The following is a 57,671-nucleotide window of genomic DNA, read 5'->3' as shown; positions in this document are numbered from 1 at the left end:
ACTGTGGTTGAGTGAAGGGCATCGCATTCCGATGGAACAAAGCGCGGCGGGCCGGGCCATTCTGGCCGTGGAACCCGCGCAAGCGCAGGAAACAGATCAGGTGCGCACGGATCGCGAACAGTTGGAAAGCATGGGCTATGTGTCGTCTCTGGGAGGGTGGAACCGGGCCGTCAACGCCTGTGCGGTTCCCTTCAGCCCCGCCCCCGGTGCGCCGCCCTTTGCGTTTCTTTGCGGGGCCAACACGTCTGAGTTGGATCGCGAGAAACTGGAACAGATCGTGGGGCCGAAACTGCGCGACACGGTACAAACGCTTGGGCGCAGCCTAGGCATATGTTGTTGAGGACAGGAGGTTTTTATGGCAGCGGTTGAAACAAAACTCGAAGGTCAGGTTGCGCTGGTGAAAATCGACAACCCGCCAGTCAATGCGGCGGGGATTGATGTGCGCATCGGGTTGGTGAATGCGGTGCGCGAACTGGAGGGGGAAGATCGCGCCAAGGTCATCGCGCTTTATGCGGCGGGCCGCACCTTTGTGGCGGGCGCCGACATTCGGGAATTCGGTCAACCTCCGAAACAGCCTATGCTGCCTGAAGTTTGCGAAATCCTTGAGGCCAGCGCCAAGCCCATTGTCTGCGTATTGCACGGCACGACTTTGGGCGGCGGTCTTGAAATCGCGCTGAGCTGTCAGACACGGGTCGGGATCAAGGGTCTTAAGTTGGGTCTGCCCGAGGTCAATCTGGGTCTTCTGCCCGGTGCTGGCGGCACGCAACGCCTGCCACGGCTGGTCGAGGGGATGACCGCGCTGACCATGATCACCTCGGGAAAACCGATTTCCGCCGAAGCCGCGTTAGAGGCCGGGCTGTTGGATGATCTGCAGGATGGCGACCCGGCCGAGGTCGCTCTGGCCGCCGGCCGGCAGGTTTTGGACGGCGCGCTTACGCCCCGAGTAACGGCACATCTTGAAAACCGCGTAACCACTAACGATCTGGATGCCTTCCGCGCAAAGACAAGGGGCGAGGTCGCGGAACGCGCCTTAAAAGCGGCCGAGGCCAGCAACTTACCTCTGTCTGATGGACTAATAGAAGAGCGGCGTCTATTCACCGAGGCTATGGCGAGCAATGCCCATAAGGGCCTGAAACACGCCTTTTTTGCCGAACGGGCCGTTTCTCATATCCCCGAATCCAATGCCGAGGCGCGCGATTTGCAAACCGGTGGGGTAATCGGCGGCGGTACCATGGGGTCGGGTATTGCCACTGCGCTGCTTCTGGCCGGGATGCCGGTCACCCTCATCGAGATGGAAGAGGACCGCGTGGCCTTCGCGCGCGATACGATCACCAAGAACCTCGAGGGTGCTGTGAAACGCGGCAAGCTGAACGCGGAACAGCGCGATGCGACGCTGGCGAAACTGACTTGCACCACCGATATGTCCGCGCTTGCCGATGTGGATGTGGTGATCGAAGCGGTATTTGAATCCATGGATGTCAAGCGCGAGGTCTTTGGCAAGCTGGATCATATTTGCAAACAAGGTGCTATTCTGGCGACCAACACCTCGTATCTGGATGTGAATGAAATTGCGGCCTCGACCAACCGACCGCAGGACGTGATCGGGTTGCATTTCTTCTCGCCCGCGCATGTGATGCGATTGCTGGAGGTTGTCGTCGGCAAAGACACGGCCCCCGAGATCGTGGCGACCAGCTTCAGGCTGGCGAAGAAATTGCGCAAGGTCGCGGTCCGATCTGCGGTGTGTGATGGCTTCATAGGAAACCGCATTCTGGCACATTATCGCAAGTCCTCGGCCTATATGCAGCTGGACGGAGCACCGTTCGAACAGATCGACGCGGCACTCGAAGATTTTGGTTTTGCCATGGGGCCGTTCGCTGTGTCCGATCTGGCGGGTCAAGATATCGGATGGGCCACGCGCAAACGTCAGGCCGAGTTCCGTCCGGACGAAGAGCGCTATGTCGAGATTGCCGACCGAGTGTGTGAACAGTGTTGGTTCGGGCGCAAAAGCGGCAAGGGTTTCTATATCTACGACGGCAAAAATCGCAGCGTGAACCCGGCCGTGGCGGAATTCGCACAGGCCGAGCGGGAGGCTAAGGGTATCACTGCCCGCAGTTTTACCGATGCCGAAATTGTGGATCGTTATATGGCCGCGATGGTGTCCGAGGCCGCGCGGGTGGTCGAAGACAAGATCGCACTGCGCCCGATCGACGTGGATGCGGTCTTTCTGTTTGGCTACGGTTTCCCGCGCCACTGGGGCGGTCCGCTGCAATATGCTGACATCACCGGGTTGGCTGTCATCGTGCAGCGGATCGAACAATATGCGCAGGAAGACCCCTATTATTGGCAGGTTCCGACCCTGCTGCGCGAACTGGCCGAGGCGGGCAAAACCTTCAACGACCTCAACAAAGAGGGCTGAGCATGGACCTGAGTTTCACCCCCGAAGAAGAGGCTTTTCGCGCTGAAGTCCGCGCCTTTCTGTCGGAAAACCTGAGCCCGGAGCTGGTCCGAAAAGGCCGTAACTCGGAAAGTCTGACCAAAGAGGAAATGGAAGGTTGGCATGCCCGGCTGAATGCGCGGGGCTGGCTTGCTGTGACCTGGCCCACCGAATATGGCGGCCCCGGCTGGGGCGCGGTTGAGCGGCATATTTTTGACGAAGAATGCGCCCTCGCCAACGCCCCGCGCATCGTGCCCTTTGGCCTCAACATGCTGGGGCCGGTGCTGATCAAATTCGGCACCAATAAGCAAAGGGCTGAGATTCTGCCACGTATTCTGGATGGCTCAGACTGGTGGTGTCAGGGCTATTCAGAGCCGGGCGCTGGCTCGGATCTGGCCAGCCTGAAAACTCGCGCGGTGCGGGACGGGGGTGACTACGTCATCAATGGTCAGAAAACCTGGACCACGTTGGGCCAACACGCCAACAAGATCTTCTGCCTTGTGAGAACGTCGACCGAAGGGAAGCCGCAGGAAGGCATCAGTTTTGTTCTGGTCGATATGGATGCCCCCGGCGTTGAACTGCGCCCGATCAAACTGTTGGAAGGCGGGCATGAGGTGAACGAGGTCTTTTTCACCGACGTTCGGGTGCCGGTGGAAAATCTGGTCGGTGAAGAGAACAAAGGTTGGACCATCGCCAAATATCTGCTGACGCATGAGCGGACCAATATCGCGGGTGTCGGGTTCTCGACACGCGATCTGGAAAAGCTCAAGGCCTTGTCGCAGACGCTGGTGCGCGCGGGCAGACCCTTGGCGCAAGATCCGTTATTCGCCGCTGAAATGGCCGAGGTCGAGATTGATCTGGAGGCGTTGCGCGTGACGAACCTGCGGATGTTGTCGGCGGCCAAGGAAGGCGCGGCCTCGGGTACGCAAAGTTCGATGCTGAAGATCAAAGGCACGGTGATCCGGCAGCGGGTACTCAGCTTGACGCGCACTGCCCTGGGGGCAGCCGCCGCGCCGTTCCCCGTTGAAGATCTGCCCGAAAACGCGGTGACGGTGCCCGAAGACGCCCGGCGTGCGGCGGCGAGCTATTTCAACAATCGAAAACTCTCGATCTTCGGTGGATCGAACGAAATTCAGCGCAACATCATTGCCAAAGACCTGTTTGGAGGCTGACCTATGGATTTCAACTTAACCGAAGACAGGCAGATGTTGTCGGACACGGTGAGGCGCTATCTGGCGGATCAGTATGATTTCGACACCCGCTACGGCGTGCTGGACGCTGCGCCGTTCCATTCCCCGGTCAAATGGGCTGAACTCTCCGAATTGGGCCTGATCGGTGCCTTTGTCCCTGAACAGCAAGGCGGCTTTGGCGGCACCGGTTTCGACATCACAACCGTATTTGAGGAGCTGGGCCGTGGCCTGTGCCCCGAGCCGATGCTGGCCGCGTTGATGTCGGCTCGCGCCGCCGCCGATTGTGGTGCCACGGGTTTGGTTGAAGAGATGATCGCAGGTGGAAAGCGGATTGCTTTGGCTGTGTTTGAACCGGATGCGGACAGTCTGGCGTTGATCCGCACCAGCGCAGACAAATCCGGCGATCACTGGGTGCTGAATGGTCGTAAATCGGTGGTCTATGGATTGCCTGGGGCAGATGGCGTGCTGGTCGCAGCACGCCTTGATGAGGGGCTTGGCCTGTTTCTGGTCGAAAATCCTGAAACCGTCGACTATGCGATTATTGACGGCGGTGGAGCAGGGGAGTTGATCCTCGACAGCGCAACCGCCATTTGCCTGAGTGAGAATGCTGGTGACATCATTGAATCCGCCCTGAACGCGGGTCGGTTGGCGCTGTGTGCCGAGGCTGTGGGGGTGATGGAGGTGTTGGTCAACATGACGGTCGATTACCTCAAGCAGCGCACGCAGTTCGGGCGACCGATCGCCAGTTTTCAGGCGTTGCAGCATCGTACGGTCGATATGGCCATCGAGATGGAGCAATGCCGCTCGATCACTATTCTGGCAGCAAGTAAACTGGGCTCCGATGCCGAGGCGAAGTATATCGCAATGGCCAAGAACCTGATCGGACGCGCAGGTACGATGATTGCAGAAGAATGCATTCAGCTTCACGGAGGGATCGGAATGACCTGGGAATATCCCGGCTCGCACTACGCCAAACGATTGACGATGATCGACCACCAATTGGGCGATCACTATGCGCAATTGCACCGTGTCATGGAGAGCTGATCCATGAGCGAGGCTGTTTTGTTCGAAACTCGCGATGCGGTGCTGATCATCACCATCAATGAACCGGCACGGCGCAATGTTTTGTCGCGTCTGGTCTATGAACCGATTGAGGCAGCGCTGCGCGACGCTACCGCAGCTGAATCCGGCGTCCGCGCCGTGGTGATTACGGGTGCGGGTGGGTTTTTTTCTGCCGGGGGCGACTTGCGGATGCTCAAGTCCCGTCGCGAAATGACCCTGCCGGAGCGTGAGGCACAGATTGAATACCTGCACCACATGATCCGGGCCATCCGTGCGTGCCCTGTCCCGGTGATTGCGGCTGTGGAAGGGGGGGCCGCGGGGGCGGGTGCCTCGCTGGCATTTGCCTGCGACATGATCGTGGCCGCCGAAGATGCAAAGTTCACGCTGGCCTATGTCAAAGCGGGGCTCGTGCCTGATGGGGGTGGTTCGGGTTTCCTGACCATGAACTTGCCACGTCAACTTGCAGCCGAGATGTGCCTGACCGGCAGACCAGTTCTTGCCCCGCGCATGTATGACGTAGGCGTCGTGAACCGGGTGGTTGTGCCCGGCTCGGCGTTGGACCAGGCGTTGGAGCTAGCACAAGATCTAGTCGCTGGCCCGCCAGAGGCGCAGGCGGCGATCAAGGCGCTGCTCTCTGCCCCCGATACGGCCGAGTTTGAGGCACATCTGCTACGCGAACGCCGAGAGATGGGCCTTGCTCTGGGTCGGGACGAAGCGCTGGAAGGCATCCGCGCGTTTGAGGAAAAGCGTAAGCCGGACTTCACGAACTGAACGAATAGAAAATGACGGCAGGGACCGATAGAACGGTCAAACGAAAACGGGCGGGAGAATTCTCCGCCCGTTTCGTATGTCTAACCGTAGACGATATTAGGTAACCACGTCACCACCCACGGGAACATCATACAGATGACCAATCCGACAATCTGGAGGAACAGGAACGGCAATGCCGCCTTGAAGATATCCGTCATCGGAATCGACGGTGGGGCCACGCCGCGCAGATAGAACAGCGCATACCCGAAGGGCGGCGACAGGAAGCTCATCTGCATGTTTACCAGATAGAGCACGCCAAACCACAGCACGAGATCGTTAGGGTCATCAAAGCCAAAGGCCGCAGCCCCCAGCGCCTTGATGATCGGCACAAAGATCGGAACGCACAGCAACAGGATGCCGACCCAGTCCAGGAACATCCCCAGCACCACCAGCAGGATTTGCATGACGATCAGGATACCCCAGGGCCCCAGACCTGCGCCTTGCATGGTTTCCTGCACGAATTGCTGTCCACCCTCCAACACGTAGAGACCCACAAAGATCGTGGCACCGAACATGATCCAGATCACCATGGCCGAGGCTTTCAGAGTGGTCAGACATGCCTCGCGCACGGTGGGCCAGTCCAGCTTGTTGTGGATCGCCGCTACGATGAAGGCACCAAAGGTGCCGATACCCGCCGCCTCAACCGGGGTTGCAACGCCCGAGAAGATCACGCCCAGAACAATCACGATCAGCGCAATCGGAGCGGACATTTTGCCCAGCAGGCGCATTTTTTCTCGGTTCGAGATGCGCTCGTCAACCGGGATTGGCGGGCCAAGGACCGGATTGATATAGGACCGAACCACCACGTAGATGATGTACATGCCCGACAACATCAGGCCGGGAATGACCGCGCCGATGAAAAGCTCCCCAACCGATTGTTCGGCAACAACCGCGTAGATGATGGCCAGAATGGAAGGTGGGATCAGGATGCCCAATGTCCCCCCGGCCATGATCGAACCCATAGCGATCTTGGTGTCATAGCCGCGTTTCAACATGGCGGGCAGGGCAATGATCCCCATTGTCACCACAGCTGCGCCGATCACACCGACCATAGCCGCCAGAACGGTCGACGCAATAATCGTCGCCGCAGCAAGGCCGCCTTTCAGACCGCCAAGCACCTTGTAGATCACATCGAACATATCGTTGATGATCCCGGCCCGTTCCAGCATCGACGCCATGAAGATGAACAAGGGAATGGCGGATAGCTGATAGTTTGTCATCAGCGGGAAAATCCGGCTGGGTACGATATTCAGCGCACGCGCATCCCCCAGAACGAACAGAAACACACAGGCCAGGCCTCCGGTCACAAAGGCCAGCGGGAGGCCTGCCATTAGCAGAACCAGCAGCGAGCCGAACATTACGAGCGTCAACAGCTCGATGGACATATCAAGACCCATCGGTCAGTACCCCCGTGCAATCGTTCGGATGTCTTTGGATAGTTTCGACACCCCTTGCAAAATCAACAGAACCGCGCCCACGACCATCATCCATTTCATTGGCCAAAGCGGGATTTCCCATTCGTTAAAGCTGATTTCGCCCCAGCGGATGTTCGGATCGGTCCAGTCGCCGAAGGTCAGTGCGCCGAACATCTGGAAGAAGCTCATCTCGCCCCGCGCCCAGTCTGAGACGACGGAGTTACCGGTCGGAACGGCAATCGCGTCCATCGCGAAGATGTAGGATGTCACCAGGAGGGTTCCGGCGAAGATGAAGAAGAAAATCGAAGTGAACAGGTCCGCCCACGCGCGCTTCGGTTTGGTCAGCGGTGCATAGAAGATGTCCACACGCACATGGCTTTCGGTCAGCATCGCATAGGACCCGGCGATCAGGTACTGCATCCCGAACATCAGATACATGGATTCATGCGCCCAGTTGGTAGGGGCGTTGAACACGTAGCGGACGATCACCTCGTAGTAATAGACGAATACGGCAATCACGGCCCAATAGCTGACGAACTCACCTGCATAGAGAGACAGGCGGTCAATCCAGTTCTCGGCATAATCCTGATCAGCCTTACGGGCACCGGGGTCCATTTCCGCCGCGCGGGCTGCGGTTTCTTCGTCGATCTCCATCTCGGGCTCATGCGGGTCCGCAGCCGCTTTGACGCGCGCGCTGGCCACAAGGCGCGGCAGCATCAGCGCATCAATCGCCAAGAAGGCGAGGATCGTGAAGAACGCATAGCGCGCTACCGAGCTCCAGAAGGCACGATCAGCACCGGCAATTTCGGCCAGCGGTTGCGCCTCAGCCAGCGCTGCCTCGGATTCCGCAAGCCGTTCGCGCCCGGTCTCAATAGCTTTTTCCGCCCGATCCAAAGCGCGTTCTGCCCGGCGTTTTTGCAGCGCAGTGCCATTTTGCGCGGCCTCAGCGGCGGCGCGCAGATCTTCCAGCCCTTCTTCGGCAGTGGCGACCCGTTCGGTTTCGCGCGTGATCGTGCGTTCGGCCTGACGGACGATATTGACCGCGTTCGAGAATTCGTTGCGGGCCGTACGCTCTTCGCCATTGGCGAACAGGATCAGCAGGAAGACCGGTAGATAGACCAACCCCAGCAGGCTGCGCAGGTAGAAGCGGTGCAGACCCAGCATTCCCCCAGTGACAAGGATCAGATAGCCCAGCGGCAACCCATAGGTGCGCTGTTCAGGTTGGGCTTTGCGCGCCAGCACCATGGCCAGGGCCGGGAAAGCGATTAGCCCGACCCAGTATAGCCAGTGCGGCAGCGTGAAATCGACGCTCGGCATAGTACGTTCCGAATTCCAAAGAAAAGGCACGTCCGCGCGAAATTCGCGCGGACTTTTGATTAGGCTTCAGCGGACTACAGGTCCAGTGTATAGCCTTCGATCATTTCAGGCGTCACATAGCCCAAGGAACCCGACATCATGTAGTCAAGTTGGATCTTGAAGACACGCGCCGCGTCTTTGTCGCGGTTGGCATATTTGAACCAGATTGGCACGGCGACTTCGGTCATCAGCTCGACATCGTCCTGAGACAAGCGTGTGATTTCGGTGCCTTCTGCTTCGAACTTTTTCCAGGCTTCCTGGTCGGCGGCCTGAATGGCGGCGTGATGCAGATCGGAATAGACGTGAGTTTCCATTTCCACGAATTCCTGCATCTGCGGGCTCAGTTTGTCCCATGCGGCCTTGCCCACGGTGATGTCCATGATGTCGACCGGCTGATAGACCGACATGAAGCCCGGAGGACCCATCACAATATAGTCCGTCACCTGACTGAAGCCCAAGGCGTGGTTCACGGCCGGACCCACAAAGTCTGCCACGTCGATAGTGCCTTTTTCCAGCGCCGGGAAGATTTCCGAGCCCGGCAGAACGGTTGTTTCAGCGCCCAGCTCCGAGAATACCTCGGCCACCATACCGCCCGGCAGGCGCATTTTACGGCCCGCGAAGTCGTCAACCGACCGGATTGGAACTTTCGAGTGGATGATGTTCGGCCCGTGATGCACCGGTCCGACAAAGTGCAGACCCTGACGGCCTAGCAGCTCGCGCGCGATATCGATCCCGCCCAGGCCATAGTAGAACGTGTCGTATTCATGCGGTTGGCGCAGACCCAGCGGGTACGAGCTGAGGAACACTGCGGCGGGAATGATGCCCTGATAGTAGATGGTGAACGGGTTGATGGCATCAAGCACGCCATTTTTCACCGCATCTGCCAATTGGAAATCCCCAACCACGTCATTGGCACCAAAGGCCTGGAAGGCCAGCTCACCGCCGGTTTTTTCTTCGATCGTGGCGCACCAGTCCTTGAAGGTCTGCAACCCGATTCCGCCGGGCCAGGATGTCTGGATCTTCCAAGTGGTGGTCTCACCTGCTGCGGTGGCGATATGCGGTGCAGCCAAAGTTGCCGCCCCGGCACCGGCAAGGGTGCGAAACGCGCTGCGGCGTGTAATCAGTTTATTGGTCATTTGATCCTCCCATAGATCATCACCATGCTTTCGCAGAAAACATGCTGATAGCTAGAGAGCATAGAGGAGACTTTAGAAATTGGTAATATTTTTTTTCCAATTTAGAAATCTCTCACTGTTCCGTGATTGCTCCAACGAAAAAATACTGGCTGACTATTGGCTGGGGACGGTTAGTTTGTGCCAGTCGAGGTTGAATTTCTGCAGGTATTTCCTCAGCCTATCCGCATCGTTCTGCGTGCTGCGCTTTTCCCGTGAGACCGAAAACAACGCCCGACCCGCCGCGCTGAGATTGGGCGTGCGTTGACATGTTCGGATGACATTCGCCAATTGCACCAGGTCGAAAGGATCAATGTCACGCGTGGCTGATCCCAAAATACCGCGCACCAGCGTCTCGTCGCTGTCTGAGGTCGAGGATGCCCAATCTTGTTGCAGCGCGGCTGTCTCATCCTCGACCATTGTTCGGGTGATCCGGCCCCGCGGGGCCAGTGTGCAAAGGCGTTTCACCAATCCGCTGAAGTCGCGGAAATTGCCCGGCCAATGGGTCGACGGGTTGGTGGCGAACTGTATGAACTTCTCGCGCGCGTCAATGTTGAAGCCGACCTGAATGCCCAAGCTGCGCTCCGACCGTGCGAGTTCATAGTGAAGGTTGGCCTCGATATCCTCACGCCGGTCGCGTAGCGCGGGCAATCTGAAGTTCCACATGTTCAAGCGGGCAAGCAAGTCGGGGCGAAAACGTCCCTCGGCCGTCAACGCGCGCAGATCGTGGCTGGCGCCTGCGATGACCTGAAACCGGCTGGACACCTCGTGATCCGATCCAAGTGGGTAAAACCGTCCGGTCTCTATCGCGCTGAGCAAGATGGATTGCTCGGACCAGCCTAATTCATCAACTTCGTCCAGAAACAGGACGCCGCCTTCTGCTTCACGCAGCAGCCCGCCACGTTCGGTCCCGGCCTGCCCCAGATAGCTGCGTCGCTGGCCGAACAGGGTGGCCAGCGCATCGGGGCCGTTCAGCGTGGCACAATTGACATGGACTAGTCGTCCCTTGACCCTGCGCCGATCCAGTTTGAGGTTGTAAATCCGCTGCGCCAATTCCGTTTTGCCGGTCCCGGTCTCGCCCAGCAGCAGGATCGGTTCGTCGGAATTGCTCGCAACCAACTCAATCCGGTCGATCAAGGTGTTATATTGCGCGTTTCGTGTTTCGATCCCGCCTTTTAACTGATCGCTATATTCACGCGAAAGCTGGTCGAACCGTTGTTGAAGGGCATTGTAGCGGCTCAGGTCCAGATCAATGACATCGAATTTCGGGGTTGGATCCTCCGGGCCGGGCGGGCCGGTTTGGATCAGCCGCGCCGGGACATGGCGACTTTCTGTCAGTAGGAACCAGCAGATTTGCGCCACATGCGTCCCGGTGGTCAGGTGCACATGATACTGCTCGCGATCTTCGTCAAAGCCATAGGCGCGAGCAAAGTCAAACAGCTTGCCGTAGACCTCTTGGAAGTCCCAGGGGTCGTCCAGGTCCATCTGTTGCAGCAAGACCTCGGTCTCGGGCGATATCTCGGCGATCTCATGTTTGACCTGATGGGCGAGCCGGTTGAACTTGCGGTCGTGCAACAATTCGAGCCGATGCACAGGAAAATGATCATGCGATGTCAGGCTGGGCGTCGGCTTCCAGCGCCGTTTTTTGCCCATATCCAGCTGCGTACCAAGAAAACCGATGACCACATTCTTCACGATATATCCAACTCTATAATATAAGATACAAAAGTATAATATCGCGAGTTTAAGCGTATCGCAAATTGCCGATTACTATATTATAAACAACAGCTTATACTATTTTCACTTTTTTCTCTGCGCTTTGGCTGGACCATGAGAAAACATCCTCAAGACAAAACGAGGATAGGAAAATGGCGAACAAATCCGTGTTTGCATCGTTGAAAGGCCGGTTGCTGCCGAAAGCAACTGCGAAGAACGCCCATGGCGCGCCGGCTTTTGCATATTCAGATGCCCATGCTCTGGCGCAGGTCGCCGTGACGGGAACATTTGGCGGCATGTTCTATCAGTCGCCGCAGGAAGAGTTGGAATACGTTCTGGATGTGGCTGAGACCGTTGAGCCAAAGTACTTGGCGCAGGCTGCGATCTATGCCCGCCAGTCGGGGTACATGAAGGACATGCCTGCTGTCTTGTTGGCTGTTTTGGCCCGGCGTGATCCGGTCCTGTTTCGGGCGGCTTTCGCCCGTGTGGTCGATAACGGCAAGATGCTGCGCACGTTCGTGCAGGTTATCCGGTCGGGTCAAACGGGGCGTAAGTCTCTGGGGTCGGCACCGAAAGCGATGGTCCAGACCTGGTTGAACACCGTCTCTGACCGGGTGCTGCTGAATGCCAATATCGGGAATGACCCGTCTTTGGCCGACGTGATCAAGATGGTGCACCCGAAACCGGCCTCGGCCGAGCGGGAGGCGCTGTTTGCCTGGATCGTCGGGCGGCCGTGCAATCTGGCACGGCTGCCGCAGGCCCTGAGGGATTGGATCGCGTTTCGTGAAACCGGCAAGGGTCCGGTGCCGGACGTGCCGTTCCAGATGCTGACGCAACTGGAGCTGACGCAGGTCCAATGGGCGCGGATTGCGCGCAAGGGCTCGTGGCAGATGGTGCGGCAGAACCTGAACACGTTCCAGCGTCACGGCGTTTTCGACGTGACCCGCAACGTGGATCACGTGGCTGCTTTGCTGCGCGACCCAAAAGCCATCGCCAAGGCTCGGGCCTTTCCGTACCAGTTGATGGTGGCCGCGCAGAACGTGGTGCCGGATATGCCGCGCCTGATCGTGGACGCGCTGCACGACGCGATGGAGATCGCCGCGCAGAACGTACCGCAGGTTGCGGGGCAGGTGGTTGTGTGCCCAGACGTGTCGGGGTCGATGACGTGGTCCGTGACCGGGTATCGTCCGGGGGCGACCTCGGCCGTGCGGCATGTGGATGTGGCGGCGCTGGTGGCGGCGTCCTTCCAACGGGTGAACCGTGGGTGTCAGGTGTTGCCGTTCGATTTCGATGTGCGTGATGTGCGTCTGGAACCGCGCGACACGATCCTGACCAATGCCGAGCGTCTGGCCGCACTGGCCGGTGGCGGGACGAACTGTTCCGCGCCGCTGGCCTGGCTGAACAAGCGCGGCCGCGCGCCGGATCTGGTGGTGTTCGTGTCCGATAACCAGTCCTGGGTGGATGCCCGGAACGGTGGACAAGGCACAGCGATGTTGAAGGAGTGGGAGGTGATCAAGCGTCGCAATCCGCAGGCCAAGCTGGTCTGCATTGACATCGCCCCATACGGGACCACTCAGGCGCAGACGCGTGCCGATGTGTTGAATGTCGGCGGGTTCTCGGATGCGGTCTTTGACCAGATCGCGGCATTTGCCAGCGGTCAAACCGGCCCGGATCATTGGGTCGCTGAGATCGAAAAGATCGATGTATAAACAAGGCTCGGGCAGTGCGCTGCCCCGGCCATCAGAACAACATCAGGCAGAATGCCGGTGGGACTACATCGCTGTTACCGATCCGCGCCCTGACCAGGGCGTGGTCTCATCACCCCTTGTCTGCCTGACCCGAACGAAAGGCATGTCTCGGCGAATGCCGGTGAAACTACAGATTGTTAATCTCCAGGTCGCGGGTTCGAATCCCGCTCGTCCGAGCCCCACGGGGGACGGACGGTAGCTCAGTTGGGTAGAGCAGGGCGTTTCACCAAACTCTTGTCGTCGAGACCCAAAACGAAAGGACACCCCCGGCGAATGCCGAAGGAACTACATGGCACCTCAGGGACAGGTCGAGCGGGTTCAACTCCCCTCCGTGCCGGCGCCCAGACGGCAAACGCATCTGCCCATTCAGATGCGGGGCGGGCCTCCCGAACTGTTTCTTCCCCACTTGTCGCCGGGGCCTGAATTTGAGTGAATATGATGATGGAAAACACATTTGATCCCGTAACGGGCGAACACCTGAAAGACTGGGGGCATCGCCCTGGCAAGCAATTCCCCGTCCTGTTGGCGCGCGCGAATGAGATGCGGGCCGAAGGCTTCGGTCTGGTGCGCATCCGGCAGGAGCTGGAGGGTGAGATCCTTCCGACTCCGCCTACGCTGGATCTGCGCGCGCCCGGTGAGGTGCCGTTTCACGAAAATATCGACGCCAGCGATCCGGATGAGGAGGACAACGTCGAGAAAGTCCGCGAAACGATGACCGCGCTGATGCGGACCCCGACGATTGAGGCCGGGGCGATTATGCCCGATGCCTGTCCGGCTGGTCCGGTCGGCACGATCCCGGTTGGCGGCGTCGCGGCGGCGCGCAATGCGATCCATCCGGGGATGCATTCGGCCGACATTTGCTGCTCGGTCATGATCACCGATCTGGGGAATGCTGACCCAAAGGCCGTGCTGGATGCGGCGCAGTCAGCGACCCATTTCGGACCGGGTGGTCGGCCGCAGGGCAAGCGCTTCACAACCTCGCTGAAACTGCTGGATGCGTTCCGTGAAAATCCGTTTCTCGACAACCCGAAATCGCTGCGTATGGCGCAGGAGCATATGGGGACGCAAGGCGACGGGAACCATTTCCTGTTTGTCGGCCGGTCGCGCAAAACCGGGCGGACGGCGATTGTGACCCATCACGGTTCGCGCGGGCCGGGGGCTGTTCTGTATAAGAACGGCATGACCGTCGCGCAACGCTTCCGCAAGGAGCTGTCGCCGGGTACGCCGAAACAAAACGCCTGGATTCCGGCTGACACTCAGGAAGGGCGCGACTATTGGGATGCCCTGCAACTGATCCGCAAATGGACCAAGGCCAACCACAACGCGATCCATCAGGCAACGGTTGAGGCCGCGCGAGTGGGCGATGTCGGGGACCGGTATTGGAACGAACATAACTTCGTCTTCAAACGGGGCGATCTGTTCTATCACGGCAAGGGCGCAACCCCAGCGTGGTGTGATTATGCCGCTGATGCGACCGGGCTGACCCTGATCCCGCTGAACATGTCCGAGCCGGTTCTGGTCGTGCGCGGCAAGGATGCAGGTCACGGTCTGGGCTTCAGCCCACATGGGGCGGGGCGGAATTTCTCGCGTTCCGAACACAAGCGCCGGATGGGGTCGGTTACGCCGGATGAGATGTTGAAGGCGGAAACCGAAGGTCTGGATATTCGCTTCCATGCCGGTGGTGTGGACGCCTCGGAACTGCCGTCCAGCTATAAAAGCGCGGACAGTGTTGTAGCGCAGATCAAATCCTATGATCTGGCCGAAATCGAGGATTATATCGACCCCTACGGCTGTATCATGGCAGGTGATGTGCCGCCTTTCTGGATGAACAGGAAGAAAGGCCGCCGCTAAAGCAAGGGCCGAAGTGTTCAACCACTTCGGCCCTTGTTCTTTAAGATCGGTTCCTCAGAACGACCAGCGAATGCCCGCAAGGAAATTCGGTCCCTGCGCATCGCTGCCAACCTCGTGCGAGGCGTTGGCCTCGAACTGCATGTTCGGGATGAACTCATGCTCATATCCAATCAGAACACTCCCGCCCGTGAAGTCGGTGGCCGCAAAGCTGAGGCTTTGGGTTGAGCCAAAGACAGTGACATCCGCATCCGAGTCGCCCAGACCTTGCCGGACAACGCCGGAAAGCTGACCGACCAACACGCCGCCTGTGTTCAGAGCCTTGGAGGCTTCGACACCCAAGCGGACCTCAATCACGTCAGTTGTGGCGTCGTCCACGGTCGCGTTCGCAGATGAGCCGGTTTCGGTGTAGCTGTCATCCTCTTGCCGGGTATAGCGGAGGTCGCCAAAACCGGTCAGGCCGATGGTGCCTGTGGTCTCGAAATCCCGCTCGACACCGGCGTAGACCGTCAGCAAGGTGCTGTCGAAATCGGCATCCGCATCAGCGCTGCCTGAAATCTCGCGCGTGCGGTCGGTGGACAGCCAGCCATAGCCCAGCCCGGCCTCGACCGTATAGGCGCCGATCTGACGTCCGATTGAGGCGTCGATATAGAAGCCGTCCGTGTCAAAATCGGTGGTGTCGGTGTCGCCATCCGCGCGGAACACGCCCAGCCCAAAGGCCAGCGCGGTGCCATTGTCCAACTGTCCCGAAAAGCCGACGCTACCGTTGATCGCCGTGACATCCGTATCAATGCCCGGCACATTTTCGAACCGGCGTGAGGCCGCGTCGAGATGCACATAAGGACGGAAGCCACCAATACTCAGACCCGAGACATTGCCGGTTTCAGCATTGCGTGTGACCTGCGCAGCCTCATAGCGCAGCGCGCCGTTCGAGCTGCCGATGAGAGTGCCGTAATAGGCTACGATATCGGCCGATGTCAGAATTTCGGCCGGATCGACAGCGGCATAGACCGGTGCCGAGCCACCTTCATCCTGCACGAACCATCCCGACCGGCCGTCCGAGATAATCGTGTTGAAATCCTCTGTTCCTGGCGCAGCATCTTCGAAAAAGAACACCGAGCTGCCGCCTTGGGCGAACAGATTGACCTGATGATCCTGAACACGGATCAAGCCGTCGACATTGTCCTGAGTGTCCAGATTCAGCGTCCCGGTTCCCGAGCCCAAGAAGATGGCATAGGCATCATCTGTGTCCGAACGCGCCGAGATAGAGCCAACCTCGGTAATCTCGCCGTCGAAATTCTGGATGTTCAGACCAAAGGCCTCGGACGTGTCGCCGCCCGAAGCAGCGACATTGATCACGCCAGTATTGGCGAATGTGCCCTGCAAATCGGCAATAAACACACCACTGGCGTCGGCATCACCGGTTCCGTTTGCGATAGCGGCGACTGCCGTCAACTGGCCCGAGTTGGTGACTGCGTCATTGTAGACCCCGCCCAGAGACAACGCCTGCGCCGTTGCACCCAATGCGCCGGTGGCAGACGCAGAGACATTGCCGGTATTACTTGCGGCTGCATCGCTGCTGTTGCCCGTGAAAATACCCTGCGACAGCGCTTCATCGGATTCTGAAATCGCCGTGGTCGAGATCGTACCCGAATTGGCAAAACTTCCCGTCAGTCCACCATTCGCGACAATGCCAGTTGCACGGGCCGAAGAAAGGGCCGAGGCTTCGGCAATCAGGGTGCCGTTGTTGGTCAGCACGCCATCAATTCCGCCATTCACAAGCAGACCAAAGGCGCGACCGTCGCCGGTTTCGGCTGATCCATTGGCCATGATTGTGCCTGAGTTGGTGAAATCTCCGTCCAACCCATTATTGGTCACGAAAACCCCGGCAGCGACACCCAGAGTTTGTCCGTTGGATTCAACAGTAAGCGTGCCCGAGTTTTCAATATTTCCGGTCATGCCGTTGGCAATAAACGCCCCGAAAGCAGAGGCCGAGGAGCCACCGGACAGATTGTCCGCTTCGGCGCGGACGGTGCCGGAATTGACAAAGTCGCCATTCAAGCCGCCGCTGATGTCGATGGCGGATGCAAAGGCGTTGGTCGATCCTTCGGCCCGCACGTTCAGTGTGCCACTGTTTTCGATCTGTCCTGTCGAGGTGCTAGTGATGTCCAGGGCATGGGCGCGGGCCGACCCGGTGCTGGCCTCGGCCATTGCCGTGATTGTCTGGGTGTTCAGGAAGTTACCGTCAAACGGCCCGCCGACAATAAAGCCTGTAGCCACCGATGTTTGCGCCGCACTGGTTTGAGCGGCAATCGTGCCAGAGTTCGTGATGTCCCCATCGACCCCGCCAAAGGCGCGCAGGCCGAAGGCGCGGGCCTCGTTCGTGCTGCCAATGGCCGACACCATTAGGGTACCGCTGTTGCTGAAACTGCCAACCATCCCGTTGGTGATCGTATAGCCCCCGGCAGTTGCGGTCGAAAACGCTTCGGCCTGAATACGCAGAGTGCCAGTGTTGGTGATTGATCCGGTCAGGGTGTTGCGGATATCGGCAGCCGCCGCAAAGGCCGAGAAATCGCCCTCGGCTTCGACTTTGATTGTGCCGTCATTGATGATGTCACCGTCCATTCCACCAAAGACACGCAGGCCAGAGGCCGTCGCCTCGGAGGTATCGCTTGTCACATTGATCTGAAGCGTGCCGGTGTTGGCGAAATTCCCGGTCAGCCCGTTGCGGATGTAAAAGCCGGTGCCAGATCCCTCGGAGGAAGCGTTGACCTGGATCATAAGCGTGCCAGTGTTGCGAATTTCCCCGATCAAGCCGCCATTGATCGTCAGGGCCCGGGCTTCGGCCGAACTACCCGTGGCGCTTATGGTGATCGTGCCACCATTGGTGAAATCACCGTCCATTTGTCCGCTGACAAACAGGCCAAAAGTCTCTGCCTCGGACGCGGTGGAGTCAGAGGCCAGCAAAATGGTGCCCGAGTTTTCGAAATCGCCGTCGAAATCGCCGCCTAGATAATAAGCCGCTCCGCTGGCAGATGCCGTCCCGGTGCCGCGTGCATCAATCGTCCCGCTGTTGGTGATGTTGCCAACCGTGTTGCCTTCAACATAGACAGCCGCGCCATCAGCGCTGCCCGAGGTCGTTTGCGCCGTTGCGACGATGGTGCCCGAGTTGATCAGGGCACCGTTCTGGTCGCCTTCGACATGGATGCCCCAGGCAGTCGCGTCATCCGCTGAACCATTGGCCAGAACTGAGATAGTGCCGGTGTTGTTGAAGTCGCCGTTTACATCGGTGATCACCTCAACCCCGATGGCATAGACATCGTCCACCCCGTCCGTGGCCGTAGCGCTGATCGTGCCCGAGTTGGTCAGATTGCCGTTCAGGCTTCCTTCAAACTGAAAGCCGAAGGCCGAGGCCTGTTCGCCCGTCTGGGCTGTGACTTGGATCGTACCGGTATTGTCGATGTCTGTTTCGGCGGGGTTCACGAACAGAAACCCGGCCGCAGCCGCGTTTTCAGTCGGAACCGACGAGGACTGTACCAGTATGTCCCCGTTGTTTTCGATCGTCGCCGTTGATTGAGCAACACCGTCGACCACAGTTCCAATCGCCAATGCGACGGCATTGTCGCTGCTGACATTGACGTCGATTGTCCCGTTGTTCTGATATGTTCCGGCAAGATCGTCGTCAAACAGGACACCAAGGCCAAGCGCGGACCCATTGGCGTCGATATCAACGTCGATCAACCCGTTGTTGATAACCTGTCCGGTTTCACCCAGATCTCCATTTAGCTCCAGGCCGAACCCAAGTTGTTCTCCAGGGGCGGGGCCGGAGATCGTTCCGTCATTGGTAAAGACGCTGGTGTAATCGGTGTTGATCTGCACGGCGGGGCCAGAATCCGCGGTCAGATTAACAGCCCCGGTTTCGGTGATCGTTATGTCCTCGTCGATGAGAAAGTCCGCCGGGGTCGTCTGCGGTGCAGAAATGACAACATCCGCAGAAGCAACAGTTGCGCAAGCGCTTACCGCTATCGAGGCCAGGAATACCGAAGGCGCAACACTGGCCACCCGGCCCTTCCACTTCACAACACGACCGCCTCTTGCCACACGTGCCGGCGTGTGCTGCTTTGCGCAACTATTCATTGCATACCCCCAAAGATGAACTCGTTAACGATATGTTAACATTAGTAGCCAATGCGAGTTGGGGGCGTAAATGGTGGAAAGTGTTTAGTTGGAAAATTTTGTCAGATTGCAATTTTGCAACAGCGGTCTTCGTATTGCGACTTCAAGATGCACATCGAATCTTCTGGTCAACAAGCGTCGGAAAACGTTGAAATAAAAATTCAGCGCGTTTGTGCAAAAACCGAACCTTGTTGCACCCCAATGGACACCAATTTTTGAAGTATCTATGTGCCCTGGTGTTTCAACAATCCGCTAAAATGAGTCAGATTGTTTGATGTTTTCTATGTTTGTGGGTCGTTTTCGTCGAGCGCAACTTTTGCGCGAAAAGAGAAGGCGGCGCCAATTTAGCACCGCCTTAAACTGTTCAATGCAAAGTTTGCTACGGCAAACCTGTTTGTCAAAACATCAAACAGTAGCGCCCTTGATGCGAATTGCCGAACCCAAGGCCCCTGCGCACATCCCGACGACCACTGCGATAAGCAGTTCGCCTGTTCCGAAATTGGCGAATGACCAATGCGCAAAGATTAGCGTTTCAGCGACTCCAACAACGCCTCCCATCACCGCGCCAAGCAAGGGGTTGCGGGTCATCATACCCAGTGCCAGGCCCAATATACCGGGCAGGCTGATTATGTTGGCTCCGATTGTTCCCAGAAGTTCCAGCATATCTGCCTCCTTTTTACTCGGACCGATTGGTCAGGAATGACCGGATTTCTTCACTTCCGTCCGCCACCTGTTGACCCAGCGGTGTCGGTGCGTCAGCAGCCAGCTCTTCGGTGATTTCCTGATACCGCTGCAGATGTCCAGGTGGTAGGCTGTGGGCAATCCCCTGGTGGCAATCAATACAGGTCATGCCGGTGTCGATGGCACGCTGATGCTCGGACGCCGCACGATTTTCCTGAAGGGTGAAGTCCATATAGTCGAAGTTGTGACAGTTGCGGCATTCACGACTGTCTGAAGCTTTCATCTTTTTCCACACGGCGGTGGCCATGCTCAGTCGATGTTCTTCGTATTTCTCGGGCGTGCCGATGGTGCCAGCCAGCTCGTGATAGACATCCTTGACCGCCATGATCTTGGCTTTGATCTTGTGGTTCCACTCATGCGGCACGTGGCAATCCGAACATATAGCCCGCACGCCCGAGTGGTTATTGTAGTGGATCGTCTCGCGGTATTCGCCGAGGTTCGTTTCCATCGTGTGGCACGAGGTGCAGAACTCTTCGGTATTGGTCAGTTCCAGGGTCCAGTGGAACCCACCCCAGAACAGGATACCGGCCAGAAATCCTGCCAGCACCAGAAAGCCCGAGCTGAACAGAACGGTCGGTGTCCAGATCGCATTCCAGATGCGGCCGATCCAGCCGCGTTTTTCGGGGGAGTCTGCCATTTCGGTGCTCCTTTCAGTCAAGCGTTGGATCAGTTTCCGGAAGAAGGTTCAAAAACGTTATCGACAAGCGCCGGCGTGTCTGCCTGTGGGACATGACACTGGTTGCAGAAGTACCGAGTACCGGCGATTTGATCCAGTTCACGTCCTTCGCGGTCCAGATAGTGCGTCATCGATAAAGTGGGTGCGTTGCGCTCACCCGCCTTTGTCCAGTCGTGGCAGGACAGGCATTGGTTGGTCCGCAGATCGATTTGGTATTGTTCGATTGAATGCGGGATCAGCGGGGGTTGCTGCCGGTAATTCCTCTGCATACGCCCTTCGATAGTGCGGTGGACCTGATCGAGTGGAACGGGTTCATCAACCTCGGCCCCGCGCAGGGCTTCGACTTGCGCGGATTGGGCAAGGGCGAACCCGCTCAGGAGTATGACGGGGATCAGGGCTGTGACGCCGGTCAGGATTGGCTTGTTCATCTTGGCACTCCCTTAGGTGGGTCTGGCTGCGCGCTGAATGGGCGCGGGAACGGGATCTGAAGGTGCGGCGACGTGGTCGTCGAACCGGTGAGTAAACTTGAAAACATCAACCGCGCAAACATCGATACAGCGGCCGCAATTCGTGCAGTCGGGCGACAGGATCAGCGGTGTGGTGCCGGTTTTGCCGCGCAACGCGGGTGAGATGACGTGGTTTTCCGGGCAGACGGCAAAGCAATCCATGCAGTCGTTACAGGCTGCGCGATTGGGCGCGCTGACACGCAACATCGCTTTGGTGCCGATTAGGCCATAGAATGCTCCGACCGGGCACAGGTGCCCGCACCATCCGTGGCGAGACACGAACAGGTCGAAGAAGAAGATTGCAACGATCATCGCCCAGACAAAGCCCGCGCCAAAGATCAGGCCACGATGCAGCATGGTGATCGGGTTGATCAGTTCCCACGCGATGACCCCGGACAGACCCGAGACGATCAGTACCGTGGCCAATATCCACAGCCGCGTACCGCGTTTGGGTTGCCAGCCTTTGGGCAGGCCTAGCTTGCGGTGCAGCCAATGGGCGGCATCGGTTACCGGGTTGATCGGGCAGACCCAGGAGCAATAGACGCGCCCGCCGATCAGCGCGTAGGCGACCAGAACAATCAGGCCTCCGATCAGGGCGGTCAGTTCGGGCCAGTGCCCGGCAACCACGCTTTGCAGCAGAACAAATGGGTCGGTCAGCGGCAACACGCCAAGGGTCAGCGACCCGGCCAGCGTGCCTTGAACGATCCAGATGCCGAACCATGGGCCCAGCAAGAACAGGACCAGAAAGAACAACTGTGAGGCTCGGCGCAGCAACAGGTATTTGTGCGCACCTAACCAGCCTTTGGCTTCGATTGCCTCTTGGCCGACGGGGAGATGTGTGCGTGCACTCATTGTCCAGCCCCCGGCAAATTGTATTCCGGCGCAAAGCCGCCCGGCGTGACCAGATTGTCGGTACCCGGACCGGGCAGGCGGTCGGGCAGGTCAATGATACCTTCGACCACGGGCGCGCCTTTGGCGGCTTTTTCTTCCCAGCCTTTGCGATAGTGGTCAGCACTGCTACCACGCGCCAGCCGGGTGGGCAGAACCTTGATCGCGGCTTCTGGTAGAACGCAGCTTTTCTCGCACATACCACAACCGGTGCAGCGGTCGGCGTGGACGGTAGGAAGGAACAGAGAATGGTGACCCGAACGGGTGTTGTGCGCGGTCTCAAGCGTGATTGCCTCTTCAATGACGGGGCAGACGCGGTAGCAGACGTCGCACCGCAGCCCCAGGAAGTTCAGGCAGTTTTCCTGATCGACCAGAACGGCCACTCCCATATCGGCGTCGTCAATGTTATCCAGCGAAGGGTCCAGCGCCCCAGTGGGGCAGGCGGCAACACAAGGTATGTCGTCACACATCTCGCAGGGCACGTCACGAGCGGTGAAATAGGGTGTGCCGGTGGCAACGGCATCGACGCCAAGTTCAGCCAGTTTCAGTGTGTCGTAGGGGCAGTCCCGAACGCACAGTCCGCACCGGATACAGGCGGACAGGAAGTTTTGTTCCGGCAAGGCACCGGGGGGACGCAAGGCCTCGGCTGGCAAAGCCCGCGCGTCGCGCGCCAGCCAGGCCAACAAGGACCCGGCCGCCACGCAGCCGCCAGCGGCGCGCGCCGAGTCCTGCAGGAACCGGCGCCGCTGCGGCGAGAGGGGAGTGCCAACACCAGACATGGGTCTTACCTTTGCCTTGCCAGTTTCTTATGCGCGCTCGACCTTACAGGCGCATTTCTTGTAGTCGGTTTCCTTCGACAGCGGGCAGGTTGCATCCAGCGTCAGTTTGTTAGTCAGCTGGTGCTCGTCAAACCAAGGCATGAAGACCAGCCCACGTGGCACCTTGTTGCGCCCACGGGTTTCGACCCGGCTGGTCACTTCGCCCCTGCGGGTGGACAAAACAATTTCCTGACCGCGCCGCAGACCGCGATCCCGGGCGTCGTCGGGGTGCATGAAAACAACAGCTGACGGGAAGGCGCGGTGCAATTCCGGAACCCGGCGGGTCATCGAACCCGAATGCCAGTGTTCAAGAACCCGACCAGTACAGAGCCACAAATCGTATTCATTGTCCGGCTCTTCAGCAGCAGGTTCGTAAGGCGCGAAGATAATTTTGGCCTTGCCGTCCTTGTGGCCATAGAATTTCACGTCGGCCCCTTCGGGTACATAGGGGTCATAGCCTTCGCGGAAACGATAAAGCGTTTCTTTGCCGTCCACGACCGGCCAACGCATACCGCGTGCCTGATGGTACATTTCGAACGGTGCCAGATCGTGCCCATGACCGCGCCCGAATTCGGCGTATTCTTCGAACAATCCTTTCTGCACGTAAAACCCAAAATGCTGTGCTTCGTCATTGTCGAAACCTTCGGCAGTTTCAGAAAGCGGGTATTTGTCCACATTCCCGTTCTGGAACAGAACCTCGAACATCGTCTTGCCGCGATGCTCTGGCATCTTGGCCAGCAGCTCTTCGCCCCAGACTTCTTCTACGGTGAAGCGTTTCGAGAATTCCATTAGCTGCCAAAGGTCGGATTTAGCCTCGCCCGGCGCTTTAACCTGTTGATGCCAGAACTGAGTGCGGCGCTCGGCGTTGCCATATGCGCCTTCTTTCTCGACCCACATAGCCGTTGGCAGGATCAGGTCGGCTGAAACTGCGGTGACGGTTGGATAGGGATCTGAAACGGTGATGAAGTTTTCAGGATTGCGATAACCGGGATACCCTTCCTCATTGATATTCGGGGCGGCTTGCATGTTGTTGTTGCACTGAACCCAATACGCGTTCAGCACACCGTCTTTCAGCATTCGATGTTGTAAAACAGCGTGGAAGCCCGGTTTTGGCGGGATTGTACCTTCGGGAATTTTCCATGCGGTTTCACAAATCTCGCGGTGCTCGTCATTTGCGACAACCATGTCCGCGGGCAGGCGGTGGGCGAATGTGCCAACCTCTCGGGCGGTGCCGCAGGCAGATGGTTGGCCGGTCAGCGAGAAGGGCGAGTTGCCGGGTTCGGAAATCTTGCCAACCAAAAGGTGGACGTTGTACATCAGCGAGTTCACCCACGAACCGCGCGTATGCTGGTTGAAACCCATGGTCCAAAGGCTCATGACTTTCCGGTTTGGATCCGCATATTGTTTCGCAAGTTTCTCAAGCTTGTCAGCGGGAACACCTGAGAGTTCAGATACATATTCCAAAGTGTATGGCTCAACAGCTTTGGCATATTCTTCGAAGCTGATGGGTTCCATTTTGCCCGAGTTCGGGTTTTCCGCGTCTTGCTGAAGTTGGTTTTCGTCGCGCAGGCCGTAACCGATATCGGTTGCCGTCTTGGTGATGTTTACGTGCTTTTTGACGAAGTCTTCGTTCACCGCACCATTCTGAATGATGTAGTTGGCGATATAGTTCAGGATCGCCAGATCTGTCTGTGGATTGAACACGATGCCATTGTCAGCCAATTCGAAAGAACGATGTTCAAATGTTGACAGGACATGAACTTCGCTGCCCGGTTTGGTCAGACGCGTGTCTGTCAGGCGCGACCACAGGATGGGGTGCATCTCGGCCATATTGGAACCCCACAGAACGAATGTGTCTGCGTGCTCGAAATCGTCGTAGCAGCCCATCGGCTCATCTATGCCGAAGGTCCGCATGAACCCAACAACAGCCGAAGCCATACAATGGCGCGCGTTGGGGTCGATGTTGTTGGAGCGGAAGCCCGCTTTCATCAGCTTGGCGGCGGCATAGCCTTCCCAGACCGTCCACTGACCCGAGCCGAACATGCCCACGCTGGTCGGGCCTTTCTTGGCCAGCGCCTCTTTCCACTTAGCGGCCATGACATCAAAGGCTTCGTCCCAGCTGACCGGTTCGAACTCGCCATTCTTGTCGTATTCGCCATTGGTCTTGCGCAGCAACGGAGTGGTCAGGCGGTCTTTGCCATACATGATCTTGGACAGGAAATAGCCCTTGATACAGTTCAGGCCGCGGTTCACCGGCGCGTCCGGGTCGCCCTGAGTGGCCACGACGCGACCTTCCTTGGTGCCAACCAGAACGGAACAGCCCGTTCCGCAGAACCGGCACGCGGCCTTGTCCCAGCGGATATCCGGCGTCGCCGCCTGAGCGTCGGCCGTGCCTGTGGCCAGCGGAATACCGGCGGCCGAGGCCGTGGCTGTGGCAGCAGTGGCCTTGAGGAATGTCCGGCGTGATTCAGAATGTGTCATAGCGTGAGCCTCCGGCTGGTGGTTTGGCTTAGGGCATCGGGACGCGGGCGGGTCTCTGCGAGGTCCTCGAAATGGTGATAGGTCAACGTCAGAGACACGACCCCGGGGATCTGGTGCAGATCCATGATGGTCTCGGACGCAAGGCGTTCAGGGGTATCTTCGACCACGACGACGAAACGGCCGTCTTCGGTCTGGGCGTGGATTTCCACACCCGGTGTATCGCTCATGGATTGCGCCGCAGCCGTAGCGTAGTCGGGCGCGACATGGGCAAGGCAACCGCAGATGTTCATTGCACAGCTTCCATTTTGGGTTGAGGGGTGTGGTCCAGCGAGATGGCATCCGCCGGGCAAACGGTAGGGCAGAGCCCGCAGCCGGTGCAGGCTGCCACATCCAGTGTCGGTTTGGCCCGACCACCGGTTTGCAGCGAGAACCGGATCGCGCTTTCTTCGCAATTGTCCTGACAGAGGCGGCAACTGACGCCATTCATCGACAGGCAGGAGTCCAGCTTTAGCGCGGCACGCCAGGGCCAGTTGGACACAAGGTCGATGTCCAAAGCAGGGGTTGGGCAGGCATTGGCGCAGTCACCGCAAAAAGTGCAGGGATTGTCTGAGGGTTGAAAAACAGGAAAGCCGTCCGCAGCGATTGCAATCACGTCCTCAGGACAAGCCGAGGCGCAATCGCCGCATTTCGTGCAGTGCTTCAGAAAGTCAGGCCCGACCGATCCCGGAGGTCTGGCTGTCACACCGTCCTCATCGTGAAATCTCGCGCTCAGGAAGGCGCGCCGGGTAGTCACTTGGCCCATTCTCAAAGACCTGGCTTTGCTAGATTCTGTTCGTCGCTATTCCCGATTAACGGCTTCGTTCAGCGCCGGATTTGATATTGATCAATTTCTTGGCAGTTTTTGCATGGAACTTAAAAAAAATATGCATGCAAAAAATCTGTTTTGTCAAATTGTTGCAGGTGCGCTGACAGCCCGGCAAGCGTCGGGACTGACAAAGACAAGCCAATTTATCTTTTGGGCTTCGCCGTTCTGAGCAGCAGAATGAAAACGAAAATCGACCCCAGTGAGGTCGTCACAATTCCGACCGGCAGTTCTTGCGGGGCAAGCATCAGGCGGCTGAGGATATCGGACCCGGTCAGCAGTACCGCGCCAACCACGGCTGCCGTCGGGACAAGGTGATTGTGCAAAGGACCAGCGATGCCGCGCGCAATATGTGGAACCATCAGGCCAACAAAGCCGATCACACCGGCGACCGACACAAAAACGGCGGTCGCGAGCGCAGCAACAAAGAACATTTTGAACCGTAGCGACTGAACCGGAACGCCCAGTGTTGTTGCCGTGACATCTCCGGTCAGCAGCGCATCCAGCCAGCGGCTACGATAGAGGGCATAGGCCAGAATAAGCGCCAGCCCGGCGCAGACCAGCGGGAAGGTTTCCCATCGCGCCAGACCCAAACCGCCAAGCATCCAGAAGATGACGGAATGGGCAGCACGGTTATCGCCTGCGAAAATCAGGTAATTGGTTAGGGCTGAGAACAGGAAGGACACCGCAAGCCCGGCTAGGATCAATTTCTCAGGCGCGCTCGTCCGCAATCCGTGTACCAAAGCCAGCACGATGCCAGAGGCCACCAGCCCTCCGCAAAACGCCGCCAGCGGCAAGGTCCAGAACCCCAGAATGTCCCCGGTTACGGTGATGACGAACACAGCACCCGCTGCAGCGCCCGAAGACAGCCCGAACAGAAACGGGTCGGCCAGATCGTTCCGAGTGGTTGTCTGCAAGACAACGCCGACAATCCCCAAACCAGCGCCGATCACGGCCGCAAACAGCGCGCGGGGCAGGCGCAGGTCAAAGACGATACGGTGCAGGGGCGACACGTCCCCATCCACAAGGCCTGTGCCCAGCAATATGGCCTTGAATGTATCGGACAGAGGGATGGATGTGGTTCCGTAGATTGTTGAAACCAGAAGAAGGGCGGCCAGAATGACCGCCCCCACCAAAAGTGTCAGCCCCAGACGGCCCAAATTAGTTCAGGCCCTTATGCATGGCCTGTGCCATTTTCGAGATCGCCTGAATGTTCGCGGGTCCCGGCGTTAGTTCTTCGTACCGCAGACCGATCCAGCGTTCGTTTTTGACCGCATCGGTTTGCGACATCACCGGGTGTTCTTGCAGAAATTTGAACGTATCCGCCGCGCCATTTCCGGTTTGATAGTCCAACAGCACCAGGAACTCGGGGTTCGCGGCGGCGACGGCCTCCCAAGAGCTACGGCCCCAGCTTGTATCCATGTCATGGGTCACGTTCTGACCGCCCGCAGCGGCAATCATCGCATCAGGGATGGCGTATTTTCCGGCGGTGAAGGGCGCATCAGCGGGCCCGTCCAGCAGGAACACGCGCGGTTTCGGCAGATCGGCGGTTTTCGCTTCAATCGCGGCCAGCTCGTCTTTCCAGCCTGAAACCAACGCTTCGGCCTTGTCTTCAACATGCATGACCTTGCCCAGACGCAGGACATCGTCAAACAGCAGGTCCATGCTGGCCTTTGGGCGGTCCTTATGCAGGTGAACGCAGCTTTCCGACAGGATCATAGTCTTGATCCCGAAGGGCGCCAGCGTTTCCGGTGTCACATCACCGCCGGGCCGCATTCCGTAGTACCAACCGGCAAAGAACAGGTCGGGTTCAACGGCCACCAGGTTCTCGACCGTCGGATATTTCGGGGCCAGTTCCGGGATATCGCCGCGCAGCGAGTCGAACTCGGGGCTGGTTTTGTACCAGCCGGTAATCCCGGTCAGGCCGACGATCTTGTCTTGTAGACCCAGTGCAAAGGCCATGTCGGTCATGTTCATGTCATGCACGACCAGACGCTCGGGCTGGGTTTCAAACACCAGCGGTTCGCCGCAATTGTCGACGGTAACTTCATGCGCGGCGGCACCGCCCGCCATGGCTGTAACCAGCGCCACGGACAAGATGTGTTTCATTCGGAAATGCTCCTAACAGGGTTGGAAACTGAGGTTTTTCGGATGTCCAGCGCCGGGATCAAGCGGCCCTCGTGCTGGAAAAACAGGTAATCGACACCGAACGTGTCACGCACGCGGTCGGTGGTCAGCACGTCGGCCACAGGTCCGAACCCGGTAAGACGGGTGGATTTCATCAGCGCGACATGCGTCGCAAATTCCGGGATCATGACCAGATCGTGGACGATCATCACCACTGTGATTCCCAGCCCGGCCACCAGTGACAACATCCGCCCCTTGGCGTCCGGGTCCAGATGGTTGGTGGGCTCGTCCAGAAACAGCAGTGCCGGGTTTTGCGCCAATGCCCGCGCGATATGGGCGCGCTGCCGTTCCCCGCCCGACAGAACCGCCATGCGCTTGTCGGCCAGATCGTTCAGGCTGGTCAGGTCCAAAATTCGCGCAAGATCGGCGGCATGGGCCTCGGCCGAGCGGTCAGCCCGGATCGGGATCTGTCCCAGCGCTACATACTCGCGCAAGGAGAGCCGCCCGTCGGGATATTCCTGCTGGCTGACAACAGCGATCATCCGCGCACGCTCGGTCGCCGACATGCTGCGCAAATTTCGCCCCTTGAACAATACATTGCCGTCCGAAGGATGCTCGGACCCGCATAGAAGGTTCATCAGCGTTGTCTTGCCTGCGCCGTTGGGCCCAGCGATGGCCAGAACCGCGCCTTCGTGAAGCGCAAAGGTGATGTCCTGAAGCAGAACTTCGCCGTGATAGGCGTGATAACCGACGCCGTTGACCTGAAGGAACGCATGTTCGGTCATGTGGCCCCCGTCGCCAAGGGCGGCATCCGCGACAAGGTCTTGTGCAACAGCGCCTCGGGGCGATCCGTTGCCTTGGTCCAACCTGTGGAACTGTTTTGGTATTGCCGCGCGAAAGCGGCCAAAGCGTCGATATCGGCCGAGGTTTGAATTTCGCCAAACAGATATTGTGCTTTCGCACCCGCCTGAAATCCAACGGTAAGTGGGTGATCGCAACCGGCCATACACTCGATCATCCGTGTGCCGTAGCCCTCGGGCAGGCGCTCGCGCAGGGCCTCGGCAATCGATAGCGCCGCCTCTGCCCCTTGGCAGGTCGTGCAGATCAGCACCACATGATCCGTCATGCTCCGCCCCACCTGCATGCCAGACGGGCAGGGAGAGGAACGGTTCTGATGACATCGGGTCGATGTGACATTGAGCCTCTTTCCAGGACACCCCGCCCCGGTTTGGTTGCGTTTGAGATGGCAGGTCTCCTGACTCGCGGGTCTGTGCTTGGCCACCCTTCCCGACCTGATCCGGCCAGTGGGATATTGGCGTCGCTCACCGCCTACAGTTGCGGGGGCAGTTACGGATTTGGTCTGCACCTTACCGTATTCCCTTTTCATCCCGCGCGTGCAGCATCGGGAACCATCGTAGCGTCACTGCCTCAGATCAGAGCATGGGTCAATATGGATTCCGCAACGTTCCGGTGAAGACAGCGCAAAGGATATTGCTGCTCAGTGGGCAATCAGTTATGCTGCGACGCAGCAAAATTTGAAAGCCGAGGCTCCGTTTTGCGGGCTCAAGGGTGATGGACGTACTATTGTGACCCCGAACTGACCTGCATCAATTAAACCCGCGACCCAAGTCGGTAAGACGTCCGAAAAACCAAAGTTGGCACGCTATGAAAATCCAGGAAAACAAAACCTTCGAGCAGCTCAAGGTTGGCGACGCGGCACAACTGACCCGCTTGTGCACGGTTGACGACCTTTATGCTTTTGCCTCGGCCTCGGGCGATCACAATCCGCTGCATCTGGCAGCCTATGACGGGGATGGCGACGGCCTTGCCGAAGCCGTCGCACCCGCGCTGTGGCCCGCCGGTCTGGTCGCAGCCGTGCTGGGAAACTACATGCCCGGCGCCGGAACGCAGACTCGCCGCGCGGATTTGGCCTTCCACCTCCCGGTGCTTGCGGGTGAAGAACTGACTGCCTTTGTCGCTGTTGAGGAAAAGCGCGACGATGGTGATCTGCTCTGCTCAGCCGAAGTGCGACGGGTCGTTGACAATGCACTGGTTCTCAGCGGCACCGTTCAGGTCACACCGCCTTCGACGCATATGGAGTTCGACTCGGTCGAGGTCCCTGGCCTGATCGTGCAGCGGCACCGCCATTTCGACGCGCTGTTGGAAAAAGCGCGCCCACTAGAGCCGATGCCAACCGCCGTTGTTGCGCCAGAAGAGCCCAACTCTCTGAGCGGCGCGTTGCTGGGGCATGCCAATCATATTATTTCGCCGATCCTCGTCGGGGACCCCGATAAAATCGCCGCTGCTGCCGCTGAGCTGAGGGCCGACTTGTCTGGCATCGAAATTGTCGAGGCCCGCAGCCACGGCATCGCCGCGCACCGTGCCGTGGATCTTGTAGTCGACGGACGCGCGCAGACCCTGATGAAGGGGTATCTGCATACCGATGAGTTGCTGCACGCGGTTTTGCGTCGTGAAAAAGGGCTGCGCACAGGGCGGCGACTGTCACATGTGTTCGTAATGGATGTTCCGGGCATGTCGCGCCCGATCATGGTGACGGATGCGGCGGTGAATATTGCGCCTGATTTGGAAACCAAGGCGGATATCGTGCAAAACGCGATTCACCTGGCACATTCTTTGGGAATCGAACAGCCCAAGGTCGGCGTGTTGTCGGCGGTTGAGACGATCAACCCGCATATGCCGTCATCAGTCGATGCGGCCTTGCTGTCGAAAATGGCCGAGCGCGGTCAGATCACCGGCGGGTTGGTCGATGGGCCGCTGGCGATGGACAATGCGGTTGATCTGAACGCCGCCCGTACCAAAGGGATCACGTCAGAGGTTGCCGGTGCTGCCGATATTCTGGTCGCTCCTAATATTGAGGCCGGGAATATGGTGGCAAAACAGTTGACCTTCATCTCTCATGCCGAGGCGGCAGGGGTCGTGATCGGTGCGGCCGTTCCCATCATTTTGACGTCACGATCCGATGATGATGCCTCGCGATTGGCATCCTGTGCTGTAGCCGCGCTTCATGCGCATGCAAACAAGGGTAAAATCCATGGCTGATCATGTTGTGGCGCTGAACGCCGGGTCTTCTTCCCTGAAATTCGCGCTTTATGAGCTGGTTGAGGGCAATCGCCCCAGTATGCGCTGGCGTGGCCAGATCGAACGTTTGGGCGACGCACCACGTTTGCTGGCCCAATCCGCTGGAGGACGCTCGATCGACCGTCCTTTGACCAACACCAAAAGCCATGACGAGGCGATCCACGCCTTTCTGGAAATGGCGCGGGAATACCTGCCGGACATCCATGTACGTGCCATCGGGCACCGCGTCGTCCACGGGGGCACTGTTTATTCCGAGCCGGTGCGCATTGACGCCTCGGTTGTCGAGACGTTGTCTGGGTTCATACCTTTCGCGCCGCTGCATCAGCCCTATAGTCTTGCAGGGATACGCGCAGCCAGCGCGGCCTTCCCGGATACAGCGCAGATCGCCTGCTTTGACACGGCGTTCCATCGGACACACCCTTGGGTCAACGACACCTTCGCCCTGCCGCAGAGCTACTATAACAAAGGTGTACGACGGTACGGGTTTCACGGGCTCAGCTACGACTACATAACGCAAAAGCTGAAAGAGATCGCGCCGGGCTTGTACGACGGGCGCGTGGTTATTGCGCATCTGGGTAACGGGGCCTCGATGTGTGCGGTTTCGGGTGGTCGGGCGGTGGCCTCGACTATGGGGTTCTCGGCGCTGGACGGGTTGCCAATGGGAACGCGTAGCGGGCAGCTTGACCCTGGTGTTGTGCTTTACATGATGCAGCAGGAAGGCCTGTCGGCGGATGAGATTGCCGAGATTCTGTATCGCAAATCCGGTCTGCTGGGTCTGTCGGGGATATCGTCGGACATGCGCACCCTTCTGTCCGCTGACACGTCCGAGGCGCGTAAGGCCATTGACTATTACGTCTTCCGCATACGCCGCGAATTGGGCGCATTGTCAGCCGCACTGGAAGGGATCGACGCGCTGGTCTTTACGGGTGGTGTTGGCGAGAACTCGGCCGCAATCCGGCAGATGGTGTGTGACGGCATGCGTTGGATCGGGATCGAGATGGATCACGCCCGGAATGCCGATGGTGGCACGGTTCTTTCAACCGATTTCAGCCGCGTGCGGATTCTGTCGATTCCGACGAATGAGGAAATGGTGATCGCCCGCGCGGCTGCGAACCTAATGGAGTGACCTAGTCCTGCGGCTTTTTACGGGTCTTGGCGTATTTCAGCAGGACCCCAAGAAGTGCGCTGACAATTTCAGGTGTCAGCGTGCCAAGCGGATCGCGCCTAATGCCGGTTACGGCGTTGCGCGCATCCGCGAAGTTTTCTCGGATTTCGGTTTCAATATCTCGCAAAGCCATGTCTCGCAGTTCGACGGCATCCGACGTGTCTGTCTGTGCCGTCATGGAATTCGCAACTACCGCAAGCAGAACGGCCACCACCAGATCAATCCCGGCCACAATCAGCGCGGCCGAGGTCGTCGACAGAGTCTCTGACAGCCAGAAAAACCCGGCCACGTTCAGCATCACGGCGGCAAGACCCACGGCAAGACCTGCTGCGGCATAGATGCCTGTGCGCTTTGCGGCAACTGCGACTTGACGCTGTGCAATCAGCCGTTCAGCGCGCAAAATGATCGAGATATTTCGGGAAATGCGGCTCATGTCAGGCTCCTACCGGGATCGACCGATCATGTACCCAAGCGCAAAGACGCCAAGGGCGAATAGGATGGGCTTTTTATGCGGCAAATCCTCGAATTCTGTCAGAACTTCATCAATTTGGGCAGTCCAATGGCCGAGGTTGTCGACGAATGCATCGGCTGGTTCCGGGGCCTTGGGTGGCTCGGGGTTGGCGTGTTTGGCCAACTGGCGGCGCAGTTCGGCGACCTCTGCTTCCAATTCTGCTTTTGTTACCATGGTTGCGTCCCTCTACCGCGATGAACCGCATGTTAGACGGTTTTTCTGTTTCGGTAAAAGGGACTTATCCAGATAGTTGAGCGGGCCATTGCTTAGCCTGTGCGACACCAGACGCAATCATGATCCGAAAGCGGCGTACCTTCGTCCGAGATTGAAGTCAGAATGCCTTTGTCTAGACACTTCAGACCCCGTCCGGCCAGCCAATCCAGTTTCATGACCCGCTCAGGATGCGGAGTGATCAGGCTGGGTCGGGTTGTAGGACCTTCTGCGGTGAAAGACCATGAGTAGCCTTGGCGTTCGGCCAACCCAAACAAGGTTTCACGTCGCCAGTCAAAATCGGGGGGCAGATGGTTGCCCGTGTTCAGGTCCCCACCGATCAGAACGGGCAGTCCGGGCGCAAACGCGTCGATTTCATCTAACAACCGTTGGAACTGTTGATGGCGGTGCGCTGCATCTGCGTTGCTTTCCAGATGAGTGGACACAACGCAAAGCGAACCCTGCGTGGCCGGGATAATGGCGGCGATGGCATTGCGACCGCCGACCCGCGGTTGATCCGGGTCCGTCGCGCCAGGGTCCGAGGCAAACCAATGGCCGTGATCGTCCAGTCGGATCAGTGACGTGCGTTCAAACGGCACCGAGGACAGGATTGCGTTCCCATGCCAGCCAAGACTGTTGAAGTCATCCGTGCAAAAGCCCCGCTCGGTCGCGCCGCCGAGATCAAGTTCGTGAAACTCGACACCGAAGGCGTAGGTCATGTCAAGCGCGTCGGCCATCACTTCAGTGGTATGCCGCTGTGCAGTGCGGGCCATGCCGTGATCGACCTCGGACAACAAGACGATATCGGGGCAGACCTTGCCAAGATGTGCGGCGGTTTCTTCGGGGAAAAGACACCGTTCCACATTCCAGGCAGCCACTGTGAAATCGCTTTGCAAATGAGTGGACGTAGCACGGCCTCCAACTTGCACGGCATTCATGGCAGGCAGGCTGGACAGCAAATCGCGATGCGCTTCAGCCGTGCGCGGCGCAGCCAAGATCGCGTTACGCTGTTCCAGCGTCACGGCGGGCAATGTCTCAAACGTTTGCCCCGTCACAGTTTGCGCCCCGTTTCAGGATCAAACAGCCGCAGGGCCTCGGGCTTCAAATTCAATGTCGCGGTCCCGGTGGAGGCTGCATCATCCTTGCCGATCATCACCGAAAAAGGTTGTTCCCCCACCACGCCATGCAACAGGCGATGGGCGCCGAGCTCTTCCAGAATGTCCACACGGAACGGGATGTTGCCGTGATCGTCCAGTACCACATCCTCGGGGCGAATGCCCAAAGTCACCGGCCCGTTTTGCGAAGCAGGTGCTGGCATCAGACCGTCATAGCCATTGATGCGCACCTCGCCTTGCTCGACCTGAGCCCGGATCAGGTTCATCGGCGGTGCTCCCATGAATGAGGCCACAAAGGTCGAGGCCGGGTTGTGGTAGATTTCCGACGGCGTGCCGATCTGTTCGATCCGGCCAGCGTTCAAGACGATGATCCGGTCGGCCATCGTCATCGCCTCGACCTGATCATGGGTCACGTAGACGGCTGTGGTGCCAAGGCGGCGTTGCAATGCCTTAATCTCGATCCGCATCTGGTTGCGCAGCTTGGCGTCGAGGTTCGACAACGGTTCATCAAACAAGAACAGCGCCGGATCACGCACTACGGCGCGGCCCATGGCGACGCGCTGACGTTGACCACCCGACAGCTGCGCTGGTTTGCGGTCCAGATATTCGGTCAGGTTCAGCATCTTGGCGGCGTCTTCGACCTTGGCCGCGATCTCGGAGGCCGGGTTGCCGCGATTCTTGAGGCCATAGCCGATATTTTTTCGGACGGTCATATGCGGGTAGAGCGCATAGTTTTGGAACACCATCGCGATGTCCCGGTCCGCCGGATCCACGTCATTGACCACCCGGTCGCCGATCTTCAGTGTACCTTCGGTGATCTCCTCCAACCCCGCGATCATCCGCAGCAGGGTGGATTTGCCACAGCCCGAGGGGCCGACCAGCACGACAAACTCGCCGTCCTGAATGGTGAAGCTGGTGGTCTGAACCGCCTGAAAGCCGTTGGGATAGACCTTGCGGATGCCCTCTAATGAAACCTGAGCCATGCGCGTATTCCTTATTTGTCGGATTCTGTAAGGCCCTTAACGAACCAGTTTTGGAAAAAGACGACGATCGCCACGGGTGGGATCATCGCGACAATGGCCAGCGCCAATGCCTGCCCGTGTTCTGGGATCTGACTATCTGTGTAGGACAGCACGATCTGTTTGATGCCCCGGACCAGGGTGAAAAAGCTCTCATCCGTCGTGATCAGTGTCGGCCACAGATATTGGTTCCAGCCAAAGACAAACATGATGATGAAGATCGCAGCGATCATCGTCCGGCTAAGCGGTACAAGGATATCGACAAAGAACTTCCATGGGCCTGCGCCGTCAATCCGGGCGGCCTCGGCCAGCTCCTCAGGGACGGACATGAAGAACTGACGGAAAAAGAACGTGCCGGTTGCGGATGCGATCAGCGGTACGATCAGACCGGTATAGGTGTTTGTCAGGCCCAGTTTCTGGATCGCCTCGTATGAGGGCAGGATGCGCACCTCCAGCGGCAGCAACAGGGTGGTGAAGATCACCCAGAAGGCCAGCGTGGCAAAGCGCAGGCGAAAATAGACGATGGCATAGGCCGCCATCATCGAGATGATAATCTTGCCCATCGCAAAGCCGATGCCAAGGATGAAGGAATTCATCAGCATCAGCGTGCCATCCACCGTCTGGGTGAACCCACCCTTTTCGAACATGGCGGCATGGAAGTTCTTACCCAGATTGTCGCCCAGCGTCAGCTGCAACCCCTCGCGGTGGATCGTCACCGCGTCATGGCTGGCCGTGGTCAGCGCCAGCAGCGGTGGTATCATCATCAGCAAAGCGCCTAGGATCAGGACGGTGTGATCGCCGATCGCGCACCATTTGATGCGGCGGGGACGATGGGTTTCAACGGGAGTTTCGAGTGTTGTCTCAGCCATGTCCAAAGCCCTTACGTATAGTGAATCCGGCGTTCCACCAGGCGGAACTGAAACACGGTCAGGATCAGCACCAGCACCATCAGGATCACCGATTGCGCGGATGAGCCGCCAAGGTCATTGCCCCGGAACCCGTCCAGATAGACCTTGTAGACCAGCGTCATCGGGTTGTTGCCCGGCTCACCCTTCATCAGCGCGTCGATCACGCCAAAGGTGTCGAACAGCGCGTAGGTGATGTTGATGATTAGCAGGAAGAACGCGGTGGGGGCCAGCAGAGGGAAAGTCACCTGCCAGAACCGTCCGGTAGCCGAGCGGTTGTCGATCATCGCCGCCTCGCGCACGGATCGCGGAATGGATTGCAGGCCCGAGAGGAAAAAGATGAAATTGACCGGGATCTGCTTCCACACGGCCACGATGACCATAGCGGTGGCCGTGGCGTTATAGTCCACGCCCAGTTTGAAATCCCAGCCGAACATCTGGAAAAACTTGGTCAGCGGCCCAGTGCTTTGATCAAAGAATAGGATGCCCAGAAACCCGGCCACAGGTGGTGCGATGGCATAGACCCACATCAGAAGCGTGCGATAGGTCTTTGCCCCTCGGATTACCTTGTCCGCCTTGACCGCTAGCAGCAGCGCGATGGCGAGCGAAAAGAACGTCACAAGCACCGAATAAAGGATCGTGAACCCTGCCACGCGCTTGTACTGATCATTGCCCAGCAGCGAGGTATAGTTTTCCCCCCCTACAAAGGTCGAGCCGAACCCAAACGGGTCCTGCAAGTAGAACGAGGATTGCAAAGCCCAGCCCGCAGGCCAGTAGAAGAAGATGGCAATGATCAGCAGTTGCGGCATCAGCAGCGCCACAGGAAGCCAGATCGTGTCAAAGCCCGCGCGTTTCATGAATGGTTCCGTGCGAATAATGAGCGATGGTCGCACCCGGAGGCGCGACCATCCAGGGGGTGATAACGGGGATTAACCCTGGGTCTTACCAAAGCGTGCCAGCAGTTCGTTGGCTTCTTTTTCGATTGTTTTGAAGGCGGTCTCGACGTCGGTTTCACCAGTCAGGATACGTCCATATTCGCGGTTCATGATGTCGCGGATCTGGACGTAAAAGCCCATGCGGTAGCCCTTGGTGTTGTCGCCCGCCTTAGCCTGCAACTGGTTCACACCAACTTTGGCGGCCGGGAAGCGGTCATAATGGCCGTCTTTCTTGGCAACCTCATATGCGGCTTCGGTGATCGGTACGTATCCGGTTTCCTGGTGCCAGAAGTACTGGGTTTCAGGCGCGGTCAGGAAGCGGAAGAACTCAGCCGTGGCCTTGTTCTCGTCGTCCGATTTGCCGGACATTGCGAACAAAGCGGCGCCACCGATGAAGGTTTGGGTAGGCTCGGCGGTCACGGCTTCCCAATAGGGCAGCTCGGTTGCACTGAATTCGAACGGCAGGTCTTTTTGCAGGAGGCCACCAAAAGAGCCCGACGAACCCAGCCACATGGCGACTTTGCCTTCTTCGAACGGCTTGGCGTTGTCGCCCCAGCCGGTACCATACCATTCGAACAGACCTTCGTCTTTCCAATCGGTCACGGCGGTGAAGTGGGCCTTGATGGCGTCATTGTTCACCAGGATCTGCGTGTCGATGCCGTCATAGCCATTGTTGTTGGTGGCAAACGGCAGGTTGTGGCGCGACATGAAGTTTTCGGTGAAAATCCAGGGCAGGTGCGACTGGCTGAGCGCGATGTAGCCCGCGTCTTTCAGCGCAGGAGCAGTGGTTGTCTGGAACTCTTCCCAGGTTTTCGGCGGAGTGACACCTGCAGCTTCCAGCGCGTCCACGTTGAAATACAGGATTGGCGTGGACGAGTTGAAGGGCATGCCGATCATCTTGCCGTCGCTGTCGGCATAGAAATACCGCACACCGGCGATGTAGTCGTTGATGTCGAAATTCACGCCATTATCGGCCAGCAGATCCTGAACGGGGATAGTTGCTCCCTTGGCTCCGATCACGGTGGCGGCACCGGCGTCGAAGACCTGCATGACGTTGGGCTGCTCGCCCGCACGGAAGGCGGCGATACCTGCGGTCAGTGTTTCTTCATAGCTGCCCTTGTAGACCGGAGTGATCTTGTAATCGTCCTGCGAGGCGTTGAAATCTTCGGCAATCTTGTTGACGGTTTCACCCAGTTGGCCGCCCATTGCGTGCCACCATGTGATCTCGGTTTCGGCAAAAGTTGCGGTCGCAGTAAAGGCGAGCGCGGCGGCGGTAGCGCTGAAGGTCAGCTTGGTCATGTCTCTCTCCGGTTTGGCCGCGGACCAAGGTTTTGGTCAGCGCACCAGGTTGCGGGGCCGAAGCCCCAGGCAGCGTCAAAAATCTGCACAAATAGGGCGAATCCCATTCGTGATGCACTTCTTGTGCACACGTGGTCACATACGCTTTGCATGTGACAGTTCGGTGAAAGATTTTTTGCATTATTGACAAATTATTCAGAAACAGAGGACAGCTAGTGCGTGAGCAGTGACAATGAATATAACACCCCGCGACCCCGGCGGGTGACTGCCCAGATTGTGGCCGAAGCGGCAGGTGTATCGCGGTCGTCTGTGTCACGCGCGTTCACACCTGGCGCCTATCTGGATGCGGATAAGCGGAAAAAGATACATGAGGTCGCGGCGCAGATGGGGTATCAGCCCAATGCGCTGGCGGCAGGGCTGAAAGATGGTCGCTCGCATCTTGTCGCTGTTTTTGTCGGAAATATGCGCAGTGCTTATGACACCGAGTTCGTAATGGCTTTGGTTGGGCAATTGAACGCGCTGAACAAATGGCCGATCCTGATCGACGGCGGCGATCAGTCTGCGGAAAAGGCAATTCAGCAAGTCTTGCGCTACCCGTTGGACGCGTTGATCCTGCGTGGTGGAAGTATGCAGGCCGAAGTCGTCACGCAATGCAGCAAGATCGGGGTTCCAATGATTTCCGCTGGGCGCGTCGTCGAGGCCCAGGGTGTTGACAATGTTTGTTGTCGAAACGCCGAGGGCACCCGGATTGCCACTCGGGTTCTGATCGAAAAGGGAAGAAAGAAATTCGGCTATATCGGTGGCCCCGAGGCTTTCTCCTCTTCTAGCGGTCGCCGGGCTGGGGTACTGGACAGTTTGGCTGAGGCTGGGCTTTCGCTGGTTGCCGAAACCGACGGCGACTTCACTGTCGACGCCGGCCACAGGGCGGCCACCCGCCTGCTGACCATGCATTCGCTGGATGCATTGATTTGTGCCAATGATGCAACCGCGATTGGGGCTTTGACAGCGGCCCGAGACTTGGGAGTATCAGTTCCAGAAACCCTGTCAGTTGTGGGGTTCGATGATATTGAGATGGCTGGCTGGCCAACATTCGATCTGTCAACGGTTTGCAATCCGATCGACGAAGCCGTCGAGCACGTCATCCAACTTTTGGAGAAACGGCTTAAGAACCCTTTGAAAGCCAGCGAAACAATTCTGATTAAACCTCACTTCGTGCCCCGCGGCACGCATTGAGATTTTCAGTAATCGGCCACCAGCAGGAAATCGGGCGCGGCATCTTCCTCGATCGTGGCAAAGCGCGGAATTGGGTCCTCGAACACATTGTCGGTTCGGTCATCGTTGACGGTTGAGACTTCGCCTATCAGGCAATCGCCTTTCTCCGCCCAAAAGGCATGCCAGATACCCGGCATCAATGTCACGCTTTCACCGGGCTTCAGGCGCAACAGTTCACCGGGTTGGATCGTGACCGGGCAGTTGTCGCTTGGTACAATGACCGGGTTGTCGCGATCGATGCCGCCATCCGTGTCCGAGGCATAGATCTCCATCACCAGATCACCGCCGCCCCGGTTGATGATGTCTTCGGCCTTCACGATATGGCGGTGCATAGGTGAGAGTTGTTTGTCCCGCGAGACCAGCAGTTTTTCCGCATAAAGCATACCGCGCCCTTTGCTCAGGTCCGTGACATCGCCGTTGCGCAGTGTAAACAAGAACAATCCAAGCTCATCAAATCGGCCCTGACCGTAATCGGTGATATCCCAGCCCAATCCCCGCGCGCGAATGCCATCGGCCCGAGCGCTGCGCATCTGTTCAGGCGACCATGTTGCGAAAGGAGGCAGAACCGCACCAAAGGAATGAATGAACGCCTCGGCTGCGGATTTGATCTCGTTGATTTCGGAACGTTTCATCGGTTTGGCCTTCGTGGTCAGAGTTCGTGTGCCCAGGGCGGATTCGCCCCGGCGCGGGATACGGTGACGGCGGCAACCTCGGCCCCTTTGCTTAGAGCAGATCGTATGGCACTGACGTCCACCGAGCGTAGACCGGATTTGGTCAACAAGCCGTCCGCGTCAAGCTGGGCCAGAACGCCCGCATTGAACGTGTCGCCCGCTCCGACTGTGTCGACCACCTGCACCTGTTTGACCGACACCGAGGTCTCGGACCCGTCGTGTAGATAGGCCGAGGCGCCCTCGCTGCCCTTGGTAATAATGACAACAGACGGTCCGGCTTCCAGCAGGGCAGGGACTTTCTCGGTCAGGGATTCAGGTCCGGGGACGATCCAATTCAAGTCTTCGTCAGATACTTTTACGATGTCGGCCTGTTCGATCATGCGGTTCAGGCGGGTGCGGTACCGGGTCTCATCCGCGATAAAGCCGGGGCGGATATTGGGGTCGAGCATCACAGCGCACGCGTCGGCATGTTGGTCCAACAAGGCCGCATACGCATCCGCACAAGGTTCGCAGGCCAGGCTGATACCACCGAAATAGAGCGCTGTGGTGCCGGGCAACTGCGCGGGCATATCCTCGGGCCGCAGCATCCGCCCGGCCGAGTTTTCATCTAGAAAGCTGTAGCTGGCCTGTCCGTCCTTCAACTGCACAAAGGCCAGTGTCGATGGACGGTCGGAGCGGATGACATGAGTCTGATCCACGTGGCTGTCGGTCAGCGCGTCGGACAGTTGTGCCCCGAACATGTCGCTGGACAAGCCAGTCAGCATCCCAACCGACGCGCCCAGACGACCAAGCGCTATGGCGGTGTTGAAGATCGCTCCGCCTGAATGGGGGACAAAGCCCTGTGCCCCGTCGGTGGTTGGGGTGGGGATCATGTCGATCAGCGCTTCACCGCAGCACAGGATCATGCCGGGACCTTTCCAGTTTGGCCGCGTCAGGCCATCCGACGCGCGAGGGCACTTTTGCAGAAATTGTTAGCGCCAACAATGCCAAATTCATCCTGTTCCGAGACATAGAGGTTCATCGACCGGCGTAGCTCACTGAACCGACCCCCGGCGTTGAAAGCGTCGCGGAAGGTGTCCTTGAACAGCCAACGGTTCTTTTCGGCCACGCCGCCCACCAGAAAAACACCGCCCGCTGGCATCATGGTCAGAGCCATATCGCCCATGACAGCCCCCAGATGAGTGGTGAACATATGGGCCGCGCGTACCGCATGAGGGTCGGTTTGGGCCAGCGCGTCTTGCAGGATATCCTTTGCGGGACGGGTTTCCGCGTTGGTTTGACCGGCTGCGAGTTGGATGGCTTGGTAGAGGATGGGCAGGCCGGTGCCGCTCAGGAACATCTCGGCCTCAAGGGTCAGCGAGTCGTCAAAGAAACACTCGGTCGCGACCTCGCGGGCGGCGCGAAATACTTCAACCTCGTCAGCGTGGCGCGGGGACAGGCCTACATGGCCGCCTTCGCCAGATGCCGTATGGTAGTGCCCCTCGGAATAGAGCAGCGACCCAACCCCAAGCCCGGTGCCCGGCCCAACGACCAAGCGAGTGCCGACCGGCGGGGTTTCCGCACCTTGCAAAACCTCGACGTCACCGGCCCTGATTTCAGCCACAGACCACGCGGCTGCGGTGAAGTCATTGATCACAAAAGTATGTTGCGCGCCGGTCGCGCGTCCGATGTCGTCCTCGGACAAATCAAGCTGCGCGTTGGTCAGTCGGATCGTACCATCCCGCACAGGGCCCGCCCCGGCGGCGACAACCGCGCGGGGGTCGGTGCCAACCTCGTCGCGCAGGCTGTGAAACGCCTCGAGCAGTTGCGGCAGCTGTCCCGTTGGGTATTTGCGCAGATCGGTTAGTCTCCCGTTTGAGATAACCCCCAAACGGGTGTTGGTCCCGCCGACATCGGCCACCAGATTCCAGTGTTCATGCATGGCTCCGGCGGGTTGTGCTAAGGGGACAGAGACTTGTGCACCGGCGAGGGCAGTTTTCACCGCCTCAAAGGACGCCTTGGGCGTCCGCCCCATCGTGTCGAAATCCACATCAACCAGACCAAAGCGCTTCTCGTAGCCAAGGGCCCATTCGTAGTTGTCCAGGAGCGACCAGATAAAATAGCCTTTGACGGGCACATCCTGATCCAACGCGTCTTTCACAGCGGCCCAATGCTGGTTGAGGTAGTCGATCCGGTCCTCATCTTGCTGGCGCTCAGAGCTGGCCATGCCATTTTCGGTCACATAGATCGGCAGATCGCCGGTATATTCACGAGCGGCCCGGGTCAGGAAACGTGTCAGGGCGGAAGGCTCAATTTCCCACCCCATTTGCGTTTTGGGCAGGGGGCCAGGGACCTCTTGCAGGCTGGGCCAGGCGGTGTCGGCGGGCGCGATCAGTTTGCGGGTGTAGTAGTTCAGCCCGCACCAGTCCACGGGCGCGCCGATCGTGTCGAAATCATCCTGCCAGCCAGCGGGTAGATAGGGTTCCAACCCGTCCAGAACATTTTGCGGATAGGCTTTGTTGAATACGCCGCCCAGAAAGAACCGGTTGTAGATACCGTCATACAAGTCAGCGGCTTTGCGCGCCTCGGCGCTGTCATCGGCGGGTTCGGCCCATTCCAGATTGAACACCGCTCCCAAGTTGGACATGCCCAGACCACGCATCGCCTCGATCGCGCGGCCATGCGCCAGCAGAACAAAATGCATCGCGCGAGCCGTCGCGCGGATATCGCGCAGGCCCGGGGCGTGGTGACCGTCGAAGTGGCTCAGCCAGCTTACGCACCAGGGTTCGTTGATGGGGGCAACACTGAACATCCGGTCGCCGATGCGGCCCATAATGACCTCAGTGAAGTCGGCGAACCACCCAGCGATATCCCGATTTCGCCAGCCGCCCAGATCCGCTAGCGGCGAGGGCAGTTCCCAATGATAGAGCGTCGCACAGGGGCGAATGCCGCGTTCCAGCAGAGCATCGGCTAGTCGGTCGTAATAGTCCAACCCGGCTTGGTTCACGGCCCCACGTCCTTCGGGCAGAACCCGGGCCCAGCTGGTTGAAAAGCGATAGCAATCAAAACCGGCTTCGCGCACCAGATCAAAGTCCTGATCGAAACGGTTGAGGTGATCGCAGGCGAGGTCTCCGTTTTCGCCCCGCACCACATTGCCGGGCGTGTTCGCAAACGTGTCCCAATGGGTCTGACCTGCGCCACCCTGCGCGTGGCCTTCGATCTGATAGGCAGAGGTTGCGACACCAAAGAGGAAATCTTTGGGGAAATCAGTACGGGTATATTTCATGTTCAGAACCTGTCAGGAGCGGGGCCGGTCGAGCCGCCAACTACCAGTTCGGCCTCCAGCAATCTAGTTTTAACCGGGTCGTCCGGTGATTTGATCCGGTCGATCAGCATTTCGGCGGCGATTTCCCCAGCCTGCCGGACCGAGGATCGCGTTGCTGTAAAGATCGGCACGTCTTGTCCATTCTTGAGATAGGACAGGTCGTCATCATGGGCGATAACCGATACATCGCGCCCCATTTTCAGCCCAGCCTCATTCAAAGCGCGTCGCACCCCGATGGCAGATATCATTGACGAGACCAATATGGCCGTAGGGGGGTTGTCCAGCTGCAGCATGTCGCGGGCTTCGTGATGGCCGTAAACCTCGGTCATCTCGGCGCTGCGCATTAGGGCGGGTTCGGGCGTCAGATCAGCTTCTTGCAGAGCCTGCAGATATCCTTCGCGGCGACGTTGGGCGAAGTCCATATCCTCTAGCCCATTGATCAGAGAGATACGTTTATGTCCCAGATCAACCAGAAAACGGGTCGCCCTCAGGAATGAGCTTTTGTTGTTAACGTCGACCCAGTCATAAGGCACCTCGATCCCGGTCGAGCGGCCATGGACGATGAACGGAACCGCCATGCGGGTCAAAACCTCGATCCGGTGTTCGTTGACCTTGGGGCCTTGCAGAACGACCCCGTCGACAGCGCCACGTTGGAAGAGGTCCCGATAGGTTCGTTCGATCGAGGTATCGTCGGCATTGGTGAACATCATGTCATAGCCATGCGCGCCATAGGTTCGAGCGGCCCCGGCGACAAAATCCCCGAAGATCGGGTTGACCATTTCATGTTGCGAGGAACTGGGGATCACGTGCCCGATCACCATAGAACGCCCCGTGGCCAGTCCCTTAGCGCGGCTGTTCGGGCGATAGCCGTGTTTGGTCGCCGCAGCCTGAACCCGCTCTCGCGTGGCCTCGTTCACCTCGGGGTATCCGTTCAGCGCGCGACTGACCGTTGTTTGCGAAAGACCGAGGATTTCTGAGAGCTGCTTTAGGTTCATTTCGCTTCAAAGCGCCTTCAAATTGGTGGCAAAACTGTTGTGGGTGGGTTTTCCTATTGGGTCAACCTGTTTCTACTCACCGTGTGTTTTATTAATTTTTAGGCGAATTTCAAACCTAATATTGACAGAACTTGAATGTTAGCGGATAACACCCGTCATTCAAAGCGCTTTGAAAACTGAGTCTCATGGGCGCAACAGAGTTGGGAGGAGAATTCATGAAACACTCGCTTTACGCAGGCGCGGCAACGTTCGCCCTGATGGCGGGCGCGGCGCATGCCGACAAGGTCACGGTGTTTGGCCCCTGGTTGGGACCGGATCAGGAAAATGTCGAAAAGGTGCTGGACGGCTTTGCTGCCGCGACCGGGCATGAGTACGCCTATGTCGGCTCGGATAGTTTCGAACAGCAGATCCGCATCGATGCGGAAGCAGGATCTGCCCCTAACGTTGCGGTGTTCCCGCAGCCCGGTCTGGCGGCGGATATGGCCAAATCCGGCTTTCTGACGCCTTTGGCAAATGGCACATCCGATTGGATTCGCGACAATTACGCTGCGGGTCAATCCTGGGTCGATCTGGGGACTTACGCAGGTCCGGACGGCGCAGACAATCTTTACGGATTTTTCTACAAGGTCGATGTGAAATCGCTGGTCTGGTATGTTCCCGAGAACTTCGAAGACGCCGGGTACGAAGTGCCGACCACGATGGAAGAACTCAAAGCTCTGACGGACCAGATCGTGGCGGACGGCGAGACGCCTTGGTGTATCGGTCTGGGGTCTGGCGGAGCGACCGGCTGGCCCGCGACCGACTGGGTTGAGGACATGATGCTGCGCACGCAATCGCCCGCGGATTATGACGCCTGGGTCGCAAATGAGATGAAGTTCAATGACCCAAAGGTCATCGCGGCCATCGAAGAATTCGGAGCCTTCGCCCGCAATGACGACTATGTCGCTGGTGGGGCAGGGGCCGTAGCCACAACCGATTTCCGCGACAGTCCCAAAGGCATGTTCAGCTCTCCGCCGCAATGCTATCTGCACCGTCAGGCATCGTTCATTCCGGCTTTCTTCCCGGAAGGCACGGTCGTGGGTGAGGATGCGGATTTCTTCTATTTCCCAGCCTATGAAAGCAAAGACTTGGGCAGCCCGGTTCTGGGTGCCGGCACACTTTGGGCGATCACCAATGACAGCCCCGGCGCTCATGCTTTGATCGAGTATCTACAGACCCCCGAAGCGCACGAGACCTGGATGCAATTGACCGGGTTCCTGACACCGCATAAGGGCGTTGATACCTCGCTTTTCTCGGACCCGACGTTGAAGAAGATGAACGACATCCTTCTAGGTGCGACCACCTTCCGGTTTGACGGGTCTGACCTAATGCCCGGCGGTGTTGGCGCAGGGACGTTCTGGACCGGCATGGTCGACTATGCTGGCGGGGCCTCGGCGGAAGAGGTTGCCAACGAAATCCAATCCTCCTGGGACGCGCTGGACTAAGCGTTCCTGATCGGGCAACCCGCCAGTTCGGGTTGCCTGCCACCGTCGCAAGGGAGACGCGGCATGCATCCGGCATTACAGGGCCTGCTGACCATCGCCATCGGCGTGTCAGGGTGTGTGGGCTATTTCTACCTCTCCAACCAATTTCTGGACAAAGTGCTGTTCCCGGCGCGCGGCCCGAATGCAGGGCGCAATATCAACCGCGCTAACATGATCCGTCCGTGGTTGTTTCTGTTCCCGGCGTTGGCGGCTTTGGGCCTGTATCTGGCCTATCCGGTGGTCGAAACGCTGCGCTTGTCCCTTACGAATCGGGTACCCGGTGGTGGTTATGAATGGGTGGGCCTGGAAAACTACATCCAGATGGCGAATGAGCCCAAGTTCTGGGAAGCCATGCGCAATAACATGTTCTGGTTAATCATTGTGCCGGCGATGTCCACTGCTTTGGGTCTTTTGGTTGCGCAACTGACCGACCGCATTCGTTGGGGCAATATCGCCAAGTCGCTGATCTTCATGCCGATGGCGATTTCTTTTGTGGGTGCATCGGTGATCTGGAAGCTGGTCTATGACACTCGCCCGGCCGAACAGGATCAGATCGGGATGCTGAACGCGCTTTATATCTTCTTTGGCGGGACCGAGCCGCAAACTTGGCTGACCATCCCGTTCTGGAACAGTTTCTTCCTGATGGTCGTCCTGATCTGGATTCAGACCGGTTTTGCAATGGTGATCCTGTCCGCGGCCCTGCGTGGCATTCCCGAAGAAACCGTCGAGGCCGCCATTCTGGACGGCGCCAACCCGTTCCAGATTTTCTTCCGTATCAAAGTGCCGCAGATCAAAACCACCATTCTGGTCGTATGGACCACGATCACCATCACCGTGCTCAAGGTCTTTGATATCGTCTTTGCCATGACCAACGGCCAGTGGGAGACACAGGTTCTCGCCAACTACATGTATGACAAGCTGTTCCGTGCCAATGACTGGGGGGTGGGGTCGGCCTCGGCCATGGTGATCATGCTGCTGGTCACTCCGATCCTGATCTGGAATGTGCGCAACGCGCGCAAAGAGATGGAGTGAGGCCATGAGTGATATTGCAGGAACCAAACCGGCGCTGCGCTGGGTCGTCCATGCCTCGGTCATATTTCTGGTCGTGCTTTGGGTGGTGCCAACACTGGGGCTGTTGATCTCGTCTTTTCGCACGGCCGATCAGATTGCCACAAGCGGCTGGTGGAAATCTCTCTTCCCGTCTGAACAGAACCTGACTTTGCGGTCCGCCGCGCCGGACACACAGGTGCTGGAAAACGGGACTTACGTCATCGAAGGCAACCTGTTCGACGCGGGAACGACGGCTACGATCTCACAATGGGGTGTCAGCTCTCGAGCCGTGGATGCGTTTGTTCCGGGTGACACTGCTGAGCTGCGTCGGGGGGGTACGATCACCGTGGACGCGCAAGGCAACTACCGGATGGAGAATTCGGAAGAATTTACCGGCAGCCGGGGCGCCCGTGTGTTCGTGACCGCAGAATTGCCGCCCGAGTTCACGCTGGCCAACTACCACAAGGTTTTGTTGGCCGAAGATTCCTCGGACAGCATGGGGCGGGCGTTCTTCAATACTTTGACTGTGACCATCCCTGCGACAATCATTCCGATCTTGGTGGCCGCCTTTGCGGCCTATGCGTTGGCGTGGATGGATTTCCCCGGCCGCGCCCTGCTGATTGCTGCCGTAGTTGGATTGTTGGTGGTGCCGTTGCAACTGGCGCTGATCCCACTTTTGAAATTCCACCTCAATATCGGGATCGGGAAAGGCTATCTTGGGGTTTGGATGGCCCATACCGGCTTCGGGATGCCGCTGGCAATCTACCTGCTGCGCAACTACATGGCTGGCCTTCCCCGAGACCTGATCGAAAACGCACGGGTCGACGGAGCGACCGAGTTTCAGATCTTCACCAAACTGATCCTGCCTCTGAGTTTCCCGGCGCTGGCCTCTTTTGCGATCTTCCAGTTCCTGTGGACTTGGAATGATCTGCTGGTTGCCAAGGTCTTTTTGATCGACGCGTCTGGTCAGACCACCGTCATGACCAACCAGATTGTCGAGCTGCTGGGCACGCGGGGCGGCAACTGGGAAATTCTGGCCACAGCGGCCTTTGTCTCGATCGCCGTGCCGCTGATCGTTTTCTTCGCAATGCAAAAATATCTGGTCCGGGGCCTGCTGGCCGGATCCGTCAAATAGAGGCTTCTGATGAACGTGCAGAACACTGTGGACACAACGAAGGCAACCCAAGCAGCGTCCGATTGGTGGCGTGGCGGTGTGATCTATCAGATCTATCCCCGCAGCTTTCAGGACAGCAACGGCGACGGAATTGGCGACCTGAAAGGGATTACTCAGCGTCTGGGCTATATCGCCTCGCTTGGGGTCGATGCGATCTGGATATCGCCGTTCTTCAAATCTCCGATGAAGGACTTCGGATATGATGTCAGCGATTACCGCGATGTCGATCCGATGTTCGGAACGATGGCGGATTTCAAAGAGCTTCTGGATCAGGCGCATGGGCTTGGGCTGAAAGTGATGATCGATCTTGTGTTGTCGCATACCTCGGATCAGCACCCGTGGTTTAGCGAGAGCAGGTCCAACCGCGAAAACGAAAAGTCCGATTGGTATGTTTGGGCGGACCCAAAACCGGACGGAACGCCGCCAAACAATTGGTTGTCGATTTTCGGAGGCTCGGCCTGGCAGTGGGACTCGCGGCGATTGCAGTATTATCTGCACAACTTCCTGACTTCGCAGCCCGACTTGAATTTCCATTGCCCGGCGGTTCAGGACGCCTTGCTGGATGTGGCCCGGTTCTGGCTGGATTTGGGCGTCGATGGGTTCCGGCTGGATACGATCAACTTTTATTTTCACGACAAGCAGCTGCGCGACAATCCCGGCCTGCCGATGGATCAGCGTAACGCCTCGATCGCGCCCATGGTGAATCCGTATAACCATCAGGATCACCTTTTCTCCAAGAGCCAGCCCGAGAATATCGCCTTCCTCGAACGGCTGCGCGCGCTGACTGATGAATATGAAGGCCGCGCCTGTCTGGGTGAGGTCGGCGACGCGCAGCGCGGGCTTGAGATCATGGGCGAATACACCACCGGTGATAAGCGGATGCACATGTGCTATGCTTTCGAGTTTCTGGAAAAACGCGCGCTAACGGCGACTTATGCCAAACAGGTTTTCGATCAGTTAGAGGACAAGGCCGGTGATGCGTGGCCTTGCTGGGCCTTCTCGAACCATGACGTATCGCGACACGCGACGCGTTGGGGATTAAGCGACGAGGCCGTTCGACAGCATGCGGTTCTGATGATGTGCCTTCGCGGCTCTGCCTGCCTGTATCAGGGTGAGGAACTGGGTCTGCCCGAGGCCGATGTGGCATTCGAAGACCTGCAAGATCCCTATGGCATCGAATTCTGGCCAGAATTCAAAGGACGCGACGGGTGCCGCACACCGATGGTCTGGGCCGCGCAGGACGAGCAATCGGGTTTTAGTGCCGGTCGTCCCTGGCTGCCCGTCAGCCCGCCGCAAGCCGAACGCGCGGTAGACAGGTTGGAGCAAGACCCCAATTCGATGCTGCATCACTATCGCCGCGCGATTGCGCTGCGACATGCGCATCCGGCACTGATGTCCGGGGAGCAGATGCAGATGACCCAGACCGGCCCTGTTCTGACCTTCCTGCGGGACGCCCCGACTGAACAGGTGTTCTGTGCCTTCAATTTGGGCTCGGATCCGACCCAAATCACTCTGCCCGAGGGGAACTGGCACATAATCGGGGAGGAGTTGGGCAGCGTCGAAGGGGAAGGGGCATTGTCCCTCGACGCTGCGCAATTCTGTCTGCTGGCGCGGGACAAGGGGTAGGTTATGTCTGAACTCAAACTCACGGACGTGGCCAAGACATATGGTCATGTAGATGTGCTGAAGAACATCAATCTGGACATTGACCGGGGCGAGCTGATCGTGTTCGTCGGTCCTTCGGGCTGCGGTAAATCCACCTTGCTACGTATGATTGCAGGGTTGGAGAAGATCTCGGGCGGAACGCTTGAGATCGAAGGGCAGGTGATGAACGATGTGCCCCCGGCGCAGCGCGGCATTGCGATGGTGTTCCAAAGCTATGCGCTTTATCCCCACATGACCGTGCGCGAGAATATGGCCTTTGCTCTCAAGATCGCAAAGATGCCTGCGGCGGATGTGGATGCCGCTGTCGAACGCGCCGCGCGTATCCTTCAGCTTGAACCATTTCTGGATCGGCTCCCCAAGGCACTTTCGGGCGGACAACGTCAGCGGGTTGCCATTGGGCGGGCCATTGTCCGCGATCCCAAGGTCTATCTGTTCGACGAACCGCTCTCGAATCTCGACGCCGCCCTGCGAGTTGCCACCCGGATCGAAATCGCGCGCCTGAAAGAGGCGATGCCTGACAGCACCATGATCTACGTGACCCATGATCAGGTCGAGGCGATGACTTTGGCCAGTCGCATCGTGGTGCTTGCTAATAAGGGGATCGCGCAAGTTGGGACTCCGCTGGAATTGTACGAGACGCCGGATAACGAATTTGTCGCGCAATTCATCGGCTCGCCTTCGATGAACCTGCTGCCCGGTATCATCACACAAACGGGCGAAACGACAGTTGTCACGCTAGAGGCCGGTGGAACGATCACGAGCGCTATCGCGACCCAGGCGGAGGACATGGGCAAACAAGTGAATGTCGGCATCCGGCCAGAAGATTTTGTTCCAGCTGACGCGGACGCGGCCTTTCAAGGGGTGGTGGACTTCACCGAGGCACTAGGCGAAGTCACACTGCTGTACTTTGAAAACCGCACCGGGGCTGAATCTGTGATTGCCAAGTTGCAAGGTATCCAGCGCAATATGCGGGGACAAACTGTTGGTGTCTCAGCCCGTCCTGAAAAGGTGCATTTGTTTCACGACGGAAAATCTATGCGCAGCAGGTCCTGACTTTTCTGCGAATTGGTGAAGTCCAATTTAATCATCAGCGTTGATCATTTCGATTGTACCTGTCGGCCACGCCGCCAGGTATTCCAACGTGCCTTAATCGGATAATGGAACGTGTTTTTTAGCTTGTGAACGCACCGGTTGGTTAAATCTTCCGACCCGTCGACCAGCGGTGTTACGCGGTCGCAAAGGCGTCAAGTCAATTCAAACTGGACTTATGGAAACTGCCAACTGTCACTTTTGGACTGACAGCTGGATCGCAAAGGTCTAACCTGTATCCACAAAAACAAAAAAACGGATTTACAACGGGAGATCTAACAATGACTAAACTAACAAACCTGTCCAGGCGGACGGTGCTGAAAAGCGCAGGTGCCGCGGCTCTGGCGGCCCCTCTTTACAGCAAAAGCGCACTGGCCTCTTCAGGTGAGATCAACATTCTGATGTGGTCGGATTATCTGCCGCCCAGTTTCCTGCAAGAGTTTGAAACTCTGACCGGAATCAAGGTTAACTATACCGGCATCGGGTCGAACGAAGAGATCATCAACAAGATGAAGGCGACCAAGGGCCAAGGCTTCGACATCGTCTCGCCCACCAACAACCGGTCCTTGCAGTGGGAACCGCTTGAGTTGCTGCAGCCCTTCGACATGAACAAGGTGCCGATTGATCTGGTGAACCCGGCGATGGCCGCTATTGGCACAGATGCGTGGAACTTTGGCGATGCGGGCGTGCACTGGCTGCCGCATATCTGGGGCACCGAGGGCATTGCCTATCGCACCGATCTATGGCTGCCCGAGGGCGATGCGCCGTCTTATGGCGATGTTTGGTCCGAGGAGAACGCGGGCAAAACCATGGGCCGCGCGCATTCGATGATGCTGGGCGCAGGTCTTTACATGGAACGTTCGGGTGAGATGGAGCCGGGCTCGGTCTGGGCCGCTTATGGTGACGAGGACACCATGCGCAAGGTTTGGGGTCAGATCACCGACTGGTGCATCGAACGCAAGAACCGGATCAAACTGATCTGGAACGACGCGGATACTCAGAAGAACGGCCTGCTGAACGAAGGTGTTGTTGTCGGCCAGACCTGGGATGGTCCGCCGCTAGCGCTGAAATCGGCGGGCGAGCCGGTGCACTACCAAGCTCCTGTCGAAGGTGCGATGGCCTGGGTTGACGGTATGTCGATTCCGACCGGTGCGGCAAATATCGACCAGATCTACGCCTTCATCGACTTCGCTTATCAGGCGAAGCCGGCTGGTGTGGCGATTGATAGCCATGGCTATAACTCGCCGGTTCTGGGTGCCGATCAATACTCGGGCGACACCTATAAGAAGAACTTTGCCGAGGCCTATCCGGGCGACTCGCTGGCCAACCTCAACCCGTGGCCGGCCGAAGCACCGTGGTACGCTGAAACCCGGACCGAATTCGTCAACAAGTTCAAAAGCGCCTGATCGCTTTGAAACGACGCCCTCCGCGATGTCGCGGGGGGCCATCCATCCGTGCGCTTTGGCGTGACGGACCCTATATCGGTGTGGTCCCCATCCGCACCAGACGGAGATACCTAAAATGAGTGCAGGGGTCGGTGTAGATCTGGAAAACCTGTGGATTCGGTTCGGCGATTTCGTCGCCGTGCGGGATGCCAATGTGAACATCAACGGGGGCGATTTCTTTTCGTTCCTTGGCCCTTCGGGCTGTGGCAAGACCACGATCCTGCGTGCGGTTTCGGGCTTTCTGGACCCCAGCGAGGGCAAGGTTCTGATCGGCGGCAACGACATGCGCGGGATTGGACCGAACAAACGCCCTACAGCTCTGATCTTCCAGAACCTCGCGCTGTTTCCACTGATGAAAGTGTGGGAGAACATCACCTTTTCCATGGAGATCAAGGGCGCCAGCGCCAAGGAACGCCGCAAGCGCGCCGATGAGCTTTTGGACATGATCGCGCTGCCGGGGCAGGGCGACAAACTGCCCAGCGAGCTGTCGGGTGGTCAGCGCCAGCGGGTCGCCATTGCCCGTGCGCTCTGCGCCGAACCCGATGTGCTGTTGTTGGATGAACCACTGTCGGCACTGGACCTGAAGCTGCGCCAGCATATGCGCACCGAGCTGCGCGAGATTCAGCAGCGTGTTGGCATCACCTTCATCTACATCACCCACGACCAGGGCGAGGCGTTGACCATGTCCGACAACATCGCCGTGATGCGTGCGGGCGTGATCGACCAGATCGCCGATGGCAAGACCATCTACAATGATCCCAACACAGCCTTCGCGGCCTCATTCGTTGGGGAAAACAATGTGTTCCGGGGCAAGATCAAGCAGGTCATGGGCAATGAGGCGATGATCGCGACCAATCGCTCTGGTGATCTAGTGGCGCGAATTTCCACCGCCAACCAAGGCAAGTTGAAAGAGGGGGATGACGCCATGATGTTCATCCGCCCCGAGGCGTTTGCCATCGCCCCCGATGGGGCGACGGGCGACCATTTCGTCACCGCCCGCGTTAACCACGAGGAATTCGAGGGGAACGTCTTCAACATCTTCACTGAGGGTGAGGGCGGGAAGGAGATCAAGGTCTCGATCCCGAACCATGGTCAATCCTTCCAGGATCACACCGGACAGAACATCACGCTGGAATATGAGGCGCAGAATGCGGTTCTGGTTCCGGCGGGTGAACTGGCCGCGGAATAGGGGGAACTGAAATGCCCCGCTTCCTGAGAGAGTTCTTTAACCGCAACGGCACCGGTATGGGGCTAGCGATTCTGGGTCTGGTGATCTTCTGGACCATCGGCCTGATCATCCTGCCGCAGCTGTCGATGCTGGATTTCTCATTCCGGCCTAACCTGCCCCCGCCTGAGATTGGCGGGCCCAAGGATGTCTACACGCTGGAGAATTACAAATATCTGATCTACGGCCCCGAGGGCGGCAGTCAGGATTACAACGCGGTCGACCTGCGCGTGTTCTTCCGCACTCTGGTTGCGGCGGTCTGCGTAACGATCTTCAACCTAATCCTCTGCTACCCAATCGCTTACTATCTGGGCCAGTCCAAGGGCAGTCATATTCGCATCTTTGCGATCATGCTGATCATCCCTTACTGGATCAACGAAATCCTGCGCGCCTTTGCCTTGCGCATCATCTTCGGTGAGACAGGCGTGCTGAATACCCTGTTCGTCGGCCTTGGCGTCTTTGACACGCCGTTCGACTTCATCCGCAACGACATCGCGCTCTATGCAGGGCTTGGCTACGCCTACATCCTGCTGATGATTTTCCCGATGTATAACGTGATTGAAAGCCTCGACGGCAACCAGATCGAGGCCGCACGGGATCTGGGTGCCCCGTGGTGGCGGATTCACTGGCGGGTCGTCATCCCCTATGCCAAGCCGGGGATCAGTTCGGGCTGTACGATGGTGTTCATGCTGTCGGCAGGTGCGCTGGCTGCGCCGCAAATTCTGGGCGGGCCGTCCAGCTTGTGGTTCACGCAGCTGATCTATCAGCAATTCAACGATAACAATGACTGGCCGCAGGGTGCCGCTTACGCGATCGTGCTGTTGGTGACCTGTATCCTGTTTGTGTTGGCCGTAATGCGCCTGTTCAAGGTGAATATGGGGGATATCGGCAAATGAACCTGTCCTTCCTTCGTGTAAGTATCTGGGTCTATCTGGCAATCTTCTTCCTGTATCTGTTGGGCCCGCTGGTGATCATGTCGGTCACGGCCTTCAACTCGTCTGCCTTCCCGCGGATGACCCCGTGGGAATGCCTGACCTTCCAGTGGTTCGGAGAGCTGTTTCAGGATCAGCGCATCCTGAACGGCATCAAGAACTCGCTGATTATCGGGGCCGGTACGGTGGTTCTGTCGGTGGCGATGGGGCTGGCGGGGGCGCTGATGTTGACCCAGATCTGGCCCAAGCTGCGCGCGACCTATTACACAATCATCATCGCGCCTATCCTGATCCCCGGGGTTGTTCTGGGGATTTCAACCCTGGTGTTCTGGGACCGGATCAACCGGATGCTGGGGCTGGGCGCGGATAGTGTCCTGTCGAACGGCATTTTCCTGACGGTGATTGGCCAGTCCACCTTTATCGCCAGCTATTGCATGTTGGTTCTGGTGGCGCGGCTGCAGCGGTATGACGTGGCCTTGACCGAGGCCGCACTGGACCTTGGCGCGACCCATGCGCAGGCGTTCCGCAAAATCCTGCTGCCGTTTATGCGGCCCGCGATTGCAAGCGCCGCAGTGCTGGCGTTCCTCGCGTCGTTCGAAAACTACAACACGACCACCTTCACCTTCGGCGAATACCCGACACTGACCATCGAACTGGCACAGAAAGTACGCTATGGCATCACGCCGTCGATCTCGGCCCTGGCCTTTATCATCGTGGCGCTGACGGTGTTTTTTGCCCTGCTGAACGAGGCGAAGTTGAAGCGACAGGAACTGGTCGCCGCCGCGCGCAAGAATGCCACGGTCGAAGAACTGGCGGGCAAGATCAAACTGCCGAGTTTCTTTGCAGGCAATGTCGCCGCCATGCTCGTGGTTATCTTCGCGGCCGCTACGATCACAGTTGTGGGCACGGCAACCGCCTACAGCCCGGACCAATGCATCGCCAACGTGAAAGAGCAAAAGCAGCTTGAAGCCGACCAGCGTATCCAAGAGCTGCGCAAGCAGCGCGAAGAACGCCGCAAACAGCGCGAAGCTGACGAGGCAGAACAAGGCGAGACGCAATCCGCTCCGAAACCGTCGAACAATAGCGGTTTTGGCAATGTCTTCGCGCCAAATGCTTTGAGTGGTGACGAAGATGAATCCAACGCCGAGCCGCAACCTTCGACCAATGGCGGGTTCGGCGGAGCGTTTGACCCCAACAGTCTGAAAACGGACGAATAGCGCAATCTGCGCCCGCCGGGATTACCCCTCGGCGGGCGCTCCTTTTTCCAGAACAAGCGCATCACAGGCATCAATCACATTCCCGTTCCACGTGACCGGCGCGGCGTTGTAGTTGATCAGGAATGTATGTTCGCCTGTCTCACGACGTCTGAGACCGCTCAACATGGGATACACACTCAACCCCGTATGCTGAGCGGCCATCCGAACGACACGATCCCAAAGAGTGTCGTTCGGGAAATTGGCCAGATACCACATGGATCCGGTGCCCGTCAGCGCTGGCGTTCCGTCTGCATGGGTCAACAGTGCTGTGGCGGTCCCAGACAAACGCTCGACCCAGTGACAGGCCGCTCCTCCGCCCGAGACATCGCGTTTGGACGTGGGCGGCAGGGTTTCGATCAGGTCAACATGGCTGTCCAGGCCGACCAGGCCCGGTCGACCAGTCTGAGGAATCTGAAAATCGCGGGTAATCGCCCCGCTACGCGGTCCCAGAATGGCCAGATCACAGCCGTTTGAAATACTCCGCTCCAAGTCCTTATCGATCGTGGCCAGACCAGGTGCCAGTATGATTTTGTAGCCATCCGCCGGAATGCTGTCGGGCGACAGGAAGTCCACCGACAAGCCCGCCCGTCGCAACGCGCGGTAGGTCGAGAAGACCAGCCGGAAATAATCAAACCCGGCCCCCTGCGGTTGCGTCGCCCACGCCCAGTCCGAGGCATAGTCGAACAGAATGGCGACATCCGCCTTGCGCTGCGTCACAGAACCGATCTGGGCAAGGGTATCCGCTGTTTCTCGCGCTTCGGCCAAGGCTGGGGCAGGGCGATTATCTGGTGTCAGTAGCCCTGCATGCATCTGTTCTTGCGCGAAGGGTGCTTGCCGCCAGCGGAAATAGCTGACCACCTCGGCCCCGTGGGCAACAGCCTCAAGCGACCAGAGGCGCACCATACCCGGCAGCGGCGCCGGGTTATATGGGGCCCAGTTCACCGGACCCGGCTGCTGTTCCATCACCCACCAGCGGCCCCGCCCCACGGCGCGGTATAGGTCGTGGTGGAAGGCTTGCATGTCAGGATCACCCTGTTGGAGAAAGGCGGCTTTATGCGCCTCCTCCACCTCAAGCCGGTCAGACAGGAAACCGATCGGATAGCTGTCCCACGTGGCGATATCGAGGTCAGCGCCGACCTTGAAATGGTCGAACTCCAAGACCCGGCCCATGTAGTTGTGCAGCAGCGGCGCGTCGGTCAGCTCGCGCAGCACATCCACTTGCGCCTTGTTGAACACCACCACCTGATCCGAACTAAACCGGCGAAAGGCCAGAACATGGGCGGGGTTGGGTTCAGTCACAGTCAGGTTGGGCAGGTCAATCTGGTCGAACCCATCATATTCCATCGACCAGAACACATTCCCCCAAGCCGTATTCAATGCATCGATCGAGCCGTATTGACCCTCAAGCCAATTCTGAAACGCGGCAAGGGCGACCGGGCTATAGCTGATGGTGGTATCGTGGCAGCCATATTCATTGTCGATCTGCCACGCTGCAATGTGGGGGTTCCGTCCATATCGCTCACCCATGATCTGCGTGATCCGAGCGCATTCCTCAATATAACCCTGATGGCTAAAGCAGTAATGCCGCCGCGATCCGAATTTGCGTGGGTTCCCGTCCGCGTCAACTGCCAGCATGTCCGGGTATTTCTCAAGCATCCAGCGCGGTGGCGTGGCGGTTGGTGTCCCCAGAACCACTTTCAAACCCGCCGCGCCCAAAGTGTCGATGGCCCGGTCAAGCCAGTCGAATTGCAGATCACCCGGAGTTGGTTCCATCCGGCTCCAAGCG

Annotated in this window: 48 protein-coding genes, 1 pseudogene and 1 riboswitch (2 of these 50 cut by a window edge); of the genes and pseudogenes, 19 read left to right on the top strand and 30 right to left on the bottom strand. The window is 58.3% G+C overall.

From position 1 onward, the window contains the following. The 5 genes in view from ACR0CA_RS07275 to ACR0CA_RS07255 are tightly spaced (at most 15 nt apart) and all read left to right on the top strand, a layout consistent with a single transcriptional unit that may run on beyond the window. Positions 1-340 carry the 3' end of an IclR family transcriptional regulator gene (locus ACR0CA_RS07275; RefSeq protein ID WP_480897980.1) on the top strand. The gene continues 389 nt to the left of window position 1, outside the view, so only the last 340 of its 729 coding nucleotides appear in the window; its start codon lies off the left edge, out of view; the stop codon is at positions 338-340. Positions 341-355: 15 nt separating this feature from the next. Continuing rightward, entirely contained in the window at positions 356-2,416 is a 2,061-nt protein-coding gene (locus ACR0CA_RS07270) for a 3-hydroxyacyl-CoA dehydrogenase NAD-binding domain-containing protein (RefSeq protein ID WP_480897978.1), read from the top strand. Positions 2,417-2,418: 2 nt separating this feature from the next. Continuing rightward, complete coding sequence (locus tag ACR0CA_RS07265) at positions 2,419-3,606, top strand: acyl-CoA dehydrogenase family protein (RefSeq protein WP_480897977.1); 1,188 nt, start codon at positions 2,419-2,421, stop codon at positions 3,604-3,606. A 3-nt stretch (positions 3,607-3,609) separates the two neighbouring features. Further along, on the top strand, positions 3,610-4,668 hold the full coding sequence (locus ACR0CA_RS07260; RefSeq protein WP_480897975.1) for an acyl-CoA dehydrogenase family protein: 1,059 nt from the start codon (positions 3,610-3,612) through the stop codon (positions 4,666-4,668). Between the two features lie 3 nt (positions 4,669-4,671). Beyond that, on the top strand, positions 4,672-5,457 hold the full coding sequence (locus ACR0CA_RS07255) for an oxepin-CoA hydrolase, alternative type (protein ID WP_480897973.1): 786 nt from the start codon (positions 4,672-4,674) through the stop codon (positions 5,455-5,457). Positions 5,458-5,537: 80 nt separating this feature from the next. Here ACR0CA_RS07255 and ACR0CA_RS07250 read toward each other — a convergent pair whose 3' ends face one another. The 4 genes from ACR0CA_RS07250 to rtcR form a co-directional block, all read right to left on the bottom strand. Further along, positions 5,538-6,893 (bottom strand): TRAP transporter large permease subunit, encoded by a 1,356-nt coding sequence (locus ACR0CA_RS07250; protein ID WP_170773409.1) that lies wholly within the window; start codon positions 6,891-6,893, stop codon positions 5,538-5,540. 3 nt (positions 6,894-6,896) lie between these two features. Continuing rightward, positions 6,897-8,228, bottom strand: coding sequence for a TRAP transporter small permease subunit (locus ACR0CA_RS07245; RefSeq protein WP_170789970.1), 1,332 nt, complete (start codon positions 8,226-8,228; stop codon positions 6,897-6,899). Positions 8,229-8,302: 74 nt separating this feature from the next. Next, positions 8,303-9,403, bottom strand: a complete 1,101-nt coding sequence (gene dctP / locus ACR0CA_RS07240) for a TRAP transporter substrate-binding protein DctP (RefSeq protein WP_170773413.1) — start codon at positions 9,401-9,403, stop codon at positions 8,303-8,305. A 153-nt stretch (positions 9,404-9,556) separates the two neighbouring features. Continuing rightward, positions 9,557-11,134, bottom strand: coding sequence for an RNA repair transcriptional activator RtcR (rtcR, locus tag ACR0CA_RS07235; RefSeq protein WP_480897971.1), 1,578 nt, complete (start codon positions 11,132-11,134; stop codon positions 9,557-9,559). 173 nt (positions 11,135-11,307) lie between these two features. Here rtcR and ACR0CA_RS07230 point away from each other — a divergent pair, with 173 nt between their 5' ends. Further along, positions 11,308-12,864, top strand: coding sequence for a vWA domain-containing protein (locus tag ACR0CA_RS07230; RefSeq protein WP_480897969.1), 1,557 nt, complete (start codon positions 11,308-11,310; stop codon positions 12,862-12,864). Positions 12,865-13,344: 480 nt separating this feature from the next. Next, a complete protein-coding gene (locus ACR0CA_RS07225; RefSeq protein ID WP_480897968.1) occupies positions 13,345-14,754 on the top strand; it encodes an RtcB family protein in 1,410 nt (469 codons plus the stop codon). Between the two features lie 54 nt (positions 14,755-14,808). On the opposite strand, the gene ACR0CA_RS07220 is transcribed toward ACR0CA_RS07225, so the two are convergent. The 13 genes from ACR0CA_RS07220 to ACR0CA_RS07160 form a co-directional block, all read right to left on the bottom strand. Next, positions 14,809-18,831 carry a beta strand repeat-containing protein gene (locus ACR0CA_RS07220; RefSeq protein ID WP_480897966.1) on the bottom strand — a complete coding sequence of 1,341 codons (4,023 nt, stop codon included), beginning with the start codon at positions 18,829-18,831 and terminating at the stop codon, positions 14,809-14,811. Between the two features lie 501 nt (positions 18,832-19,332). Beyond that, positions 19,333-19,590 (bottom strand): hypothetical protein, encoded by a 258-nt coding sequence (locus ACR0CA_RS07215; RefSeq protein ID WP_170773424.1) that lies wholly within the window; start codon positions 19,588-19,590, stop codon positions 19,333-19,335. A gap of 13 nt (positions 19,591-19,603) precedes the next feature. Beyond that, entirely contained in the window at positions 19,604-20,305 is a 702-nt protein-coding gene (locus ACR0CA_RS07210) for a NapC/NirT family cytochrome c (protein WP_170773426.1), read from the bottom strand. A gap of 29 nt (positions 20,306-20,334) precedes the next feature. Continuing rightward, a complete protein-coding gene (locus tag ACR0CA_RS07205) occupies positions 20,335-20,772 on the bottom strand; it encodes a nitrate reductase cytochrome c-type subunit (protein WP_170773428.1) in 438 nt (145 codons plus the stop codon). Positions 20,773-20,784: 12 nt separating this feature from the next. Further along, entirely contained in the window at positions 20,785-21,702 is a 918-nt protein-coding gene (gene napH, locus ACR0CA_RS07200; protein WP_480897963.1) for a quinol dehydrogenase ferredoxin subunit NapH, read from the bottom strand. Beyond that, the gene (gene napG, locus ACR0CA_RS07195; protein ID WP_480897961.1) at positions 21,699-22,517 is read right to left on the bottom strand and encodes a ferredoxin-type protein NapG; all 819 of its coding nucleotides are present in this window, start codon (positions 22,515-22,517) and stop codon (positions 21,699-21,701) included. The genes napH and napG overlap by 4 nt, the downstream gene beginning before the upstream one ends. Before the next feature lie 27 nt (positions 22,518-22,544). Further along, the gene (gene napA, locus ACR0CA_RS07190; RefSeq protein ID WP_170785872.1) at positions 22,545-25,037 is read right to left on the bottom strand and encodes a nitrate reductase catalytic subunit NapA; all 2,493 of its coding nucleotides are present in this window, start codon (positions 25,035-25,037) and stop codon (positions 22,545-22,547) included. Further along, on the bottom strand, positions 25,034-25,327 hold the full coding sequence (locus tag ACR0CA_RS07185) for a chaperone NapD (RefSeq protein ID WP_170773436.1): 294 nt from the start codon (positions 25,325-25,327) through the stop codon (positions 25,034-25,036). Before ACR0CA_RS07185 ends, napA begins: the two co-directional genes overlap by 4 nt. Then, positions 25,324-25,839, bottom strand: a complete 516-nt coding sequence (locus ACR0CA_RS07180) for a ferredoxin-type protein NapF (protein WP_480503762.1) — start codon at positions 25,837-25,839, stop codon at positions 25,324-25,326. Before ACR0CA_RS07180 ends, ACR0CA_RS07185 begins: the two co-directional genes overlap by 4 nt. Positions 25,840-26,045: 206 nt before the next feature. Next, positions 26,046-27,059 (bottom strand): FecCD family ABC transporter permease, encoded by a 1,014-nt coding sequence (locus ACR0CA_RS07175; RefSeq protein ID WP_170773440.1) that lies wholly within the window; start codon positions 27,057-27,059, stop codon positions 26,046-26,048. A gap of 1 nt (position 27,060) precedes the next feature. Beyond that, complete coding sequence (locus ACR0CA_RS07170) at positions 27,061-28,008, bottom strand: ABC transporter substrate-binding protein (protein ID WP_480859071.1); 948 nt, start codon at positions 28,006-28,008, stop codon at positions 27,061-27,063. Beyond that, complete coding sequence (locus ACR0CA_RS07165) at positions 28,005-28,811, bottom strand: ABC transporter ATP-binding protein (RefSeq protein ID WP_170773444.1); 807 nt, start codon at positions 28,809-28,811, stop codon at positions 28,005-28,007. Before ACR0CA_RS07165 ends, ACR0CA_RS07170 begins: the two co-directional genes overlap by 4 nt. Next, a complete protein-coding gene (locus tag ACR0CA_RS07160; protein ID WP_170785883.1) occupies positions 28,808-29,152 on the bottom strand; it encodes a DUF1636 family protein in 345 nt (114 codons plus the stop codon). Before ACR0CA_RS07160 ends, ACR0CA_RS07165 begins: the two co-directional genes overlap by 4 nt. 102 nt (positions 29,153-29,254) lie before the next feature. After that, positions 29,255-29,454: riboswitch (cobalamin riboswitch) on the bottom strand. Between the two features lie 237 nt (positions 29,455-29,691). Here ACR0CA_RS07160 and ACR0CA_RS07155 point away from each other — a divergent pair. Continuing rightward, positions 29,692-31,086 carry a bifunctional enoyl-CoA hydratase/phosphate acetyltransferase gene (locus tag ACR0CA_RS07155; RefSeq protein WP_480897958.1) on the top strand — a complete coding sequence of 465 codons (1,395 nt, stop codon included), beginning with the start codon at positions 29,692-29,694 and terminating at the stop codon, positions 31,084-31,086. Further along, on the top strand, positions 31,079-32,251 hold the full coding sequence (locus tag ACR0CA_RS07150) for an acetate/propionate family kinase (RefSeq protein WP_170789985.1): 1,173 nt from the start codon (positions 31,079-31,081) through the stop codon (positions 32,249-32,251). The genes ACR0CA_RS07155 and ACR0CA_RS07150 overlap by 8 nt, the downstream gene beginning before the upstream one ends. Position 32,252: 1 nt before the next feature. On the opposite strand, the gene ACR0CA_RS07145 is transcribed toward ACR0CA_RS07150, so the two are convergent. The 7 genes from ACR0CA_RS07145 to ACR0CA_RS07115 form a co-directional block, all read right to left on the bottom strand. Further along, complete coding sequence (locus ACR0CA_RS07145) at positions 32,253-32,723, bottom strand: phage holin family protein (protein ID WP_480503765.1); 471 nt, start codon at positions 32,721-32,723, stop codon at positions 32,253-32,255. A gap of 9 nt (positions 32,724-32,732) precedes the next feature. Continuing rightward, positions 32,733-32,975: a hypothetical protein gene (locus tag ACR0CA_RS07140; protein WP_480897957.1), complete on the bottom strand. Its 243-nt coding sequence runs from the start codon at positions 32,973-32,975 to the stop codon at positions 32,733-32,735. Between the two features lie 92 nt (positions 32,976-33,067). Further along, positions 33,068-34,066, bottom strand: coding sequence for an endonuclease/exonuclease/phosphatase family protein (locus ACR0CA_RS07135; RefSeq protein WP_480897956.1), 999 nt, complete (start codon positions 34,064-34,066; stop codon positions 33,068-33,070). Then, complete coding sequence (locus ACR0CA_RS07130; RefSeq protein ID WP_170773458.1) at positions 34,063-35,109, bottom strand: ABC transporter ATP-binding protein; 1,047 nt, start codon at positions 35,107-35,109, stop codon at positions 34,063-34,065. The genes ACR0CA_RS07135 and ACR0CA_RS07130 overlap by 4 nt, the downstream gene beginning before the upstream one ends. 11 nt (positions 35,110-35,120) lie before the next feature. Continuing rightward, positions 35,121-36,014, bottom strand: coding sequence for an ABC transporter permease subunit (locus tag ACR0CA_RS07125; protein ID WP_480897954.1), 894 nt, complete (start codon positions 36,012-36,014; stop codon positions 35,121-35,123). An 11-nt stretch (positions 36,015-36,025) separates the two neighbouring features. Continuing rightward, entirely contained in the window at positions 36,026-36,907 is an 882-nt protein-coding gene (locus tag ACR0CA_RS07120; protein ID WP_170773471.1) for an ABC transporter permease subunit, read from the bottom strand. A 72-nt stretch (positions 36,908-36,979) separates the two neighbouring features. Continuing rightward, complete coding sequence (locus tag ACR0CA_RS07115; protein ID WP_480897952.1) at positions 36,980-38,284, bottom strand: extracellular solute-binding protein; 1,305 nt, start codon at positions 38,282-38,284, stop codon at positions 36,980-36,982. A gap of 219 nt (positions 38,285-38,503) precedes the next feature. On the opposite strand from ACR0CA_RS07115, the gene ACR0CA_RS07110 reads away from it, so the two are divergent. Next, entirely contained in the window at positions 38,504-39,517 is a 1,014-nt protein-coding gene (locus ACR0CA_RS07110) for a LacI family DNA-binding transcriptional regulator (protein ID WP_480503771.1), read from the top strand. Between the two features lie 5 nt (positions 39,518-39,522). On the opposite strand, the gene ACR0CA_RS07105 is transcribed toward ACR0CA_RS07110, so the two are convergent. From ACR0CA_RS07105 to ACR0CA_RS07085, 5 genes and pseudogenes are all read right to left on the bottom strand, one after another. Beyond that, positions 39,523-40,188: a D-lyxose/D-mannose family sugar isomerase gene (locus ACR0CA_RS07105; RefSeq protein ID WP_170785901.1), complete on the bottom strand. Its 666-nt coding sequence runs from the start codon at positions 40,186-40,188 to the stop codon at positions 39,523-39,525. A 17-nt stretch (positions 40,189-40,205) separates the two neighbouring features. Then, positions 40,206-41,132 (bottom strand): carbohydrate kinase family protein, encoded by a 927-nt coding sequence (locus ACR0CA_RS07100; protein WP_480859056.1) that lies wholly within the window; start codon positions 41,130-41,132, stop codon positions 40,206-40,208. 26 nt (positions 41,133-41,158) lie between these two features. Next, positions 41,159-42,148, bottom strand: a complete 990-nt coding sequence (locus ACR0CA_RS07095; RefSeq protein ID WP_480898263.1) for a glucokinase — start codon at positions 42,146-42,148, stop codon at positions 41,159-41,161. Positions 42,149-42,190: 42 nt separating this feature from the next. Beyond that, a pseudogene (locus ACR0CA_RS07090) lies at positions 42,191-43,492 on the bottom strand (GH1 family beta-glucosidase); the annotation flags it as partial. Positions 43,493-43,494: 2 nt separating this feature from the next. Further along, complete coding sequence (locus ACR0CA_RS07085; protein ID WP_480897950.1) at positions 43,495-44,526, bottom strand: LacI family DNA-binding transcriptional regulator; 1,032 nt, start codon at positions 44,524-44,526, stop codon at positions 43,495-43,497. A 215-nt stretch (positions 44,527-44,741) separates the two neighbouring features. Here ACR0CA_RS07085 and ACR0CA_RS07080 point away from each other — a divergent pair, with 215 nt between their 5' ends. The 9 genes from ACR0CA_RS07080 to ACR0CA_RS07040 all read left to right on the top strand — a co-directional run bounded on the left by ACR0CA_RS07080 (position 44,742) and on the right by ACR0CA_RS07040 (position 55,846). Further along, positions 44,742-46,010, top strand: coding sequence for an ABC transporter substrate-binding protein (locus tag ACR0CA_RS07080; RefSeq protein ID WP_480897948.1), 1,269 nt, complete (start codon positions 44,742-44,744; stop codon positions 46,008-46,010). Positions 46,011-46,073: 63 nt separating this feature from the next. After that, positions 46,074-47,081, top strand: a complete 1,008-nt coding sequence (locus ACR0CA_RS07075) for a carbohydrate ABC transporter permease (protein WP_170773488.1) — start codon at positions 46,074-46,076, stop codon at positions 47,079-47,081. A gap of 4 nt (positions 47,082-47,085) precedes the next feature. Then, positions 47,086-48,234 carry a carbohydrate ABC transporter permease gene (locus ACR0CA_RS07070; protein WP_170773490.1) on the top strand — a complete coding sequence of 383 codons (1,149 nt, stop codon included), beginning with the start codon at positions 47,086-47,088 and terminating at the stop codon, positions 48,232-48,234. A gap of 9 nt (positions 48,235-48,243) precedes the next feature. Beyond that, positions 48,244-49,899: an alpha-amylase family glycosyl hydrolase gene (locus ACR0CA_RS07065; RefSeq protein WP_480897947.1), complete on the top strand. Its 1,656-nt coding sequence runs from the start codon at positions 48,244-48,246 to the stop codon at positions 49,897-49,899. Positions 49,900-49,902: 3 nt separating this feature from the next. Beyond that, the gene (locus tag ACR0CA_RS07060; protein ID WP_480503778.1) at positions 49,903-50,991 is read left to right on the top strand and encodes an ABC transporter ATP-binding protein; all 1,089 of its coding nucleotides are present in this window, start codon (positions 49,903-49,905) and stop codon (positions 50,989-50,991) included. A gap of 317 nt (positions 50,992-51,308) precedes the next feature. After that, entirely contained in the window at positions 51,309-52,433 is a 1,125-nt protein-coding gene (locus ACR0CA_RS07055) for an extracellular solute-binding protein (protein WP_170773495.1), read from the top strand. Between the two features lie 115 nt (positions 52,434-52,548). Continuing rightward, positions 52,549-53,661 (top strand): ABC transporter ATP-binding protein, encoded by a 1,113-nt coding sequence (locus ACR0CA_RS07050; protein WP_170785917.1) that lies wholly within the window; start codon positions 52,549-52,551, stop codon positions 53,659-53,661. Positions 53,662-53,672: 11 nt separating this feature from the next. After that, positions 53,673-54,593, top strand: a complete 921-nt coding sequence (locus ACR0CA_RS07045; RefSeq protein WP_480503779.1) for an ABC transporter permease — start codon at positions 53,673-53,675, stop codon at positions 54,591-54,593. Further along, positions 54,590-55,846 (top strand): ABC transporter permease, encoded by a 1,257-nt coding sequence (locus ACR0CA_RS07040; protein ID WP_170773498.1) that lies wholly within the window; start codon positions 54,590-54,592, stop codon positions 55,844-55,846. Before ACR0CA_RS07045 ends, ACR0CA_RS07040 begins: the two co-directional genes overlap by 4 nt. Positions 55,847-55,867: 21 nt before the next feature. Here the strand turns inward: ACR0CA_RS07040 and ACR0CA_RS07035 are convergent, their stop codons facing one another. Beyond that, positions 55,868-57,671: the 3' portion of a beta-galactosidase gene (locus ACR0CA_RS07035; protein WP_480897943.1), read on the bottom strand. Its footprint extends 116 nt past the window's final position; 1,804 of the gene's 1,920 nt are visible here — the last part of the coding sequence; the start codon falls outside the window, past its right edge; the stop codon is at positions 55,868-55,870.

This window comes from Ruegeria sp. F12, assembly GCF_056533885.1.
This window is presented reverse-complemented; position numbering and strand designations above follow the sequence as displayed.

Coding starts and splice junctions, on each gene's coding strand:
- ACR0CA_RS07270 (WP_480897978.1), top strand. CDS start 356: ATGGCAGCGGTTGAAACAAAACTCGAAGGTCAGGTTGCGCTGGTGAAA.
- ACR0CA_RS07265 (WP_480897977.1), top strand. CDS start 2,419: ATGGACCTGAGTTTCACCCCCGAAGAAGAGGCTTTTCGCGCTGAAGTC.
- ACR0CA_RS07260 (WP_480897975.1), top strand. CDS start 3,610: ATGGATTTCAACTTAACCGAAGACAGGCAGATGTTGTCGGACACGGTG.
- ACR0CA_RS07255 (WP_480897973.1), top strand. CDS start 4,672: ATGAGCGAGGCTGTTTTGTTCGAAACTCGCGATGCGGTGCTGATCATC.
- ACR0CA_RS07250 (WP_170773409.1), bottom strand. CDS start 6,893: ATGGGTCTTGATATGTCCATCGAGCTGTTGACGCTCGTAATGTTCGGC.
- ACR0CA_RS07245 (WP_170789970.1), bottom strand. CDS start 8,228: ATGCCGAGCGTCGATTTCACGCTGCCGCACTGGCTATACTGGGTCGGG.
- dctP (WP_170773413.1), bottom strand. CDS start 9,403: ATGACCAATAAACTGATTACACGCCGCAGCGCGTTTCGCACCCTTGCC.
- ACR0CA_RS07230 (WP_480897969.1), top strand. CDS start 11,308: ATGGCGAACAAATCCGTGTTTGCATCGTTGAAAGGCCGGTTGCTGCCG.
- ACR0CA_RS07225 (WP_480897968.1), top strand. CDS start 13,345: ATGGAAAACACATTTGATCCCGTAACGGGCGAACACCTGAAAGACTGG.
- ACR0CA_RS07215 (WP_170773424.1), bottom strand. CDS start 19,590: ATGCTGGAACTTCTGGGAACAATCGGAGCCAACATAATCAGCCTGCCC.
- ACR0CA_RS07210 (WP_170773426.1), bottom strand. CDS start 20,305: ATGGCAGACTCCCCCGAAAAACGCGGCTGGATCGGCCGCATCTGGAAT.
- ACR0CA_RS07205 (WP_170773428.1), bottom strand. CDS start 20,772: ATGAACAAGCCAATCCTGACCGGCGTCACAGCCCTGATCCCCGTCATA.
- napH (WP_480897963.1), bottom strand. CDS start 21,702: ATGAGTGCACGCACACATCTCCCCGTCGGCCAAGAGGCAATCGAAGCC.
- napG (WP_480897961.1), bottom strand. CDS start 22,517: ATGTCTGGTGTTGGCACTCCCCTCTCGCCGCAGCGGCGCCGGTTCCTG.
- napA (WP_170785872.1), bottom strand. CDS start 25,037: ATGACACATTCTGAATCACGCCGGACATTCCTCAAGGCCACTGCTGCC.
- ACR0CA_RS07185 (WP_170773436.1), bottom strand. CDS start 25,327: ATGAACATCTGCGGTTGCCTTGCCCATGTCGCGCCCGACTACGCTACG.
- ACR0CA_RS07180 (WP_480503762.1), bottom strand. CDS start 25,839: ATGGGCCAAGTGACTACCCGGCGCGCCTTCCTGAGCGCGAGATTTCAC.
- ACR0CA_RS07170 (WP_480859071.1), bottom strand. CDS start 28,008: ATGAAACACATCTTGTCCGTGGCGCTGGTTACAGCCATGGCGGGCGGT.
- ACR0CA_RS07165 (WP_170773444.1), bottom strand. CDS start 28,811: ATGACCGAACATGCGTTCCTTCAGGTCAACGGCGTCGGTTATCACGCC.
- ACR0CA_RS07160 (WP_170785883.1), bottom strand. CDS start 29,152: ATGACGGATCATGTGGTGCTGATCTGCACGACCTGCCAAGGGGCAGAG.
- ACR0CA_RS07155 (WP_480897958.1), top strand. CDS start 29,692: ATGAAAATCCAGGAAAACAAAACCTTCGAGCAGCTCAAGGTTGGCGAC.
- ACR0CA_RS07150 (WP_170789985.1), top strand. CDS start 31,079: ATGGCTGATCATGTTGTGGCGCTGAACGCCGGGTCTTCTTCCCTGAAA.
- ACR0CA_RS07145 (WP_480503765.1), bottom strand. CDS start 32,723: ATGAGCCGCATTTCCCGAAATATCTCGATCATTTTGCGCGCTGAACGG.
- ACR0CA_RS07140 (WP_480897957.1), bottom strand. CDS start 32,975: ATGGTAACAAAAGCAGAATTGGAAGCAGAGGTCGCCGAACTGCGCCGC.
- ACR0CA_RS07130 (WP_170773458.1), bottom strand. CDS start 35,109: ATGGCTCAGGTTTCATTAGAGGGCATCCGCAAGGTCTATCCCAACGGC.
- ACR0CA_RS07125 (WP_480897954.1), bottom strand. CDS start 36,014: ATGGCTGAGACAACACTCGAAACTCCCGTTGAAACCCATCGTCCCCGC.
- ACR0CA_RS07120 (WP_170773471.1), bottom strand. CDS start 36,907: ATGAAACGCGCGGGCTTTGACACGATCTGGCTTCCTGTGGCGCTGCTG.
- ACR0CA_RS07115 (WP_480897952.1), bottom strand. CDS start 38,284: ATGACCAAGCTGACCTTCAGCGCTACCGCCGCCGCGCTCGCCTTTACT.
- ACR0CA_RS07105 (WP_170785901.1), bottom strand. CDS start 40,188: ATGAAACGTTCCGAAATCAACGAGATCAAATCCGCAGCCGAGGCGTTC.
- ACR0CA_RS07100 (WP_480859056.1), bottom strand. CDS start 41,132: ATGATCCTGTGCTGCGGTGAAGCGCTGATCGACATGATCCCCACCCCA.
- ACR0CA_RS07095 (WP_480898263.1), bottom strand. CDS start 42,148: ATGCATGAACACTGGAATCTGGTGGCCGATGTCGGCGGGACCAACACC.
- ACR0CA_RS07085 (WP_480897950.1), bottom strand. CDS start 44,526: ATGAACCTAAAGCAGCTCTCAGAAATCCTCGGTCTTTCGCAAACAACG.
- ACR0CA_RS07080 (WP_480897948.1), top strand. CDS start 44,742: ATGAAACACTCGCTTTACGCAGGCGCGGCAACGTTCGCCCTGATGGCG.
- ACR0CA_RS07075 (WP_170773488.1), top strand. CDS start 46,074: ATGCATCCGGCATTACAGGGCCTGCTGACCATCGCCATCGGCGTGTCA.
- ACR0CA_RS07070 (WP_170773490.1), top strand. CDS start 47,086: ATGAGTGATATTGCAGGAACCAAACCGGCGCTGCGCTGGGTCGTCCAT.
- ACR0CA_RS07065 (WP_480897947.1), top strand. CDS start 48,244: ATGAACGTGCAGAACACTGTGGACACAACGAAGGCAACCCAAGCAGCG.
- ACR0CA_RS07060 (WP_480503778.1), top strand. CDS start 49,903: ATGTCTGAACTCAAACTCACGGACGTGGCCAAGACATATGGTCATGTA.
- ACR0CA_RS07055 (WP_170773495.1), top strand. CDS start 51,309: ATGACTAAACTAACAAACCTGTCCAGGCGGACGGTGCTGAAAAGCGCA.
- ACR0CA_RS07050 (WP_170785917.1), top strand. CDS start 52,549: ATGAGTGCAGGGGTCGGTGTAGATCTGGAAAACCTGTGGATTCGGTTC.
- ACR0CA_RS07045 (WP_480503779.1), top strand. CDS start 53,673: ATGCCCCGCTTCCTGAGAGAGTTCTTTAACCGCAACGGCACCGGTATG.
- ACR0CA_RS07040 (WP_170773498.1), top strand. CDS start 54,590: ATGAACCTGTCCTTCCTTCGTGTAAGTATCTGGGTCTATCTGGCAATC.